The following is a 57,671-nucleotide window of genomic DNA, read 5'->3' as shown; positions in this document are numbered from 1 at the left end:
GGCAGGACCGCTGGACCAGCGCAGCGCTCGATTGGTCGCCCGCGTATCGCGTGATTCCGACGCGCTTTCCGGCCATCAACCTGTTCGATCGGGTCGCATCGCCGGAGGATTTCGACGCGCTGTACGCGCTCGAAACGATGACCAACGACCGTCTGCGCACCGAAATCGGCGAACTCGATCTGGTGCCGCGCGAGGAGCGCCGTTTCGGGCCCGGCTACGGGCCGATCATGGCCGCGCTCACGCATCTGAATCCGCTCGGCAGCCGCTTTTCCGACGGCACCTACGGCGTGTTCTATTGCGCGCGTTCACGCGCGACTGCGATCGCCGAAACACGCTATCACACGGGTCAGTTTCTCCAGGCGAGCGCCGAGCCGCCGATGCGTCAACAGATGCGTCTCTACACGGTAGTCGCACAAGGCAGCGTGGTCGACTTGCGTCGCGACCCCGAGTTCGATCCCGCCGTGCTGTCGCCCGACGACTACCTTCCCGGACAGGCGCTCGGGCGCGCGGTACGCGCGTCGGGCGCGCCGGGCATCGTGTATCCGTCGGTGCGCGACAGCGCTGGCGAATGCCTCGCGGCATTCCGCACGATGCTGCTGCGCGACTGCCATCACGCGGCATACCTCGAATACAACTGGAACGGCAGGAGCGTCGATATGGTGTTCGAGTTGAATCAGGTCGGGTGACAGAAGAGCGGCGAAGCAGCGCGGGGACTTCAGCCGTTCAAGGCAAGGCCAATTCCGCCGCCCCTTCCGCGCGCGCGGCCTCGACCGAGATCGACCAACGACGCAACGCCTGCGGCTGCACGATCGTCAACGTGCCGTCCGGCCCGAACGCGCCCGTATCGATGAACACTTGCGAGCCGATCTGCGTGATGTCGCGCACCGGCGTATGGCCGCAATAAGTCAGCGACAGCCCGCGCTGCCGCAGCGGATCGCCGTTGCCCAGCGCGAGCTCGCGACCCCACAGCAATTGCTGGCGCGTTTCGGCCGAATAATTGCCCGCGTCGAGCTCGGCGTCGGAGCCGAAAAATTCGGCGTGCAGAACGTTGAAGCGCGCCTTGCCGCTGCCGATCACGCGCACGAGCGGCAGCGTGCGCAGATGCTCGGCGTAATAGCGCAGACGCTCGTCGGGCACGTCGGCCGCCCACGCGCCGCCGATGCCGTACCACCACTGCCGCCGCAAGCGGCCGTCGGCGACCGCGCACAGCGCGTCCTCGTGATTGCCGAGCACCGCATGGAACCACGGCTTCGCGAGCAGCGCGAGCGCCTGCTCCGAGTGCTCGCCCCGATCGACCAGATCGCCGACCGAAAACAGCCGGTCGCACGTCGGATCGAACGCGATCTGACGCAGCAGGTAGCGCAACGCGTCGACGCAGCCGTGCAGATCGCCGACCACGAAATCGCGGCCGGCCTCGTTGGCGTCGTGATGCTGAACGAAGTTGGCGGGGGTGGAATTCATTCCACCATGATAATGCGGCCGACGCGCACGCGTATGCGGGGTGCCTATCGTATCCGCACGCTTCATCGAGCAAGAAAGACATCGAACGACGCAAAAATGACGCTGAAACGGCACATTTGCGGTATGCGTTACCGGAAATGCACGTTTGCGCGAGTCACTCCTGGCGCGCGCCCGAGTCGTCCCGCGCGCTATTGCAGCGTGCGCAGCTTCGCCACCTGGTCGGCCGCGATCGTCGCCTGCGGATTGCCGAACTGTTTCGTCACGTAGTTGGTGATCGCCGCGATCTGCTCGTCGTCGAGATGGCCGCCGAACCCGGGCATCAGCACGTCCGCGTGCGCGGTCGTGCGATTCACGCCGTGCAGAATGACCAACGCGAGATTGTTCGCGTCGTTCGCGCCGACCGTCGAGTTGTGGATCAGCGACGGATACGCGCCCGGCGCGCTCGCGCCCACGCCCTGCCCGGTCCAGCCATGACAGGTCGCGCAATTGGCGACGAACAGCTGCGCGCCGTTCACGCCGGTGATCGCGGTGCCGCGCATGGCGGTGACGTCGCTGGCCGGCTTGCCCCATTGATGACGGGGACGCGCGTCGCCGCCGCTCACGGCCGGCACCGAGCGCAAGAACACGACGATCGAGCGCAGATCCACCGGCGTCAGGTACTGCGTGCTGTTCGCGACCACTTCGCCCATCGGGCCGGCCGCGTTTGCGCGGCTCGGCGCCGCGCCGGTCGACAGATACGCCGTGAGTTCGTCGTCGCGCCAGTCGCCGACGCCGCTCAGCTTGTCCGGCGTGATATTGAACGCATGCCAGCCGGCCTGCACCGCACCGGAGAAACGCGCGCTCGACTTCAGCCCCTGCATGAAATTGCGCGGTGTATGGCATTCCTCGCAATGCGCGAGCCCTTCGACCAGATACGCGCCTCGGTTCCATTCGGGGCTCTGTTTCGGGTCCGGCACGAAGCGCCCCTCGGTGAAGTTGAACATGTTCCAGAACACCATTAGCCAGCGCTGATTGAACGGGAACTTGAGGCTGTTCGAGGGCGGCGTGTAGTGAATCGGCGCGAGCGTGTTCAGATACGCGCGAATCGCGAGCACGTCCTGTTCGGTCACGCGTGTGTAGGCGGTGTATGGGAACGCCGGATAGAGCCGCTCGCCGCCTTTGCCGATGCCTTCGTGCATCGCGCGCATGAAATCGGCGTCGCTCCATTGGCCGATGCCGGTGTCGGGATCGGGCGTGATGTTCGGCGTCACGATCGTGCCGAACGGTGTGCTGATCGGCAGGCCGCCCGCGAATGGGCGCGACTTGTCCGCCGTATGGCAGGCCGCGCAATCGGCAGCACGGGTCAGGTATTGGCCGCGCTTCACGAGTTCGCCATTCGCGGCCTTGCCGGCGAGCATGGCCGGGCCGCCGGCCGAAGCCTGCGCCGCGTCGCCGGCGCGCGCCTGGGTGATCGGCATTTCGTCGGTCGAGTCTGCGGCCGGGCCGTGCGACTCGTGCCACGCTATCGACAGCGCAAACAGCGAAAACGCGGCCGCGAGCGCCGCGCCGCCGAAGCGGCGGCGCTGGTTGACGTGCATCAGCGCAGGGTCCGGCTGCACGCGACAGGTGTTCTTCGTCATTGTGGCTCTCCGGTCGGCGCTCAGATTTCGCGCTTCAGCTTGTCGCCCAGTTTCAGCGACAGTGCGGCGATCGTCAGCGTGCAGTTCACCGACGCGGCGGTGGGCATCACGCCGCTACTCGCGATGAACAGGTTCGAATGATCGTGCGTGCGGCAGTCCGCGTCGACGACCGAACTCGCCGCATCGCTGCCCATGATCGTCGTGCCCATGATGTGATTGTTGGGCGCGAAGCTGTCGTCGAACGAGACCTCGGTGCCGCCGAATAGCGTCGCGATCTGCGCATACAGTTCGTGCGTATTGGCGGCGCTCTTCTTCACGTAGTCGTTGATCGAGTAGTAGATCTCGGGCTGAGGAATCCCGAGCGCGTCCTTGTGATCTGCCGACGGCACGATGCGGTTCTGCGGCTCCGGCAGATGTTCGTGAAAGCTGTTGATGTTCAGCGTGCGCGCCGCGCGGTCGCGAATCTGCCGGTCGAGCTCGGCGCCGGTCAGGCCTTTTTTCAGCAGGTCGGCGGTGACGCCCATCGTCGGCACGCCGTTCGACAAATGCAGCTTCTTCGACGAGTAATCGGAGCGGAACGCGCCGTCGCGGAAGTTGACGATCGAGGTCATCTCCATCGGACCACGGCCGGGCCACAGCGGTTCGTTGGCGAGAAACGTGACGCCGGTGCCGGGATGGTCCATCAGGTTGCGGCCCACCTGATCGGAGCTGTTGCCGACGCCGTGCGGGAATTTGTCGGAGGTCGACATCAACATCAGCTTCGGCGTTTCGATGCCGTTCGCCGCGAGCACGAACAGCTTGCCGGTGACGCGTGTGCTATTGCCGTTCGGGTCCTTGTAGTGGACCGCGGTGATGAGCCCTTTGTCGTCCGCTTCGATGCGATACACGACCGCTTCGGGAATCAGTTTCGCGCCGGCCTGCTCGGCCTTCTCCGCGTGAATCACGCCGTTGTACATCGCGGCGATCGGGCAGATCGGCATGCAGTTGTTGTTGCCGCAGCAGGTGGGCCGCGCATCGTACGGCCGGCTGTTGCGCGCGACCGGTTCGGGCACGACCTTGAAGCCCTGCGCGTTGAGCACGTCGCTGAACCGCTGATCCATGTACGACAGTGGCAGCTGCTGCATCGGATAGGGCTTCGAGCGCGGCGAACCGAGATCGATCGAACTATCGGGACCGGACACGCCGAGCTGCACTTCGGCGGCCACGTACCACGGCTCGAGCGTTTCGTACGGATACGGCCAGTCGCGCCCGACGCCATACAGCTTGCGCAACTGGAAGTCCGACGGCAGCAGCCGCCACGCGGCGGCCGCCCAGTGCCAGGTCGTGCCGCCGACCAGCCGCACGTATTGTGAGTTGTACGGATAATCGCCCTTCTGGATCAGGTAGTTGTTCGCGGGCGCGTACTCGGGATGCGGCGCGTAAGGCGTCGACGGATACGGCGTCGCGAAGTCGGACCTGGCCGGCGAGTTGCGGAAGTTCTCGACGATCTGCCAGCGCGGAATGCGCGGCCCCGCTTCGAGCAGGATCACCGACGCGCCCGCCAGCGCCAGCTGATGCGCAACCAGACTGCCGGCGACGCCGGAGCCGACCACGACGATATCGGCGGATTGTGTGTTTGCCATCGTTTCTCTCTTCGATGCCCTGCCAGTTGCGGGCTTTGTTCGTGCGACGCTTGCGGGTCCGGCGTGCTGGTTGCGCTGCTGGCGTGGCCCGCTCGCGGGCTCGCGCGGCTCACGCGGGCGTCGGCTTCTGCGTCCAGTAGAACGGCACGTCGCGGCAATAGGAGGGAATCGTGAGCACGTCTTGCACGGGCTCGAACATCAGCGCCTTTTCATACGCGATCACCTGGACGTGCGGCATGTCGCCGACGAGGCCCAGATACCACGCGCGCATGATCGCGCCGACCGTTTTCGCGAGCGCGGGCTGGTCGGTCTGCAGCGCCTGCGTGACCGTATCGGACGGCACGCCGCCGTGGCCTTGCAGCCACGTGTTCAGCGCCGCGACGTTCTGCGCGAACTGGTTATCGGCACGCGACAGCGCATCGTAGACACGTTGGCCAAGCACGGTATCGAAACTGCTACGACCGGTGAGGTGTTGCGAAAGCGCGAGGAAGGCATCGAGTCCGCCCCCGGCTGGCCGCGTATCGGCGAAGGCGGGCGCGATCCACGCCAGCGAACGGCTCGCGCCGGCGAACGCGAGCGCCGCGGCCGTCGCGCACGAGCCGAGCACCCAGGCCCTGCGCGAAGCGGAAAACGACGGCGGCAAGCCGGTGAAACGTGTGGCATTGCGATAAGACTTCGCTCCTTGCCGATGCGTCACGTGGGGATGCGCATCGTTATCCTCAGGAACATCTGTCATGGGGGCTCCAGATGATGAGTCGTTCTCGACGAGCAACGCGGCGAGGGCATGATGCCGTTCGCCTGCCGCTTCGTTTGCTCTTCCCCAAACCTGGTCTTACGCCGCTTCAGCGGTCTCGTATCCGTGCGCGTGATTCACGCGCGCCGCATGTGCGGTGTTGCATGCATGACCGCAACGATTGCTGCCGTTATCTACCAATCGCCTTTCAAGTGAAAGCGGCGCGCAAGGCCGCCGCGAAAGACTATAGCCTGTGACCCACCATTCGACAATCGGTCCGCGTTGCACGCGTAGAATCCGCGACACCGCCTGCCCTACACTTCGTCGTTCATCGAATCCATGTCCATCAACTACTATCCCCAGCTTCTTCGCAATCGGCCCCGCACGGTGATCGGCCTCGTGATCGGGATCGTCGTCGCGTTCCTCGTGCCCGGTCATACGAGTCCGATCGCCCGCACACTGATCGGCTGGGACGCGGCCATCTGGAGCTACCTGCTGATGATCTGGGTGCATATGGCTCTTGCCGACGAGCACCGCGTGCGCGAATACGCGATGCGCGACGACGAAAACGCGGGCGTCGTGCTGGTCGTCATTTGCGTCGCGACGATCGCGAGCATCGCCGCGATCGTGCTCGAACTCGCGTCGGCCAAGGGCGCGGGCGGCGCAACGACCGTCTGGCACTACCTGCTGACCGGTCTGACGCTGATCGGCGCATGGTTTCTGATTCCGACGATCTTCACGCTGCACTACGCGCGCCTCTACTACGACACGGACGCGCAAGAGACCGCGTTGAAGTTTCCCGATCACCATTTACTGCCGAACTACTGGGACTTCCTGTACTACTCGTTCACGATCGCGGTCGCGTCGCAGACTTCCGATGTCGTGTTGCGCTCACGCGAAATTCGCCGCGCGACGCTCGCCCAATCGGTCCTGTCGTTCTACTTCAACGTCGCGGTGCTCGGCCTGTGCGTGAACATCGCGGCGGGGCTGCTGGGTTCGTGACACGGCCGCTGCGCGGCGTTCGGATGAATTTCATGCGAGTGCCACGCGCGTGCCACATGGCGGCCACATGGCTGCCACACGAGCGGCACCCAGGCTTCACGCGTCCGCTTGAACCGCATTCCGTGCAACGCGGGGCCGCCCGTGTAAAACCGGCCCCGCACCACCCCGATTTACATGCCGGCCACCCGTGGCGTGCGTAACAATGCCCGCATTTTTGCGCGCGCTCCGTGCGCGCGCGCACCTTCGGCACCCGCCATCTCACCGTAACCTCCCCGTTTCCGCGCTAGCGCGGTGCCCGGCTGCCCGCGCGTTGGCACACGGTTTGCTCCTTTCCGCGACGAGTGACGACCAGTCCCGCGAGACCGGCGTCTGGCGTCAAAGCACCCGCGACTGGCCAGCGGCGCGACGATCTTTGCACTACATTGACCAGTAGGTGCCCCCGCTGACGCATCGCGCGGTATCCGGCTCGGGAAGCCCAATGAGCGCTGTGATCGCATGCCAAGTGCATCCACACCGCAGCAGGACAACTCTGGAAACGACCGATGGAATCTCCAAACGGGTACGCGCCGCGGATTTATTTTTTTCATTCTCTTCTCGTCGGGCCCCTCGATGCCTGGCCCGCGCAGTTCGCTCATGCGGCCGGGCTCGGCTTCGATCATGCGTTGATCGGCGGGCTGTTCGAGCCCGGCCAGGCCGGCCATGGCCAGGTGGTCGGCAATCACGCTCGGCTGCATCCCGTGTTCGAGGCGCAGCATTCCGTGCACGACGCCGTACGCATGCTCGCCGATGCCGCGCGCCGCAACAACCTGACGCTGCTGGTCGATCTCGTGATCGACCGCATGGCCGCCGACGGCGTGCTGTACAGCGAGCATTCGGACTGGTTTCACGCGCGTGAGTCCGAGCTCGCACGGCTCGATCCGCGCCACGTGCATCGCGAAGACAACGTTGCCTACGCGAATTTCGACGACCCCGCGACGAGTGCCTCGCTGAGCGTCTGGTGGACCCAGCAACTGCTCGCGCTCGCCGAGGCGGGTGTCGGCGGCTTCCGTTTCGATTCGCCGCATCGCGTGCCGGCTGCCGTATGGCGGCACCTCGGCGATGAAGTGCGCGCGCAGCATCCGCGCGTGCGCTTTCTCGCGGCAACGCCGGGCCTGTCGCGCGGCGATCTGCCCGGTCTCGAAGCAGCCGGCTTCGACAGCGCGTTTTCGTCGGTGCGCTGGTGGGATTTCCGTTCGAGCTGGATGGCCGAGGAGCATGCGGCGCTCGCGCGCGTTGGTGCGCCGATCGCCTTTCCCGAAGCGCCGTACGGTACGCGCCTCGCCGCCGAGCTGAGCGACGTGCATGATGCGGCGATCGTCGAGCGGGCGTATCGACGCGCGTTGTTCACGTCGGTTGCATTGGGCAGCGGCTGGATGATGCCGATGGGCTTCGAATACGGCATCGCCGAACCGATGTCGCAAACGCGCGGCGACGCCGCGCAGTTCGCCCGCGCCGCGCAGTCGCGCCGCTTCGATCTGAGCGCCGCCGTCACCCAGGCCAACGACTTCGCGCGCAACACGCCGACGCTGCACGCGAACGGTGAATTGCGCCCATTGAGCGGCCCCGGCGCATCGGCCGCGGTTCTGCTGCGCGGCGACGCAGCCGATCTGCGCGACGCCAGCGAAGCAGTCCTGATCGTCGTGAATCCCGAGCTCGGTGCGCCAGTGCGTGTCGATCCCGCGCGCTTCCTCGCGGGCGTGCCGGGCAGCTTTACGCGCTTCGCGCCGCTCGGCGCGCGCGGCCGAACCGAACCCGCGGCACTCGCGCCGTTCGCGCTCGCGCCCGGTGCGGTGCGGCTGCTGCGCGCGTTCGCGGAACAGCCGATCTGCCTCGCGCCGCCGATCGACAAGGCGAACAGCAAACGCAGCGGCCGCAAGACAGTGCTCGACGCGGTCGAAGCGCCGCGCGTCGCGATCGAGAGCGTGTCGCCGTCCGTGGAAAACGGCCGCTTCGCGGCGAAACGCAGCGTCGGCGAGCGCGCGGAAATTCGCGCGGCGATCTTCGCCGAAGGTCACGACAAGATCGCGGCTGCCGTGCTGTGGCGCGCGGCCGACGAAACCGCGTGGCACGAAGAACTGATGTCGCCCGCGCCGCCGGCCGGGCTCGACTTGTGGAGCGCGCGCATTCCGCTCGAGCGGATCGGCCGCTACGAGTTCACCGTGATCGCGTGGCGCGACGACTTCGCGTCGCTCGTCGAGCACATCCAGAAGAAGCTGAAGGCGAACCAGACCGTCGAGATAGAACTCGACGAAGCCGCGCATCTGTTCGCGCTCGTGCTCGCCGAAGTCGAGACGACCGAAGGCGCCGACAAGGAGCCGCTCGAACACATCGTGCGCGACTTCCAGAAGGCCGACGCCGAACAGAAGCTCGCAGTGATTCTCGCGCCCGCCACAGCGAAGGCAATGACCGCTGCGCGCCATCGCCCGTTTCTGAGCCGCGACCCCGTGATCTACAAGATCGACGCGGAACGCACGGCCGCCTGTTTCGCGAGCTGGTACGAGATCTTCCCGCGCTCGATGAGCGACGACGAGTCGCGCCACGGCACGTTCGCGGACGTGAGCGCGAAGCTGCCGCGCATCCGCGACATGGGCTTCGACGTGCTGTACTTCCCGCCGATCCACCCGATCGGCCTCGCGAACCGCAAGGGCCGCAACAACACGCTGACCACGCAGCCGGGCGATGTGGGCAGTCCCTATGCGATCGGCGCCGCCGAGGGCGGTCACACCGCCGTGCATCCGCAACTCGGCACGCTCGACGATTTCAAGGCGATGCTCGCCGCCGCGCATGCGCATGGCCTCGAGATCGCGCTCGACTTCGCGATCCAATGCTCGCCCGATCACCCGTGGCTGAAGGAGCATCCGACGTGGTTCGCGTGGCGCCCCGACGGCACGCTGCGCTACGCCGAGAATCCGCCGAAGAAGTATCAGGACATCGTCAACCCGGACTTCTACGCGCACGACGCCAAGCCCGGCCTGTGGCTCGCATTGCGCGACGTGATCCTGTTCTGGGTCGACGCGGGCGTGCGCATCTTCCGCGTCGACAATCCGCACACCAAGCCGCTGCCGTTCTGGGAATGGATGATCGCCGACGTGCGTGCGCGCCACCCCGACACGATCTTTCTCGCCGAAGCCTTCACGCGGCCGCGCATGATGAACCGGCTCGGCAAGATCGGCTTCTCGCAGTCGTACACGTACTTCACGTGGCGCGAGTCGAAGCGCGATTTCACCGAGTACATGGGCGAACTCACGCAGACCGGCGCGCGCGATTTCTATCGGCCGAACTTCTTCGTCAATACGCCGGACATCAACCCGCGCCATCTGCAATCGCAGGGACGCACGGGCTTTCTGATCCGCGCGGCGCTGGCCGCGACACTGGCCGGCCTGTGGGGCGTGTATAGCGGCTTCGAACTGTGCGAGGCCACCGCGCTGCCGAACAGCGAAGAGTATCTGGACTCCGAAAAGTATCAGTTGCGGGCGTGGGACTGGCACCGGCCCGGCAATATCGTCGGCGAGATCACGGCACTGAACCGCATCCGTCGCGCGAATCCGGCGCTGCAAACGCATCTCGGTCTCACGTTCCTCGCCGCGCACAACGACCTCATCCTGTGCTTCGAGAAAGCGACCGAATCGCGCGACAACGTGATCGTCGTCGCGATCAATCTCGATCCGTTCAACGAACAGGGCGCGGACATCGAGTTGTCGTGGGACACGTTCCAGCGCTGGCATCTACACGATCACGCCACGCTCGAAGTGATCGACCAGATGACCGGCGCACGCTTCGAATGGCACGGACGCTGGCAACACGTGCGGCTCGGCTCGGGCCAACCGTTCTCGATCTGGCGCATCGCGCCGCTAGGCGGCCTGCCCGCCGATCGCCCCGAGGACAGCGACCACGATCCCGACAGCGCTCCTCACGCAGACGCTGTCAACCCAACCTGGATGGAAGGTGGAACATGAAGCGCGACGATCCAGCCCAAACCGCGCACGAGGCGCAAACGGCCGTGGCCGTCGGCACCGCGGCGAAGGTACGCACGCGCCGCCGCGGCAAACCCGCGGCCCTCAGCGACGATCCGCTGTGGTACAAGGACGCGATCATCTATCAGGTGCACATCAAGTCGTTCTTCGATGGGAACAACGACGGCGTCGGCGATTTCCCCGGTCTGATGGCCAAGCTCGACTACATCGCCGAGCTCGGCGTCAACGCGATCTGGCTGCTGCCGTTCTATCCGTCGCCACGCCGTGACGACGGCTACGACATCGCCGACTACCGCAACGTGCATCCCGACTATGGTCAGCTCGCGGACGTGCGGCGCTTCATCCAGGAAGCGCACGCGCGCGGCATCCGCGTGATCACCGAACTCGTCATCAACCACACGTCGGATCAGCACCCGTGGTTCCAGCGCGCGCGGCGCGCGAAGCCCGGCTCGAACTATCGCAACTACTACGTGTGGTCCGATACCGATCAGAAATACCCGGAGACTCGCATCATCTTCATCGACTCGGAGCCGTCGAACTGGACGCACGATCCGGTTGCGGGCGCGTACTACTGGCACCGCTTCTACTCGCACCAGCCCGATCTGAACTTCGACAATCCGGCGGTGTTGAAAGAGGTGCTGCAGGTGATGCGTTTCTGGCTCGACATGGGCATCGACGGGCTGCGGCTCGATGCGGTGCCATACCTCGTCGAACGTGAAGGCACCAACAACGAGAACCTGCCTGAGACGCACGAGGTCCTGAAGCGGATTCGCGCGACCATCGACGCCGAGTACCCGAACCGGATGCTGCTCGCCGAGGCGAACCAGTGGCCCGAGGACGTGAAGGAGTATTTCGGCAACGAAGACGAATGCCATATGGCGTTCCACTTCCCGCTGATGCCGCGCATCTACATGTCGATCGCGAGCGAAGACCGCTTCCCGATCACCGACATCATGAAGCAGACACCGGAACTCCCCGAATCGAACCAGTGGGCGATCTTCCTGCGCAATCATGACGAGCTGACGCTCGAAATGGTCACCGATTCCGAGCGTGACTATTTGTGGAACACCTATGCGAGCGATCGCCGCGCACGTTTGAATCTCGGCATTCGCCGCCGTCTCGCGCCGCTGATGGAGCGCGACCGCCGCCGCATCGAGCTGATCAACTCGCTGCTGCTGTCGATGCCCGGCACGCCGGTCATCTACTACGGCGACGAACTCGGCATGGGCGACAACATCCACCTCGGCGACCGCGACGGCGTGCGCACGCCGATGCAGTGGTCGTCGGATCGCAACGGCGGCTTCTCGCGCGCCGACCCTGAGCAACTGGTGCTGCCGCCCGTGATGGGTACGCTGTACGGCTTCGACGCGGTCAACGTCGAAGCGCAGAGCCGCGACCCGCATTCGCTGCTGAACTGGACCCGCCGCATGCTTGCGACGCGGCGCGCGAAGCAGACCTTCGGACGCGGCACGATCCGCTTTTTGAAGCCGGAAAACCGCAAAATTCTCGCGTATCTGCGCGAGATGCCCGGCGAGGCGCCGATCCTGTGCGTCGCGAATCTGTCGCGCGCGCCGCAGGCGGTCGAGCTCGAGCTGTCAGAATTCAACGGCTTCGTGCCGATCGAGATGACCGCCGATTCGGTGTTCCCCGCGATCGGCCAGTTGACCTATCTGCTGACGTTCCCGCCCTACGGCTTCCTGTGGTTCATGCTGTGCGAAGGCGGCGGGCGTCCGACATGGGCGCAGGCGCATTCCGTGCCGCTGCCCGAGTTCGTCACGATCGTGATCCGCGAGGGGCAGACCGGGCCGACACCCGAAAACGTGCGGCTGCTCGAATCCGAAGTGCTGCCGTCGTGGCTGAGCCGGCGCCGCTGGTTCGCGTCGAAAGATCAGAAGATGCACGCGGTGCGGCTCGCCGCGCTGACCACGATCCCGAACGGCGGCTTCGCATTCACCGAAATCGAAGTGGACGTCGGCAACCACACCGAACGCTACGTGGTACCGATCGCGCTCACATGGGGCGGCGAAACCACCACGCCGCTGTTCCTGCAATTGGCGCTTGCGCGCGTGCGGCGCGGCCGCACCGTCGGCCATCTGACCGACGCGTTCTCGCTGCCGATCTTCGCGCACAACGTGCTGCGCAAGCTGCGCGAGCGCGCGGTCGTGCCGACCGTGCAGAAGAGCGAGATCAAGTTCCTGCCGACCGAGCGCTTCGCCGAACTCGACGCTCTCGGCGAGCGGCCCGAGATTCGCTGGCTCGCGGCCGAACAGAGCAACAGCTCGCTGATCGTCGCCGATGCCGCGGTGCTGAAGCTGGTGCGGCGGCTCGTCAGCGGCATCCATCCGGAAGCGGAAATCAGCCGCTATCTGACGCAGCTCGGCTATGCGAACACCGCGCCGCTGTATGGCGAAGTGGTGCGCGTCGATCCCGAGGGCGTGCCGCATACGCTCGCGATCCTGCAGGGCTTTATCGACAATCAGGGCGATGCGTGGAACTGGTCGCTCGATTATCTGCGCCGCTCGGTCGACGAACTCGCGATCGCGATCGACACCGAAACGCAGAGCGTACCCGATCGCACGAACGAATCGATTCTGCTGGACGGTTACGGCGAACTCGCGGGCATCATCGGCCGCCGGCTCGGCGAGTTGCACGTCGCGCTCGCCACGCCGAGCGACGACCCCGCGTTCGCGCCGGAACCGGCCAACGCCAAACAGGTGAAGGCATGGGTCGACGCGACGCAGACGATGCTCGCGGCCGCGCTCGATCTGCTCGCGCCGCGCATCGCGGACATGAGCGACGCGGACACGAAGGGGCTTGCGCAAAGTCTGATCGATCGCCGCGCCGCGCTCGTCGAGGCCGTCGACAAGCTGGTGCCGGGCGACGCGGGCGCGTTGCGCATCCGCATCCATGGCGACTTCCATCTCGGCCAGGTACTGGTCGCGCACGGCGACGCGTACCTGATCGACTTCGAGGGCGAGCCCGCGCGTTCGCTCGACGAGCGTCGCCAGAAATCGAGCCCGTTGCGTGACGTGGCGGGTCTGATGCGCTCGCTCTCGTATGCGAGCGCGGCCGCGCAATCGACCACCGAAAGCGCGCCGCAACAGACCGCCGATCGCAAGCGCGCGCTGTTCGAGCGCTTCCGCGCGCACGCGACCAGCGCGTTCCTCGCGCAATATCGCGCGGCCGCCGCGCAGTCGCCGACGCCGCTCGTCGCGCCCGAATCCGAAGAGGCGCTGCTCGATCTGTTCCTGATCGAGAAGGCCGCCTACGAAATCCGCTACGAAGCGGCCAACCGACCGGCGTGGCTCGGCTTGCCGGTGCGCGGCCTCGCGGCGCTCGTGAGCCGGCTGCTCGGCGACACCGGCAGGCCGCCGCACCACGATCCGTCAACCCAGGCGCCTGGCGCGGCCACGCCGCCTAACCCGGCCGAGGGCGACTATGAGTGAGCATGATGCGGCCGCAGGCCTTCAACCCGTCGATATCGACGCGCTCGTCGAAGCGCGTCACCCCGATCCGTTTTCGCAGCTCGGGCTGCATCAGACGGACGCGGGGCCGATCGTGCGCGCGCTGCTGCCGAACGCCGCGCACGTCACCGTGATTTCGCGCGCTGATGGCGCGACGCTCGGTGAACTCGAACAACTGCGCCCTGGCCTGTTCGCGGGCCGCATCACGTCGGCGATGCCGTATCGCTTGCGCATCGACTGGCATGGTGTGGTGCAGGAAGTCGAGGATACCTATTCGTTTGCTCCGGTGCTCGGCGACGAGCCGCTCGAACGTCTCGCGCGCGGCGATCCGTACGCGGTGCTCGAATGTCTGGGCGCGCGGCCGGTCGACGTCGACGGTGTGCCGGGCGTGCGCTTTGCGGTGTGGGCGCCGAATGCGCGGCGCGTGTCGGTGGTCGGCGACTTCAATGCGTGGGACGGCCGCCGCCATCCGATGCGGCTGCGTCACCAGGCGGGCGTGTGGGAGCTGTTCGTGCCGCGCGTTGGCGCCGGCACGCGCTACAAATACGAGCTGCTGTCGCGCGACGGCCATCCGCTGCCGCTGAAGGCCGACCCGTGCGCGATGCAGACGGAAAAGCCGCCGGGCACCGCATCGATCGTCGCACACGTCGACGAGATCGAGCAGTTTCCGTGGAGCGATCACGAGTGGATCCAGTCGCGCGCCGACAAGCAGACCGCGCGCACGCCGATCACGATCTACGAAGTGCACGCGGAGTCGTGGCTGCGCGTCGCCGAGGAAGGCCAGCGTGGTCTCGTCTGGGAAGAGCTCGCCGAGCGCCTGATCCCCTATGCGAAGAGCATGGGCTTCACGCACATCGAATTTCTGCCGATCGCCGAGCATCCGTTCGGCGGTTCGTGGGGCTATCAGCCGCTCGGGCAGTTCGCGCCGTCCGCGCGCTTCGGCAAGCCCGAGCAGTTCGCGCGTTTCGTCGATCGCGCGCACGAAGCAGGGCTCGGCGTGATTCTCGACTGGGTGCCCGCGCATTTCCCGAACGACGCGCATGGCCTGATCGATTTCGACGGCACGCCGCTCTACGAGCATGCCGATCCGCGCGAAGGCTATCACCAGGACTGGAACACGATGATCTACAACCTCGGCCGCAACGAGGTCAGCGCGTTCCTGATCGCGTCGGGGCTCGCGTGGTTGAAGCGCTATCACGTCGACGGCCTGCGCGTCGATGCGGTCGCGTCGATGCTGTATCGCGACTACTCCCGTGCGGCCGGCGAGTGGGTGCCGAACATCTATGGCGGCCGCGAGAATCTCGAATCGATCGCGTTCCTGAAGCGGTTGAATCACGAGGTCCGCTATGTGCCGGGCGCCCCCGGCGCGATCACGGTCGCCGAGGAATCGACCGCATGGCCGGGCGTGACCGCGCGCCTCGCGGACGGCGGCCTCGGCTTCGACTTCAAGTGGAACATGGGCTGGATGCACGACACCCTGCACTACATGCACGAAGACCCGGTGTATCGCCAGTATCACCACCACAACATGACGTTCGGCATGGTGTACGCATATTCCGAGCACTTCGTGCTGCCGCTTTCGCACGACGAGGTGGTGCACGGCAAGGGCTCGCTGCTCGGCAAGATGCCCGGCGACCGCTGGCAGCGTTTCGCTAATCTGCGCGCGTACTTCGGTTTCATGTGGACGCATCCGGGCAAGAAGCTGCTGTTCATGGGTGGCGAATTCGGCCAGATGGCGGAGTTCGACCATGACGGCTCGCCGCATTGGCATCTTCTCGACGATTCGAACCACCACGGCGTGCAATTACTGGTGCGCGACCTGAACCATCTGTATCGCAACGAGCCCGCGCTGCATCTGCTCGACAGCGAACCGGGCGGCTTCGAATGGTTGATCGGCGACGACAGCGGCAACAGCGTGTTCGCCTATCGGCGCACCGACGGCGCGGGCCAGGAGTTCGTCGTGGTGTGCAACATGACGCCGGTGCCGCGGCTCGGCTATCGGCTCGGCATGCCGCGCGGCGGACGCTGGGTGGAAGTGCTCAATACCGATGCAGGCGTGTATGGCGGCTCGAACATGGGCAACGGCGGGCTGATTCATTCCGACCATGTATCGAGCCACGGCAGGCCACATTCCGCCGCGCTGACCTTGCCCCCGCTCGCGACGATCGTATTGCGCGCGGACTGAGGAAACGTGCCGTAACCCGGGCGCGCGGCGCACAGGCAGCCGCCGCGCGCCCGTTGCATGAAGACCCAGGCAGACCCGAGCGCTAGCTCGACAATCAGAACAGGAAAGGGAAATCATGTCGCATGCGTTGCCCGAGCGGTTGCTGCCCGGCTCGCCGTATCCGCTCGGCGCGAACTGGGATGGGCTGGGCGTCAACTTCGCGGTGTTCTCGGCCAATGCGCAGAAAATCGAGCTATGCCTGTTCGACTCAACCGGCCGCAAGGAGATTCGCCGCTTCACCATGCCCGAATGCACCGACGAGATCTGGCACGGCTATCTGCCGAACGCGCATCCGGGCACCGCGTACGGCTTTCGCGCGCATGGGCCGTATCAGCCGCATTTCGGGCATCGTTTCAATCCGCACAAGCTGCTGCTCGACCCGTATGCGCGCAAGCTCGTCGGGCAGTTTCGCTGGTCCGACGCGCTGTTCGGCTATCGCGTGCATTCGAATCGCGCGGACCTTTCGATCGACCGGCGCGATTCCGCGCCCGCGATGCCCAAGTGCGTCGTGATCGACGAGGCGTTCGACTCGTCGCACGACAGGCGGCCCGACGTGCCGTGGGGCGAGACCGTGATCTACGAAACGCACTTGCGCGGCGCGTCGATGCTGCGCTCTGATCTGCGCCAGCATGAACGCGGCACGTTCGCGGCGCTCGCGTCGCCGGAGTTCATCGAGCATTTGCTGAAGCTCGGCGTGACCGCGGTCGAGCTGCTGCCCGTGCACGCGTTTCTGAACGACCGCTTCCTCGTGGAGCGCGGCCTGCGCAATTACTGGGGCTACAACACGGCAGCGTTCTTCGCGCCGGAGCCGACCTATCTGAGCACGCACCGGCTCGACGAAATGCGCATCGCCGTGCGCCAGCTGCACGCGGCCGGCATCGAGGTGATTCTCGACGTGGTCTACAACCACACTTGCGAAAGCAATGAGATGGGCCCGACCATTTCATGGCGCGGCCTCGACAATGCCAGCTATTACCGGCTGATTCCCGGCGACGAGCGTCACCATATCAACGACACGGGCTGCGGCAACACGGTCAATCTGCCGCATCCGCGCGTGCTGCAGATGGTGATGGATTCACTGCGCTACTGGTCGACCGCGTTCAATATCGACGGCTTCCGTTTCGATCTCGGCGTGACGCTCGGGCGCGAAAGCCACGGCTTCGATCCGGGCTCGGGCCTGTTCGACGCGTTGCGCCAGGACCCGGTGCTATCGCAACGCAAGCTGATTTCCGAGCCATGGGATCTCGGCCCTGGCGGCTATCAGCTCGGCAATCATCCGCCGGGATTCAGCGAATGGAACGACCGTTTCCGTGACACGGTGCGACGTTTCTGGCGTGGCGATGCCGGCCTGCGGCCCGACCTCGCCGCGCGCATGACCGGTTCGGCCGATCTGTTCAACCGGCGGCATCGCAAGCCGTGGGCGTCGATCAACTTCGTCACGTCGCATGACGGCTTCACCTTGGCCGATGTCACCGCGTACGAGCAGAAGCACAACGAAGCCAACCTGGAAGACAACAACGACGGCCACAACGAGAATTGCAGCCGCAATTGGGGTCTCGAAGGCGCGACCGACGACCCCGCGATCCTCGCGACCCGCCGTCGGGTGTCGCGCTCGCTGATCGCGACACTGATGCTCGCGCTCGGCACGCCGATGCTGCTGGCCGGCGACGAAGCGCTGCGCACGCAGCGCGGCAACAACAATGCGTACTGTCAGGATAACGACCTATCCTGGATCGACTGGGACCTCGCGGATTCGCCGGAAGGTCAGCGCATGACCGAGTTCGTCGCGCGCGTGATCGGGTTGCGCAAGCGCCATCCGCTGCTGCGTGAAACGCGCTTTCTGTTCGGCGACCGCGAAGTGCTGCCCGGCCTGTTCGACGTCGGCTGGTTCGACGAACACGGCGATCCGCTGACGATCGAAGCGTGGCAGGACCCCGAGGGACGCGCGTTCACGTTGCGTCGCGCGGGTCCGGGCCTGAATGGCGAAACCGAAGTATTGTTATTGATGCTCAACGCTCACGAGGAACCGCTGCAGTTCGCGCCTCCCGCGCCGCACCTGGAATGGCATGTGCTGTTAGACACGGCCGATCCGGAACGCGCGCCGCAGCGGCTCGCGACGGCCGAACTCGAGGTCGCCGCGCACGGCCTCGTGATACTCGCCGCGCAACCGACCGGTGAAGCGGATTGGCAAGCCGGCTGGGTGGCTGGCGCGCAGCACGGGCCGCGGCTGTTGACCGCGCTGCCGCCCGATCCGGGCGCGCAGACCGCAAAGGACGATGGTTCGCAATGAACGATGCACTGCGGCGACCTGGTTCGAGCGTGGACAAATCGCACCGCAGCCGGGGTGGCAAGAATGTTGCGACGCAATGCCTGCTTGCGTTGCGTCGCATTGCCGTCCAGGCTCGTTAGCAGATTCGAATGGTGAAGACATGTCTGAAAGTCCGATTGATCCTCACACGCATCATCACGCGCACTGCCTGCCGTTCAGCGCGCAGTTGATCGGCGCGAGCGGCCCGCGACCGCGCACGCGGTTCCGTTTTTGGGCACCGTCGTGCAACAGCGTGCGGGTGGTCGTCGAAAACGGCCCCGCGCAAGGCGCGCACGACATGGCTCCGACCGGCAACGGCTGGTTCGAGACCACCGTGGAGAGCGGCGCGGGCACGCTGTATCGGTTCCAGCTCGACGACGGGCAGGCGGTGCCCGATCCGGCCGCGCGGTTCCAGCCGCGGGACGTGCACGGCCCGAGCGAGGTCATCGATCCGCGCGCCTACCATTGGGAACACACCGAATGGCACGGCCGGCCCTGGGAAGAAACGGTGCTGTACGAATTGCACGTCGGTGCGATGGGCGGGTATGCGGGCGTGCAAAAGCGCCTGCCCGAGTTCGCCGCGCTCGGCGTCACCGCCATCGAACTGATGCCGTTGAACGACTTTCCCGGTCGTCGCAACTGGGGTTACGACGGCGTGTTCCCGTACGCGCCCGACTCCGCATACGGCCGCCCCGAAGAACTGAAGGCGCTGATCGACGCCGCGCATGGTGTGGGCCTGATGGTGTTTCTCGACGTCGTCTACAACCACTTCGGACCGGACGGCAACTATCTGCATACTTACGCGGAGCCGTTTTTCCGCGCAGGCGTGAACACGCCGTGGGGCCCCGCGATCGACTTCGAGCGCAGCGAAGTCAGCGACTTCTTCACCGACAACGCCGTCTACTGGATCAACGAGTACCGCTTCGACGGACTGCGCTTCGATGCGGTGCATGCGATCGACAATCCCGGGTGGCTGCGCGAGCTGTCGGACCATATCCGCGCGCGCGTGCAGCAGGGCCGTCACGTGCATCTGGTGATCGAAAACGAGCACAACAGCGCGAGCCTGCTCGACGCGCATTTCGACGCGCAATGGAACGACGACGCGCACAACACGCTGCACGTGCTGCTGACCGGCGAAACCGAAGGCTATTACCACGCGTATGCCAACGAACCGATTCGCCGGCTCGCGCGAGTGCTGTCCGAAGGCTTCGCGTATCAGGGCGAGCCGTCGCCGCTGCACGATGGTGCGCCGCGTGGCGAAGCGAGCGCGCATCTGCCGCCGACGTCGTTCGTGATGTTTTTGCAGAACCACGATCAGATCGGCAACCGTGCATTCGGCGAACGTCTGCGCAAGCTGACCTCGGATGACGCGCTGCGCGCCGCGACCGCGTTGCTGTTGCTGTCGCCGCAAATTCCGCTGCTGTTCATGGACGAGGAGCATGGATCGACGCAACCGTTCCTGTTTTTCACCGATTACACCGGCGATCTCGCCGACGCCGTGCGCGAAGGGCGGCGCCGTGAATTCGCGCGCTTTGCCGCATTCAGCGATGAGAAACGCCGCGCGCAGATTCCCGATCCGAACGATGCCCAGACCTTCGCCGCCTCGTCGCCACCCGCGCCCGATGTACAGCCGACGCCGGATCGGCTCGACTGGATGCATTACTACAAGTCCGCGCTGGCGGTGCGCGCGAAGCTGATCACGCCGCGCCTGAAACATACGAAGGCGTGCGGCGCGACCGTGCTGCGCGATGCCGGTGGCGGCGACGCGAACGCGCTGATCGCGCGCTGGAAACTAGGCGATGGCGAGACGCTGTCGATCGCGCTGAATCTGTCGCAGCAGAACGTCGCGTTCGACGCCATCCCCGACGGCAAGATCATTTTCGAAACACCGCCGCGCGCGCGCGAACAGGCCGACGCGCGGGTGTTGCCCGCGCATGCGTGCATCGCGTGGCTGACCGGCGACATCAACGAATTCGCGAGCCGCCACGATGCGCGCATCGCATCGCACGAGGAGCAGCGCGCGTGACGACCCGACGCCCCAACGACAGGCTCGCCGCGCTCGCCACCCGCGCAGGCTTCGAGGTGGAGTGGCAGGACGCGCACCATCATACGCAGCACGTGCCGGAGAAGACTCTTGGCACGCTGCTCGAACGCATGGGTCTGCCGTGCGGCAACGCCACGGATATCCGCCACAGCGCCGCTGCTCTGGAGGCCGAACTATCGGGCCGCCGGCTGCCGCCGCTGATGACCGCGGTGATCGGGCGTGGCATCGCGCTGCCCGCGGCCGCGGTCAGGTCGGGCAGCCATTACCGGATCGAGCTGGAGAGCGGCTCGATCATCGACGGCCGCTTCACCGCGCCGAAAGGCGAGGAAGCGCTGCTCACGCCGATCGACGAAACCGGCTATCACACGCTCGTGATCAACGACCAGCGCATGACGCTCGCGGTCGCGCCGCCGCGCTGCTACACCGTCGCCGACGCGTGGCGCACGCTGCACGGCGGCGGCGCAGAAGGCGAACGCGAAGCCGCGCCGCCCGCGCCGCCGCTGTGGGGCATCGCCGCGCAACTGTATGGCTTGCGCCGCACCGGCGACGGCGGCATCGGCGACTACACGGCGCTCGCGCAGCTTGCGCGGCACGGCGCGCAGCGCGGCGCGCACGCGCTCGCCGTCAGTCCGACCCACGCGATGTTCAGCGCGCAGCCCGAGCGCTTCAGCCCGTACGCGCCGTCGTCGCGTTTATGGCTCAACGTCACGCATATCGATCCGGCCGCGGTGTTCGGCACGGATGCGTCCGCGTCCGCATCGGCGCAAGCCGGCAACGCTTGGTCCAAATATGAAGAGCTGCCGCTGATCGATTGGCCGCACGCGACCCCGCTGAAGCTCACGGTTTTGCGCGCGCTGTACGAGCAGTTCAGCGCCAACGAGCGCCCGCAGCACTCGCCGCGCGCGCTCGAATTTCACGGCTTCTGCGAACGCGCGGGGCGCGCGCTCGAAGATCATGCGCGCTTCGAAGCGCTGCAGGCCGCGCAGCTCGCGCAAGGCGGCGACGGCCATTGGCGCAACTGGCCCGATGCGTTGCGCGACCCACGCAGCCCCGAAGTCGAGGCGTTCGCCGCCGCGCATCGCGACGAGGTCGACTTTCATCTGTTCCTGCAGTGGCTGGCATCGCGCGGGCTGTTGCACGCTCAGCACACCGCGCGCGAAGCCGGCATGGCGGTCGGCCTGATCGCCGATCTCGCGGTTGGTTGCGACAGCGCCGGCAGTCATGCATGGTCCTATCCCGACGACATGCTGCAGGGCGTGTCGGTCGGCGCGCCGCCCGATCTCTTCAACCAGGCCGGCCAGTCGTGGGGACTCACGACCTTTTCGCCGCGCGCGATGCGCACACAAGGCTTCGCCGCGTTCATCGACATGCTGCGCGCGGCGTTCGCGCATGCCGGCGGCATCCGCATCGATCACATCCTCGGCTTGCGGCGTCTGTGGCTCGTGCCCGAAGGCGAAAGCGCGCGCAATGGCGCGTATCTGCGCTATCCGTTCGAAGACCTGCTGCGGCTGATCGCGCTCGAATCGTGGCGGCATCGCGCGATCGTGATCGGCGAGGACCTCGGCACCGTGCCGTCCGGGTTTCGGGAGCGGCTCGACGAGCACGGCATCGAGGGGATTCGCGTGCTGTGGTTCGAAGGCGCCCCCGACGGCAACGGCTTCAAGGCGCCGGCCGATTGGGACCGCTACGCGGTCGGCACGACGACCACGCACGATCTGCCGACCGTCGCCGGCTGGTGGCGCGGCAGCGACATCATGTGGCGCAACCGCATCGGCCAGACGATGGCGCGCGCCGACGGGCGCGATCCCGAGGAAGCGGCGCTCGAAGAGCGCGCGCAGCAGCGCGCCGACTTGTGGCGCGCGTTCCAGCAAGCGGGCGTGGCCGCGCCCGATGTCGCGCCGCCGGACGCCGACAACGCGCCGGTCGACGAAGCGCTCGCATTCGTCGCCGCGACACCCGGGCCGCTCGTCACGTTTCCGCTCGAAGACCTGCTCGCGCTCGACGAGCAGCCGAACCTGCCGGGCTCGATCGACGAACATCCGAACTGGCGCCGCCGCATGACGCTGCCCGTCGACGCGATGTTCGACGACCCCGTGTTCACCGACCGCCTGCTGGCCGTCGACGGCGCGCGCCGCGCCGCCGCGCGTTCATCCAACACTTCCGCGGAGCCTGACACGCCATGACCGTTCCACGCTCCACACTGCGCCTCCAGTTCCATCGAGGCTTCACGTTCGACGACGCCGCGCGGCACATCGACTACTTCGCCGCGCTCGGCATCAGCCACCTGTACGCGTCGCCGATCACGACGGCCGAGCCCGGCTCGATGCACGGCTACGACACCGTCGACTACACCGAGGTCAGTGCCGAATACGGCGGCGAGTCGGGCCTGAAGCACCTCGTCGACACGCTGCGCGCGCACGACATGGGGCTCATCGTCGACATGGTGCCGAATCATATGGGCGTCGGCGGGTCGAGCAACGCGTGGTGGCTCGACATCCTCGAATGGGGCCGCCACAGCGCGTATGCGCGTCATTTCGACGTCGACTGGCATTCGCCCGATCCTGCGCTGCGCGGCAAGGTGCTGCTGCCGACGCTCGGCGCGTCGTACGGCGAAGAACTGGCGGCGGGCCGCATCGGGCTGCATTTCGCGGCCGACAGCGGACGCTTTCATATCGGCTACGGTCCGCACGTGTTCCCGATCTGCCCGGTCGATTACGCGGCCATCCTGCAAGGCGCCGACCGCGCCGATCTGAGCGCGCTCGCGAATCGCTTTCAGGGGCTCACCACGCAGCCCGCCGATCAGCCGCGCGCCGCCGAGGCGCGTGACGCGCTGCGCGAGTTCGTCGCGCACGAAGGCGAGTCGGCGATCGAGTTCGTGCTGGAGACTTACGCGCCTGAAGATCCGGTCACGCGCGACCGGCTGCATCGGCTGATCGAGCGGCAGCATTTCCGGCTCGCGTGGTGGCGCACCGCCTCCGACGAAGTGAACTGGCGGCGCTTCTTCGACATCTCGACGCTCGCCGGCGTACGCGTCGAGCGGCCCGAGGTGTTCGAGGCGGTGCACGCGCTGATCTTTCGCCTCTATCGCGAAGGGCTCGTCGACGGCTTGCGGATCGATCACATCGACGGGCTCGCCGAGCCGCGCGAATACTGCCAGCGTTTGCGCCAGCGGCTCAGCGAGTTGCGCGACACCGCGCCGTATGTGGTGGTGGAGAAGATTCTCGGCCGTGGCGAGCCGTTGCGCGACGACTGGCCCGTCGACGGCACGACCGGCTACGACTTCATGAACGACGTCGGCGCGCTGCTGCACGATCCGGCCGGCGCGGACCCGCTCGCCGGTACGTGGGCCGAGCTCACCGGCCGCAGCGCGCGCTTCGCCGATGAAGCGCACGCGGCGCGTCGCAAGATTCTCGCGGAAAACTTCTCGGCGGAACTGGACCGCGCGGCGCGCGCGCTGCATCGGATCGCACGCGACTCGCTGAGCACGCGCGACTTCACGTACCCGGCGCTGCGCCGCGTGCTGACCGAACTGGTCGTGCATTTCCCCGTGTACCGCATGTATCCGCTGGGCGGACTGCGCAGCGCCGCCGACAACGTCTATTTCGAGGAGGCGCTCGCGGGCGCGCGCGCTTCGCTGCCGCGCTCGGATCATGCGGCGCTCGAGCGCGTGAATGCGTGGCTCGGCGGCAGCGCCGAAGAGGCCCCGCCCGCGCGGCCCGGCGCGCAGTCGCAGCAGCAGGCGCAAGGCGGCGCAGCGTCGCCGCATGCGGGCTCGTCCCGGCGCAGCGCGCAAACGCTGTTTTCGCAGCTGACCGCGCCGCTCGCCGCCAAGGCGATCGAGGACACCGCGTGCTATCGCTACGGCCGTCTGCTGTCGCGCAACGAAGTCGGCTCGGACCCGGGCGAGTTCGCGCTGTCGGTGGAGCAGTTTCATGCGGGCAATCTCGAGCGCGCGCAACGTTTTCCTCATGCGATGCTTGCGACCGCCACGCACGATCACAAGCGCGGTGAAGATGTGCGCGCGCGGCTCGCGGTGCTCAGCGAGATCGCCGACGAATGGGGCGCGACGTTGCGTGCATGGTCGACGTTGAACGCGCCGCAGCGTCGAGCGCTCGACGGCACGCCGATCAACAGCGTGAGCCAGGACAAGAGCGACGCATGGGCTCCCGGCCCCGCCGCCGAGGCGATGCTGTATCAAACGCTGGTGGGCTGCTGGCCGCCGCCGCTGCGCGCCGACGACGAAGCCGGCGTCAAGGAGCTGGCCGAGCGCGTCGCGCAATGGCAGTTGAAGGCGCTGCGCGAGGCGAAGCTGCAGACCAGCTGGCTTGCGCCCGACGAAGCCTACGAAGCCGGCTGCCGCGAATTCCTGTTCGGCATCCTTGCGCCGCAGCGGCGCGACGCCTTTCTGAAGGAGCTGTCGGCGTTCGTCGAGCGCATTGGTCGCGCGGGCGCGCTCAACAGCCTGCAGCAGACGGTGCTGCGTGTCGCGTCGCCCGGGATCCCAGATCTTTATCAAGGCACCGAGCTGTGGGACTTCAGCCTCGTCGATCCGGACAATCGGCGGCCCGTCGATTTCGCGAAACGCGAGGCGTGGCTGCCGCAGACGCAAACGCCGCCGTCGGAATTTCTGGCGGACTGGCGCGACGGGCGCGTCAAGCTCGCGGTGATCCAGCGCGTGCTGGCGTTGCGCGCGCATCTGCCGGAGCTACTGAGTCAGGGCGCGTATCTGCCGCTCACGGTGCGCGGCGTGCATGCGTCGAGTGTGATCGCGTTCGCGCGGCGGCATGGCAATGCGTGGGCCGTGGTGATTGCCAGCCGGTTGGCCGCGCGACTGCTTGGCGATGATGCTGGTCTGCCACTCGTCGAGCCGGCGCAATGGGCGGATACGGCCATCGAAATGCCGCCCGATCTGTCGGCGCGTGCGCTGTTCGATTGGCTGAGCCCCGCCGCGCCGAAAGTCGACGATCACGGGCTGCTGTATCTGCGCGACGCGCTCGCCGCGATGCCGGTCGCGGTGTTGGTGGAGGATGGGGTGCCTCGAAGCTGATGCGGCTAAAAAGGGTTGAGGCTTCGGGTTGGCTCGGCCCTCAACCGCCCTCGTCGTCGAACAGCTTCGGATACACGCGCACGAGCACGATGCGCGGTCCCTTCATCTTCTTGACCACGACGTCGAAGTCTTCGAACTCGACGCGCTGCCCTTCGCTCGGCAGATCGTTGAGCGCCTGGATCACGAGCCCGCCCACCGATTCGGCCTTGCCTTCCTCGATGTCGATACCCAGAGCACGTTCGAGCGACACCACCGGCAAGCTGCCCTTGCCCATCAGCGTGCCGTCGTCCATGCGGGTCCAGTCGGCGTCGCCCTGGCGGAATTCATCGTGGATCTGCCCGACCAGCGCGCCGAGCAGGTTGTCGAGCGTCAGGAAGCCGATCGGTTTCGCGTTCTTGTGGCCGACCAGCGCGAAGTGCGGCGCGCCCTTGCGAAAGCGCCGGAACAGTTCGAGCGCCGGCATGTCCGGCTTCACGTACTGCACGGGGCGGACGTAGCGCGACAGGTCGTCGAGCGTGCTGCCCGCCTGGCGCGCGAGCAGCAGGTCCTTCAGATGGATCATGCCGGCCACGCGTTCGCCGGATGCATCCTCGAACAGCGGATAGCGGCTGAAGCGGTGCCGCGCGACCACCTGCATGTTGTCGCGCAGCGGCAGATCGCGCCGCAGGCACACCATTTCATGCGACGGCCGCATCAGGTCCGATACGGTCATTCGCGAGAAGTCGAGCGAGTGCGCGATCGTGTTCCATTCGTCCTGGCTGTACGCGCCGGTCGACGCACCGAGTTCGCTCGCGACGTTCGCGCGGCGGCCGCGCAGGATCAGCTTGAGTTCCTCGGTCGAGTAACGCGAGTCGTGACCCTGGTCGGTATCGAGCCCCGCGGCCTTCAGCACCGCGTTCGCGCTCGTGTTGAGCAGCCAGATGGCCGGGTACATGGCCCAGTAGAAACCGTACAGCGGCGTCGCGGTCCACAGCGAAATTTTCTCCGCCTCGCGAATCGCGAGCGACTTCGGCGCGAGTTCGCCGACCACGATATGCAGGAACGAAATACACGAAAACGCGAAGAACAGTGAAATGCCATGCATCAGCTTCTCGGACTCGACGCCGATCACGGTGAAAAGCGGCATCAGCAGTTGCGCGAACGCCGGTTCGCCGATCCAGCCGAGGCCGAGCGACGCGAGCGTGATGCCGAGCTGACACGCCGACAGATACGCGTCGAGCTGTCCGTGCACCTTCGCGAGCAGACGTCCGCGCATGCCATGCTGGGTGGCAAGGCTTTGCACGCGGGTCTGCCGCAGTTTGACCAGACCGAATTCGGCGGCGACGAAAAAGCCGTTGAGTGCAACCAGAAACATTGCACCGATAAGAGCGACAACCTGGATCAAAGCGACGGGCTCCGGCAACAAAAGTTGTCAGTATAGGGGCTGAAAGATCGATGAAATCTTGATTGTGCGCCAACGCATTCGCGCGCGACGCTCATTTCGGCGCCGCCGCGCTGAACGGCACGCGCAGCACGAGCGTGGCGGGGGTCGCGGTGACGCCGTCCGCTTCCGTCGTATCGCTTTGCTCGAAGCTTCCGCCGTGCGCCTCCGCGACGCGTTTGCACAACGCGAACACCCACGCGACGCGCTTCGCCTCGCGCGGTTCGCCCGCCTGCTTGCGCGCGAACGCTTCGAGCACATGCGGCAGCGCGGCGTCGTTCAACGCGGCCTCGTTCGGCTCGTACGTGACGCTCGCATGCCATGTGCCGTTGTCCGCGCGCGCGGCCAGTGCGACCTCGGTGCCCCGCGCGCTCGCTTCGACGGCGAACGTCAGCATCAGCCACACCGCGGCGGCGAGCCGAGCGCGGTCGCCGTTCAGTTGCTCGGTGGCGATCTTCGAGTCGAGCCGCACTTCGACGCCGCGCGCGCGGGCGAGGCCGGCGCGGACTTCCTCGACGGTTTCGTCGAGCAGCGGATGCAGCGGAAAGGGTTCATACGTGAGCGCGAGCGATTTCGTTTCGGCGCGCGTCGCATCGACGATCGTCTCGAGCAGCTTCACCTGCTGATCGACGCCGCTGCGAATGCCGGTGATCGCGCGCTGTGAATTGGGATCGTTCGCGTCGAGCTTGCGCTCGAGCACGTACGCCCAGCTATGAATCGCATTCAACGGACCGCGCAGGTCGTGCGACACCAGCGACAGCACGTGATCGCGCATGAACAACGCGGTTTCCGCGCGCAGCAGCGCGCTGCGTTCGGTGATGACGAAGCCGGCCGACGCCGGCTGGGCGCCAGCAGTCCCGTTGGGTGACGTAGTCACGATCGAGTCCTCTCAGGCAATGCTGGATGATGGGGGGAAGCCCCATTATAGGCATCCCGTTCGGACCGACCAGTCGAGGCCGAATCGCGACGCGGAATGCAATCCGCATGCCATGCGCGGAACCGGACCCGACTCCGCGATCGACGTCAACGCGCCTACAATGTCGGTTTTACGTTTTGATCTGAGGAGCAACGCATGTCGACTGTGACGACCGAATCCGGCCTGAAGTACGAAGATCTCGTGGAAGGCACCGGCGCCGAAGCCGTGGCCGGCAAGACCGTGACCGTGCATTACACGGGCTGGCTGACCGACGGCCAGAAGTTCGATTCGAGCAAGGACCGCAATGACCCGTTCGCGTTCGTGCTGGACGGCGGCATGGTCATCAAGGGCTGGGACGAAGGCGTGCAAGGCATGAAGGTCGGCGGCAAGCGCAAGCTGACCATTCCGCCGCAACTCGGCTATGGCGTGCGCGGCGCGGGCGGGGTGATTCCGCCGAACGCGACGCTCGTGTTCGAAGTCGAACTGCTCGAAGTCTGAGTCACGTCTGCGTATTGTCGTGAGCCACGCCGCGGTCACCGCCCCCAACGTTTCGCTGCGCTGCTATGGCGCGATCGAAGCGTCGGACGTTCACGACTTCCACCAGGTCGTGCTGGGGCTCGACGGCGCAATGGTGATGGCGGTTGACGGCGTCGCCGAGCAGATCGACGCCGGCTCCGCATGGCTGATCCCGGCCGGCGCGCGGCACGATTATGCGGGTGTCGGCACGAACCGTCAGCTCGTGCTCGATTTGCCTGCGGCGTCGCTGGCGGTGCCCGAGCGGTTGTTCGAGCGCGCGCGCGCCGTGGCCGTTGATCCGTCGCTCGCACAGCTCGTGCACGCGATTGCCGCGCATGCTGCGGGCGGCGTGGGCGAAGCGCAAGGTAATGCCTTCGGTCACCGTCGCTTTCATTGGGATGCTGCGGCACGCCTGGGCGCCGCGCTTGTCGCCGATTCCGGGGCGCTTGCCGGTGTGCAGAGCGAAGGCGTTCGTCTCGATTTCGCGCGCATCGACCGCTGGCTGCGCGCGCATCTGTCCGAGCCGCTGAAGATCGCGGACCTCGCCGCGCACTGCGGCTTCGGCATGCGGCGTTTTCATCAACTGTTTATCGATGCGTTCGGCGAGACGCCGCATCGCTATTTGCAGCGGCTGCGGCTCGACACGTCGATCACGCTGCTTGCGGACGCGCGTCTTTCGTTGACCGATATCGCGCTCGAGATCGGCTTCGGCGATCAGAGCGCTTACACGCACGCGTTCACGCGGCGTTTCGGGCTGGCGCCCGGGCAGTGGCGCGCGTTGCGGCACTGAGCGCGGCGGAGGTGGCGCGGAGGGCTTTGAGACCCTTGAGGCCATTTGAAGCCTGTATGCCGCGCACAGGTTTTGCCCTGCCTGTCAGCTTTCGAGCCCACATTGCAGATCCGCACGGATATCGCCCGCGTTTTCAAGCCCCACCGCAAATTCGAGCCCCGGATAGAACACGCGATTGACGGCCGGATGCGAGTCGAGCCAGCGCGCGATTTCGAGCGCATTCGCCGACTGCTTCTCGACGCGCAGCGACAACGTTTCCATGCCTTTCAACAGTACCCACGCGTTGAACGCGGACAGCGTCGGCCCGGCGCTGCGTACGAACGGAAACACCTTTTCCATGATGATTTTCTTCGAACCGACCAGCGCGCCGCCGAGCACACGGCCCTAGCCGTCGAGGAACCTGGTCGCAGAATACATGACGACTTCCGCGCCCGGTTTCAGCGGCTGCTGCAACGCCGGGCTGCAGAAGCAGTTATCGACGACGAACAGCGCATTCGCGTAATGCCGAACTTGCTGAAGATCTGCGAGAACATGCCGAGCGTCGAGCCGAACAGCGCCCGCGAGCTGACGAGGTGATCGCCCGCCTGCAACGTCGACATCACGACCGACATGATCGCGGCCATGCCTGAAGCCGTCGCGATGCAGGCCTCGCCGCCTTCGAGTTTGGTTCTGGTCTCCAGGTTTCCGTGGCTGCTTCCGTGGCTAAATAAGGCAGCAACAAAAAAGCCCGCTTTTGCGTCGGCATAAGCGGGCTATAAGCGGGCTTCATGTGCGGGGAGGCTGGAGCCAGGGCGGACGACTGTCGCGTTCCGCCCTTCGCTTTAGCTGTTTCGGGTTGCCCCGCGTCCGCAAGCTGAGATCAAATCGACGCAAGCCAACATGTTAATGCGCTCGGGGCGCGGTGTGTACGCTCAACCCACCGACAGTTGCAGATGCAGCTGCGAACGCGCCGGGCCGCCACCGTCGATCGCTTCACTCGCGGCATCGCGATCCGATTGCGACGACGGCGCGAGACGCGCGCTTTCGATGCGGTCGAGGTATTCGGTCGTGATGTCGCCGGTCACGTAGTTGCCGTCGAAGCACGAAGCCTCGAACTCCTTCAGCGCCGGATTGATATCGCGCACCGCCTGCTTCAGCGCATCGACGTCCTGATACACGAGGTGGTCCGCGCCGATCATGCGCGCAACTTCCTCGTCCGAGCGGCCGTGCGCGACCAGTTCGCCGCGCGTCGGCATATCGATGCCGTAGACGTTCGGGAATTTCACCGGCGGCGCCGCCGACGCGAAAATCACCTTGTTCGCGCCCGCATCGCGTGCCATCTGCACGATTTCATGCGACGTCGTGCCGCGCACGATCGAGTCGTCGACGATCAGCACGTTCTTGCCCTTGAACTCGATGTTCATCGCGTTCAGCTTCTGGCGCACCGACTTCTTGCGCACCGCCTGCCCCGGCATGATGAAGGTACGGCCTACATAGCGGTTCTTGAAGAAGCCCTCGCGATACTCGACGCCGAGCTTCTTCGCGACCTGCATCGCGGCCGGGCGCGACGAATCGGGAATCGGCATCACCACGTCGATTGCGACGTCGGGCAGCTCGCGCCTGATCTTCTCGGCGAGGTAGTCGCCCATGCGCAGACGCACGTTGTAGACCGGCACGCCGTCGAGCACCGAATCCGGACGCGCCAGATACACGAGTTCGAAGATGCAGGGGTTCAGGCTCGTGGTCGTCGCGCATTGCTGCGAATGCAGCTGGCCTTCGGCGTCGATGAAAATCGCCTCGCCCGGGTGCACGTCGCGCACGAATTCGAAACCGACGCCTTCGATCGCCACCGATTCCGACGCCAGCATCCACTCGACGCCGTCAGCCGTTTCCCGTTTGCCGAGGCACAGCGGACGGATGCCGAACGGGTCGCGGAGACCAAGCAGGCCGTAGCCAGCGATCAACGCGACGATCGCATACGAGCCGCGCACCCGCCGATGCACGCCCGACACCGCCTTGAACAGCGCGGCCGGATCGAGCTGCAGACCCGAGCTCGACAGTTGCAGCTCGTGCGCGAGCACGTTGAGCAGCACTTCGGTATCGGAATTGGTGTTCACGTGGCGGCGATCGATGCGGAACATCTCATCTTTCAGCTGCTGCCAGTTGGTGAGGTTGCCGTTATGCGCGAGGATGATGCCGAACGGCGCGTTCACGTAGAACGGCTGCGCTTCTTCTTCGCTCGACGCCGAACCGGCGGTCGGGTAACGGACCTGGCCGATGCCCGTCGTGCCCGGCAGGCTGCGCATGTTGCGCGTGCGGAACACGTCGCGCACCATGCCGTTGGCCTTGTGCATGTGGAAATTGCTGCCGTTCGCCGTCGCGATGCCGGCGGCGTCCTGACCGCGATGCTGCAGAAGCAGCAGGCTGTCATAGATCAGCTGGTTGACCGGGGAATGGGAAACTACGCCTACGATGCCGCACATGGCATGTCCTTCAAAGGTACGAAATTCGTGATGGCGACCGGTGCCTGCGACCGCGCCCGCGCTTTCATGCGACGGCACGCGCTACGACGTCAAGGCAGCCGGTATGCGCCGGAGTCCTGTTGCGCATTGCTCGGGGCGCCCGAATCGTCCACATGGACGTAAGCGGCGAGCGCCTCGGGGAGCAGCGGTTTCATTGCGCGTACGCCCGCAACCGCATACGGACGAAGCAGCGCGTTGCGCCAGAATTCCTCTTTGGGCAGTTCGGTCAAGCCTGCGAGGGCGACCAGAATCAGCACCAGAACGACCCCACGCACGAGGCCGAACATCAAACCGAGCGAGCGGTCCGCACCACCCAGTCCCGTGACCTGCACGAGGCGGCTGAGCAGCGCGCTCACCACGCTCGTGACCAGCACTACGCCGATCACCACGAGCGAAAAAGCCAGCAGCCACTGCGTCAACGCGCCGCCCGGCCAGGTAGACGGGATATACGGGACCACGTAGCCCACGAACTCGCAAGCGATGAAAAACGCCGCGACCCAGCCGATCAAACCAAACACTTCCGACAGCAAACCGCGCCAGGCGCCTCGCAGCGCCGACAAACCGATCACCGCCATTACAGCGTAGTCGAAGGCAGTGAACATCGCTCGCTTACTGTGCGCTGCCGCCGTTCGAGCCCGACACGAGGCCCGCCTCGCGGACCTTCGCGACAGCGGCGGTGGCCGCGGCGCGGTCGGCGAACGGGCCTGCACGCAGCAATGTCAGCGTCGAGCCGTCGGCTTGCTTCCTATGTTCCGTATATGTGGGCACGCCTGCCGCTTTCAACTTCGCGGCCCAATTGCGCGCGTTCGTTTCGTTCGAGAAGGCGCCGAGCTGCACCGCGAAACGGTTGCCCGGCGGCGAGGCCGGCGTGCCGGAGTTCGCGTCGGCGCTGGCGGTGGCCGTGTTCGCTTCGTCGTCGGTCGACGCCGACGGTGTGGTGGCGGGTGCCTTCGTCTGTTTGGCGGGGACAGCAGGCGCGGTGTTGGCTGCGAGCGATTGCGTTTGCGGCTTCGCGGCGGGCTTCGGCGTCGCGGCGGTAACAGCGCCAGTTGCGGCGGAGAGGGTCGCGCCTTGTTTCGCTGCGGTCGATTGCGTCGATTTGGCGGCGGAGGCCGAGGCTGCCGCCGTGGTCGCCGCGCTCGTTGCCGGCGCGAGGCCGGACGCAGCCACGCCCGTGTCGGCGGCCGGCGGATTGTCCAGCGCGACGCCGGCCTGCACGTCTTCGTTGGCGGTGGATCTGGAGAGCTTCGGCGCGGGCCGGTTCGGAATGTCGATCGAGATGTCGTCGGTGACGGGCTTGGGGTGCGAGTCCAACACCATCGGCAGGATGATCACCGCCGCGACAACCAGTGCGATTGCGCCGACGAGCCGGCGGCGCGCGCGCTGCTTTTCCGGCAGCGTGGGGTCGAGCAGCATTGCATCTGCATCGACGGTGCGCTCGGTGCGGCGGGTGCGCCGCTCGACGCGTTCACCCCGGGTGGCCCGATTGGAACTGGTGTTTGCGCCGCGCCGGCTGGGCGCGTCGTCTTTCTTGCCGAACGAGAAAATTCCCATGAATCGCTTGGTTCGAGCCTGGTGCCCGCTCAGTGTTGCTGCGATTTCCGGTAGGCCATCACACCCGCTACCGTATAGAAACTGCCGAAAACGACGATTCTATCATTCTCTGACGCACGTTTTAGCGCGTCCTGGAAAGCCTGCGCCGGCGTCGCATAACGCATGACGCTGCTGTCGGCGCCGTCTTCCACGCCCAGCTCGCGCAACACGGTTTCCAGCTCTTGCGCGGACGCGGCGCGCGGGGTCGGCAGATCGGTCACGCACCAGTGATCGATCTCGCCTTTCAGATGACTTAGCACGCCGGCGATGTCCTTGTCGCGCATCGCGCCGAATACCGCGTACGTGTACGGGAAAAAGCCCATGTTGCCGAGGTTCTGCCCGAGCACCGCGGCGGCATGCGGATTGTGGCCGACGTCGAGCACGATGGACGGCTTGCCCGGCAGTACCTGGAAACGGCCCGGAAGATCCACGTTGGCGATGCCAAGCCGGATGTCCTGCGCGGACACCGGCAGACGGTCGCGCAAAGCTTCGAGCCCGGCCAGCGCCGCCGACGTGTTGATCAGCTGATTCGCGCCGCGCAGCGATGGATACGCGAGCGCCGAGCGCCGCAGCGTCGGGCCGACATAGCTCCACTGCTGTCGCTCGCTGCCGGCCTGGCCTTCGTAACGGAAATCGCGGCCGAACAACCACAATTGCGCCCCGATCTTTTCGGCGTGATCGATCAACGATTGCGGCGGCACCGGGTCCGCGCAAATCGCGGGCTTGCCGGGACGGAAGATACCGGCTTTTTCGAACGCGATTTTTTCGCGCGTGTCGCCGAGATAGTCGGTGTGGTCAATATCGATGCTCGTGATGATCGCGCAGTCGGTGTCGAGGATATTGACCGCGTCGAGACGGCCACCGAGGCCAACTTCGAAAATCACCGCGTCGAGGCCGCGCGACGCGAACAGGCTCATGATCGCTAGCGTCGTGAATTCGAAGTAGGTCAGCGTGACCGGTTTGGCGAGGCTCTGGCGCGCGGCCTCGACGGCTTCGAAGTGCGGCAGCAGATCTGCGTCGCTTGCCATTGCCCCGTTGATGCGCGCGCGCTCGTTGAACGACAGCAGATGCGGCGACGTGTGACAGCCGACCGTATAGCCCGCGCGCAGCAGGATCGCTTCGAGAATCGCGCAGGTCGAGCCTTTGCCGTTCGTGCCGCCGACCGTGATGATCGGGCACGCAAACGATAGCTGCATCGCATCACGCACCTGGGAGATTCGGCCCAAACCCATGTCGATGCCGACCGGATGCGCGGATTCAAGGTGCGTGAGCCACGCGTCGAGAGTGGGGAATGTCGTCATCGGGTGAATCTTGAGTGAGTCGCGGTAGTTCGATTCTGCAGTGCCGCGAAGGGTGCTGGTCAGGCGGTTGCGGTCGCGGGTCGCCGGTCATGGGCGTAGGCCGTTGCGCGGTTTATGCGCACAAACCCGCGCCTTGAGCCGCGCCAGCTTCGGCTTCGACCGCTGCCGCATCGCAGGCGACGGTAATTATCCTGGAAATGACAGCGCGCCGCTTGATTGCTCACGCGGCGCGCTATTTTTTTTTGATTGCTTCTCTGGCTCCGCCGCGTCTTCGACAGCGCGGCGAAAGAGCGGCAAATGCGGTGCCGCCCGGCTTTTACGCGACCGCGTCCGCCGGCTGATGGCTCAACAGCGCCAGCAATTGCGCGATCTCTTCGCGCAGCTTGCGACGATCGACGATCATGTCGATCGCGCCCTTTTGCAGCAAAAACTCGGCGCGTTGGAAGCCTTCCGGCAGTTTCTCGCGCACGGTCTGTTCGATCACGCGCGGACCAGCAAAGCCGATCAGCGCCTTCGGTTCGGCGATCACGACGTCGCCGAGGAATGCGAAACTCGCGGACACGCCGCCCATCGTCGGGTCGGTCAGCACCGAGATGAATGGCAGCCTGGCTTCCGCCAGCTTCGTGAGCATCGCGGTGGTCTTTGCCATCTGCATCAACGACAGCAGGCTTTCCTGCATCCGCGCGCCGCCCGAAGCGGTGAAGCAGATGAACGGCACTTTCTGTTCGAGCGCGTTCTGCGCGCCGCGCGCGAAACGCTCGCCGACCACCGAACCCATCGAGCCGCCCATAAACGAGAACTCGAAGTTCGCCACGACGACCGGCAGCGTGTGAATCGCGCCGCCCATCACGACCATTGCGTCGGTCTCGTCGGTTTCGTCCATCGCCTCTTTAATGCGCTCAGGGTACTTGCGGCTATCTTTGAACTTCAGCGCGTCGACCGGAACGATTTCCTGGCCGATTTCGTAGCGGCCTTCCGGATCGAGCAGGCTGTCGAGCCGCTCACGTGCGCCGATGCGCATGTGATGGTCGCACTTGGGGCAAACATGCAGATTGGCCTCGACGTCGTTGCGATACAGCACGGCTTCGCACGACGGGCACTTGATCCACAGGCCTTCCGGAATTCCCTTGCGGTTTTTCGGGTCGGTTTGTTTGATTTTCGGCGGCAGCAGCTTATCGAGCCAGCTCATAGGGAATCCCTCTGGGTCAGCAGTCGCGCGAACGGCGGGACGAGCCCGCCGCTCACGTTACCGCGACAAAAAATAACTGTTATCGGGCAGTCGCGACGCTATCGAGCGCCTCGCGCACCTCGGCAACGAAACGCGTGAGCGTCTCGGCAGCGGCGTCGGGCGCTGCCTGTTCGAGCAATTGAACGATACGGCTGCCGATCACGACGGCATCGGCCACCTCGCCCACCGCACGCGCCGTTTGCGCGTCGCGAATGCCGAAACCGACGCCCACCGGCAGGGGGACGCGCGACTTGATGGCCGGGATTTTACTCGCGATGCTGGAAACGTCCAGATTTGCGGCACCGGTGACCCCTTTCAGCGACACATAGTAGACGTAGCCGCTGGCGATGCGGCCGACTTCGGCGATACGTTCGTCGGTTGAAGTCGGTGCGAGCAAAAAGATCGGATCGATCCCGGCAGATTGCATCTGTTCCGCGAAGTTTGCGCACTCTTCAGGCGGATAGTCGACCACCAGCACGCCATCGACACCGGCTTCCTTCGCGGCTTTCGCGAAGGCCTCGGCGCCCATTCGCTCGATCGGATTCGCATAGCCCATCAGCACGACCGGGGTTTTGTCGTCGGCTTCGCGGAAGCGTTTGACGTCGGCCAGCACATGGCGTAGCGACACGCCCTTCGCGAGCGCGCGTTCAGACGACTGCTGAATGACAGGACCGTCTGCCATTGGGTCGGAAAACGGCACGCCTAGTTCGATCACATCGGCGCCGCCGGCGGCGAGGGCGTGCATGAACTCGACCGTGCGAGCCGGGTCCGGGTCGCCAGCGGTCATGAACGGGATCAAGCCTTTCTTACCTTGGGCGGACAGCGCGGCAAACGTGTTCTTGATACGGGACATGGAAGTACTCTCGAATTAGGGCTATTGCGCGCCCATTGCCGCGCGCTTTTCAGCGAACTTAGCGGCGCATCTCGCGCTTTTCACTGCACTTCGGTCGACGGCTGCACTTTTGGCCTGGCTCGGGTCCGACGGGGCGCAGCAGGCGTAGCGGCGGCGCTGACGCGCTCGCGCGCTATCGCACAATAGCTCTCGTTGATCTCATAGCCGACGAATTCGCGCTGATGACGGACGCAAGCGACTGCGGTGGTGCCGCTGCCCATGAATGGGTCGAGCACGCGGCCGCCCTTCGGGCAGCTGGACAGTACCATCCGCTCGACGATTTCCAGAGGTTTCTGGGTTGGATGCGCAACGCGCTCGGCATGCTGCCGATGCAGACGCGATACCGACCAGACATCCTTCGGATTATAGCCAAGCTCCAACCACTTGCTTCCTTCGAACAACTTTCGCGAACGCGCCTTCTTCGTGACTGCATCGTACGGGATGCGGACGGGATCGAGATCGAAGAAGTAGTCCTTCGACACCGCGAAAAAACCGATGTTGTCATGCACTGACGTGAAGCGGCGCGTGGTGCCGCCCATACTCGGCACGCGCCGGTCCCAGATGATTTCGTTGACCATCGTGAGTTTCGTCTTCAGGAAACTGAAGATTTCCGGCGCGTATTGCCAGGTGCAGAAAATATAGAGCGACCCTGTTGGCTTGAGCTTCGGTACAGCGAGCTCGAGCCAGCCGCGCGTCCAGACGAGAAATTCCTCGCCCGTGCGCATGTCCGAGTCGTTGCCATAGTCCTTCCCCAACCCATAAGGCGGATCACAGACGATCAGGTCGATCGACTCATCGGGAATGTTCGCTACATCGGTTAGAAAATCGCGGTTTAACAGCTGAATGCCGGCCGGCACCTGCGCCAGCAGCGGTGCAGATGCCGCGACCGCCGGGACTTCGGCGGCCAGATTCGTGGATTCAATCGCCGGCTGCGGCTCGTCGAACTCGTCGCGCATCGTCGCGGCTCAGAACTGGATACCCGATCGCTCAGCGACCGTGTGCATGTCCTTGTCGCCGCGGCCCGACAGGTTGACCAGCAGAATCTTGTCTTTCGACAAGGTCGGCGCGAGTTTCGTAGCGTAAGCGAGCGCGTGGCTCGACTCCAGCGCAGGAATAATGCCCTCGATGCGGCAGCAATCGTGGAATGCCTTCAGGGCTTCTTCGTCGGTGATGCCTACGTATTGGGCGCGATTGCTCTCTTTTAGCCACGCGTGCTCGGGGCCGACGCCCGGGTAGTCGAGGCCTGCCGACACCGAATGCGTCTCGATGATCTGGCCGTCTTCGTCCTGCAGCAGATACGTGCGGTTACCGTGCAACACGCCGGGACTACCGCCGATCAGCGATGCCGCGTGACGACCCGTTTCGAGGCCGTCGCCGGCCGCTTCGACGCCGATCAACTGCACGGAACTATCGTCGATATACGGGTAAAAGATCCCCATCGCATTCGAACCGCCGCCAACACACGCGATGACGGCGTCCGGCTGACGGCCAGCGAGTTCTGGCATCTGCACGCGGCATTCGTCGCCGATCACACGCTGGAAGTCGCGCACCATCATCGGGTACGGATGCGGACCCGCAACCGTGCCGATGATGTAGAACGTGTTTTCGACGTTGGTGACCCAGTCGCGCATCGCTTCGTTCAGCGCGTCCTTCAGCGTGCGCGACCCCGATTCGACCGGCACGACCGTCGCACCGAGCAGTTTCATGCGATAAACGTTCGCGGCCTGGCGGCGCACGTCCTCGGCGCCCATGTAGACCACGCACTCCATACCGAAGCGCGCACAGATCGTCGCCGTGGCCACGCCGTGCTGACCGGCGCCGGTTTCCGCGATCACGCGCGGCTTGCCCATGCGCTTGGCGAGCAGCGCCTGGCCGATCACGTTGTTGATCTTGTGCGCCCCCGTGTGATTCAGGTCTTCACGCTTCAGATAAACCTGCGCGCCGCCGAGCAATTCGCTCCAGCGCTGGGCGTGATAAATCGGGGACGGGCGACCCACGAAGTACTTCAATTCGCGCTCGTACTCGGCGACGAACTCCGGGTCTTTCTGATATTTCTCGTACGCTTCACGCAACTCGTTGAGTGCGGAAAACAGCGTTTCGGCGACGAAAACACCACCAAATTGGCCGAAGTGGCCTCTTTCGTCAGGCAAGTTGTACATGGTGATCACTCTTCTCAGGATGGCTCGCGGCTTTCATCGGAAAGCGCCCGCGAGCCTGAATCATTCAGCGTCCGCAGCGCGCACCGCGCGTACGAACGCCGCCATCCGGGCGTGATCCTTCACGCCCCGGGCGCCCGCTACTTCGATGCCGCTCGAGACATCGACCGCGTACGGGCGCACGCGATGGATCGCATCACTGACGTTTTGCGCGTTCAACCCACCACTCAAAACGGCCCGATGCGCGAGTTCTGCTGGAATAAGTGACCAATCGAAAACCTTCCCACCGCCGCCGTAGCCTTCGACATGGGTGTCGAACAGAAGACCACTGGCTGCTGAATAGTTGAATGCCGATTCTACCAAATCGGCCGCTCGAGTATCCGCCGCAACACGCAACGCGCGCAACCAAGGCAAACCCGCAACGCCGGCGAGCGCCTCGCACCGCTCAGGCGTCTCGTCGCCGTGGAACTGCAACAGCGTCAGGTTCACGTTGCTCGCGACTTCGTGAACCCATTCCGGCGCAGCGTTGACGAACAGACCGACGACCGACACGAAAGGCGGCACCTCGTGCACGAGTTCGACCGCTTGCGCGACGCTCACCGAGCGCGGGCTCGGCGGATAGAACACGAGGCCGATCGCGTCGGCGCCGAGGTCGATCGCGTGTGCAATGTCGACGGGTTTCGATAGTCCGCACAGCTTGATGCGCGTGCGATGTGGCACGCCTTGCAAGGCGGTGGCGTCGGTCTGAATGGCGGGGTTCTCTGCTGCTTTCATGTTTCCGGTTGTTCGGTCCATACGCTGCTCCACGGCACGCTGCCCGTCGCCGGGTCGGGCACGCCGAATTGCTCAGGATAGCCCACTTGCGCGAGGTACAAGCCGTCGGGCATGAAGGTCGGCGCCGCGCAATCGCGGCTACGGCTCGCGAGCACGTCGGCCATCCACGCGGCCGGGCGGCGGCCGCTGCCGATTTCGATCAGACAGCCCATCACGTTGCGCACCATGTGATGCAGGAACGCGTTCGCGCGGAAGCGGAAATGCACGAAGTTACCCTGTCGTTTGACGTCGATCTGGTACAGGTGCTTGAACGGCGTCTTCGACTGGCATTGCGACGAACGAAACGCCGAAAAGTCATGCTCGCCGATCAGGTGCTCGGCGCCCGAGCGCATCGCGTCGACGTCGAGTGGCGTGTGCACCCAGCCGGCGCGCGTCGTGAGCATCGGCGAGCGAACCGGACTTACGTACAGCACGTAGTAATAGGTCCGCTCGAATGCCGAAAACCGCGCGTGAAAATCGTCGGGCATCGGCTTGGCCCATTGCACGCCGATCGTCTTCGGCAGAAACGCGTTCGGGCCGCGCACCCAGGAGATGTCGAGGCGATCGAGGTCGGTGTCGAAATGCACGACCTGACCCAAGCCATGCACACCGCGGTCGGTGCGGCCGGCGACCACCGTCTGCACGGGCGTGCGCATGAATTCGCGCAGCGCCCGCTCGAGCTCGTCCTGTACCGTGTTGCCATGCGGCTGCGACTGCCATCCAGTGAACGCGGCGCCGTCGTATTGCACGCCTAATGCGATGCGCTTCACGACAGCGGTGCGAGAGTCGAAAGCAACGCGCGGGCTTTGGTGCGCGTGGCCGGATCGTTTGCTTCGATCACTTCGTTGATGAGCGCGCGGGCGCCCGCCAGATCGCCGAGCTCGATGTACTCGGAGGCCAACTCCAGCTTGTTGCGCGCGATGCGGCCGAGATCGGCCGGGGTGAAGGCCGGCAATGGCTGAGCCGGGCTCGGCGGCAACTCGAGGTCGAAGTCGAGCCTCAGCGCGCCGAAGCCGGCCGCGCCGAGGCCCGCGACGGCGCCGTGGCCGGCTGTGCCGGCGGCGATCTGGTCGGCGATGTGCGGGGCGTCGTCGTCCGCGCCATGGACGCCGAAGGCCTGCTGCGCGGTCGTGTCGGGCGATGCGACCGGTTGCGTCGAAAGCGACGTGGAAGGCTCCGCTTCGCCGACGGTGGGCACTTCGATGCGCGGCGGCAGCGGCATGTTGAGGCTGCCGAACGCGTCGACGGCGTCGCGCGGGAACTCGGTCGGTGCGGACGGCGCGGGTTCCGTCGGCACGGGGATGTCGCCGAACGGCTGACCGAACGACGTAGTGGCGCGCGGTTCGATCTGATGTTGCGTGAAATCGATCACTGGGGGTGGAACGTTCAAGGGGGACTGCGGTTCGGCCGTTGCGGTGTGCGACGCTGTCGAGGGCGGTTCCGCGGCGCTTGGGCTCGGGGTTGTCGTCGTGCCTGTCGTTTCCTCTGCGGTCGGACTTTCTGAGGGTCCCTCGTCCCATTGCAGGCGATGCGCGTTCTCGTCCTGCGCCGCGGCGCCAACCGGTTCGAGCGGTCCCAGCGGCAGCGCGTCGGCGCCGAGTTCTGCCGCGGCGGCGAGATTGGCGGCCGTCGCGGCGGAGCGCAGCGTCTCGTCATGGGCGGGTGCGACCGCCGGTGGTTCGCTGGACAGTTCGCTTTGGCTGGGTAGCGGGATGCTGGCGAGTGGCGCCATTGGTGCAGTAGGTTCGGGCGTGCCTGCTTGCTGTGCCGCCTGTTCTTCTGCGGCGCGCTCGGATGCGCTGCGTTCTGCTGCTATGCGTTCCGCTTCCGCATGTTCGGCGGCGACGCGTGCTGCTGCTTGTTCGGCTGCTGCTTGTTCGGCTGCTGCTTGTTCCGCTGCTGCTTGTTCCGCTGCTGCGCGTTCCGCCGCGGCGTGTTCTCCGGCCGCTGCTCGCTCTGCTGCGGCTCGCTCCGCTGCCGTCTGTTCGGCTGCTGCACTTTCCGCTGCGGCTTGCTCGACTGCTGCACGTTCGGCTGCCGCGCTTTCTGCTGCGGCTTGCTCGGCTGCTGCACGTTCCGCAGCCGCACGTTCCGCTGCGGCGCGCTTGGCCGCCGACTCCTCGGCCACCGCGCGCTCCGCTGCTACCCGCTCCGCAGCCGCGCTTTCGGCCGCTGCCTGTTCGACTGCCGCACGTTCCGCAGCCGCATGCTCTGCTGCTGCGGCCTGCCGTGCAACCTCTTGATCTTGCGCGTCCGATCCTTCCGTGACCGCCGCCTGCCCCGCCGCCGCGCTGCCATTGCGCGAATCGGCCTCACGCGCGGATCTCGCCATTTCTGCATCAGTTGCCTGGGCGACACGTGCCGCGGCCTCTTTATCGCGCTTGCGGCGACCCATGCGCAGAGCAGCGAGCAGAACGATCAGTGCCGCGCCCACGGCCGCCGCGATGCTCAAATCGCGCTGAGAGATGCCGCCCTCATTCGACGGCGACGTCGTCACATTCGCATGCTCCGGCGCCACGGCCACGGTCGCCGCGGAACCTGCCGGTGCCGGCTGCGCAGCGCTCGTCGGCGTTGGGCCTGAAGCGACGGGCGCCCCGCCGATACCGTGCTTCTGCAACTCCATCAGCACGCGGTTTTTCAGCGCCAGCAATTGCTGCAGACTCGACACCTGCGGATGCGGCTGCGAAGCCGCCTGCGCGGCCGCGGCCGCTGCCGACGGCGCTTGTCCGGCGGGCGCGCTCGCCGCCGGTTGAATCGATCCGGCCCATTCCCGCGTGCCACTCGTCGCCACCGGCGCCGAACCGGCCACTGGCGCGGACGAAACCGCACCGCCCGCCGCCGCGCCGGTCGATACCGCCGCGCTGGCCGCGCCGGAAACCGTGGATGCGGCTGGCGTCGTCGCTTGAGCCGCCGCGCTGGCCGCACTCGCGGCGGCGGCGTTGACCTGCGCGACTGCACTCGCCGTGCTGGCGGCAGCCGCCGCGGCCGGCGCGGCAGTCGGCGCGGAAGCGGGCGCAGCCGCCGTGGACTCCGACGCCCCTGCCGCGGCCCCAGTCGACGAAACCGCCAAGGCCCCCGACGCATCGAGCGCCGGCACGATCAACACCGCTCCTACACGCATCCGGCTCGGATCGTGATTCATGAACGCGGCCGGATTCGTGTCGAACAATGCGTGCGTAGCGCGCGCGAGTACCGCCCGGTCATGCGACTGCGTAATAGCGATCGCGACATCGTTCAGCGACTGCCCTGCGTGTACGGTGTACTGAGAGCCCGCAGCGACAGCAACGACAGCGGTAGTGGAACTGACAGCGGAAGCGGCATCCGGCGCGCTCGTGGCACTAGCCGGCGCGGCAAGCGCATTGCCCGCGCCACCGCCGAGCAGCGCAAGGGCGAAAGTGGCACAAGCGGCCATCGCCGCCGGACGGCTGCTGAATCGCACCTTCTCGTGACGAATGGACATAGCCCGAAGAGCGGAGCGTCGAAAGTTCATCGGGACTCCTGGGCGCGTCAGCGCGCAGCCTTTTTTGCGAGTGGAAAGAGACAAGATGATCGGAGCACACAATGAAAAAAGCGCCGCGCAAGCGCGACGCTTCTTGAGTTGTCTACGCGTCGTGAGCGCGTAGTTTACTTTACTTGTCGAGCACAATGCGAAGCATACGACGCAGCGGTTCAGCCGCGCCCCACAGCAGCTGATCGCCGACCGTGAAGGCCGACAGATACTCGCCGCCCATCGCGAGCTTGCGCACGCGGCCGATCGGCACCGTCAGCGTACCGGTGACAACCGCCGGGGACAGATCGCGCATCGACGCTTCGCGTTCGTTCGGCACAACCTTGACCCAGTCGTTGCCCGACGCGAGGATGCTGTTCACTTCGTCGAGCGGCACGTCCTTGTTCAGCTTGATCGTGAGCGCTTGCGAATGGCAGCGCATTGCGCCGATCCGCACGCACAGACCATCGACGGGAATCGAACCCGGCGTGCCCATGGCCGGCTTGCCGAGGATCTTGTTGGTTTCCGCGCCGCCCTTCCACTCTTCCTTCGACATGCCGTTGCCGAGATCCTTGTCGATCCACGGAATCAGCGAGCCCGCGAGCGGTACGCCGAAGTGGTCGGTCGGCATGCTGTCGCTGTTCATCGCTTCGAGCACGCGGCGGTCGATGTCGAGAATCGCCGAAGCCGGGTCTGCCAGTTCGTTCTTCACCGCGCCGTGCAGCGTGCCCATTTGCGACAGCAATTCGCGCATGTTCTGCGCGCCCGCGCCGGATGCGGCCTGATAAGTCATGGCCGTCATCCAGTCGACGAGGTTTTCGCGGAACAGGCCGCCCAATGCCATCAGCATCAGGCTGACCGTGCAGTTACCGCCGATGAAATTCTTCTGGCCTTTGACGAGCGCGTTCTTGATCACGTCGAGGTTGACCGGATCGAGAATGATGACCGCGTCGTCCTTCATGCGCAGCGACGATGCCGCGTCGATCCAGTAGCCGTTCCAGCCCGCCGCGCGCAGCTTCGGGAACACTTCGTTCGTGTAGTCACCGCCCTGGCAGGAAATGATCGCGTCGCACTTCTTCAGGTCGTCGATGCTTGTCGCATCTTTGAGCTTGGTCTCGTTTTTGGCGAACGAAGGCGCCTTGCCGCCCGCGTTGCTGGTGCTGAAAAACACCGGTTCGATCAAGTCGAAATCGCCTTCCTGCTGCATACGTTGCATCAGGACGCTGCCGACCATGCCGCGCCAACCTACGAGACCTACGTTCATGACTTCATACCCTTCGAATGGAAACTTCCCCGCGTCTTTGCCGCGCAGTGACCGCGCGGGGAAGATGGGCGGGCACGACGGACGATCAGCGCTTCGTGATCGTTTTCGGGGTAATGGTTTTGATGGTAATGGCGAACTCGATCGCACGGGCCGTTGTGCCGTGCATTTTGGAAATCGAGGAGATTTGGGAGATCTGAGCCATCGCAACAATATACACGAAAACGGAAAACTGGCGGCGTTCTTCGCCGTATGACGCGCAAATCGGCCTATTTAAAGGCCCGATTCGCGTTCTTAAAAGGCCAGTATTGTTGACCTGACCACCGCATGCCCTCGCTCTGCGAGCGCATGCGGTGCACGCGTTTTACAGCGCGGCCACGACGGCATCGCCCATCGCGGCGGTCCCGACCTGCTTGCAACCCAGCGTGAGAATGTCGCCGGTGCGATAGCCCTGTTCGAGCACCTTCTTCACCGCGGTTTCGATGCGATCGGCCTGCTCCGCCTTGTTCAGCGAATAGCGCAGCATCATCGCGGCCGACAGGATCGTGGCGAGCGGATTGGCAACACCCTTACCGGCGATATCCGGCGCGGAGCCGTGCGACGGCTCGTACAAGCCCTTGTTGTTCTTGTCGAGCGATGCCGACGGCAGCATGCCGATCGAGCCGGTCAGCATGGCCGCCTCGTCGGACAGGATGTCGCCGAACATGTTGCCGGTCACGATCACGTCGAACGACTTCGGTGCCTTCACGAGCTGCATCGCGGCGTTGTCGACGTACATGTGCGACAGTTCGACGTCCGCGTATTCCTTCGACACGTCGATCATCACGTCCTTCCAGAACTGCGACGTTTCGAGCACGTTGGCTTTATCGACCGAGGTGAGCTTCTTGCTGCGCTTTTGCGCCGCCTGGAATGCGACGTGCGCGATGCGGCGCACTTCGGGTTCCGAATAGCGCATCGTGTCGAAGCCTTCCTTCGCGCCGGCGAACAAGCCGTCCGGCGACGTACGCACGCCGCGCGGCGCGCCGAAGTAGATGTCGCCGTTCAGTTCGCGCACGATCAGGATGTCGAGACCCGAAACGATCTCTTCCTTCAGCGACGATGCGCCCGTCAGTTGCGGGTAGCAGATCGCCGGACGGAAGTTCGCGAAAAGTTCCAGGTGCTTGCGCAGACCGAGAATCGCCTGCTCAGGGCGCAGCGCGCGTTCGAGCTTGTCGTACTTCCAGTCGCCGACCGCGCCGAACAGGATCGCGTCGGCTTCCTTCGCGAGCGCGAGCGTCGAGTCCGGCAGCGGGTGGCCCTTCGCTTCGTAGCCCGCGCCGCCGACCGGCGCTTCTTCGAGTTCGAACTTCTCGCCGAGCACGTTCAGGACCTTGACGGCCTCCTTGACGATTTCGGGACCGATGCCGTCGCCCGGCAACACTGCGATCTTCATGCGAATTCCTTGATGATTTTGTTCGGATTTCCTGGCGCAAACCGACGTTGGCGCGCGGACTTCACGCCCCTGACGCCCTCACGGTTTCGCTTAGCGGACGAGGCGATTGTTCAGCCACGGTTGCTTCGCGAGACGCTCCGCTTCGAATTGGCGGATCTTGTCCGCGTGACGCAGCGTGAGGCCGATGTCGTCGAAACCGTTCAGCAGACAATACTTGCGGAACGCCGCGACTTCGAACGGATATTCGGTGCCGCCGTCGGCCGTGCGCACGACTTGCGCTTCGAGGTCGATCGTCAGCTCGAAGCCGTTGAACGCATACGTCTCGTTGAACAGATGATCGACCTGCTGTTCGGTCAGCACGATCGGCAGCACGCCGTTCTTGAAGCAGTTGTTGTAGAAGATGTCCGCGAAGCTCGGCGCGATCAGCACGCGAAAGCCGTATTGCTGCAACGCCCAGGGCGCGTGTTCGCGCGAGCTGCCGCAGCCAAAATTCTTGCGCGCGAGCAGCACCGAGGCGCCCTGGTAGCGCGGCTGGTTCAGCACGAAATCCGGGTTCAGCGGACGCTTCGAGTTGTCTTGACCCGGTTCGCCGTGGTCGAGGTAGCGCCATTCGTCGAACGCATTCGGACCGAAACCCGTGCGCTTGATCGACTTCAGGAACTGCTTCGGAATGATCGCGTCCGTGTCGACGTTCTCGCGATCGAGCGGCGCCACGACGCCGGTGTGTACGATGAATTTATCCATGACGCTTGCGCCTGTTCAGGACCGGGCGATGCGACTGGCGGCTGGAACCCCCGCGCCGTATCGCCGGCAAAAATCAAAAACCGCTTATTTCTCAGCGTGATTGCTGATCGAATTGCCGAGGTGCGACATGTCCTGGCCGAATCCGTGCACCGTGTTGCAGCCGGTAAGACCGAGCAGGAGCCCGGCGAACGTGCCGAGTGTGAAGCGGCGCAATAGAGTGATGCGATTCATGTTCTTCATCATGCGATTTATCCGAGCTTGCGAATGTCGACGAAATGCCCCGCAATGGCCGCAGCCGCGGCCATTGCGGGGCTCACCAGGTGCGTGCGGCCACCAGCGCCCTGACGACCTTCGAAATTGCGGTTCGACGTGGACGCGCAACGCTCGCCCGGCTCGAGCCGGTCGGCGTTCATTGCCAGACACATCGAGCAGCCCGGCTCGCGCCATTCGAAACCGGCCTCGGTAAAGACCTTGTCGAGGCCTTCACGCTCCGCCTGCGCCTTCACGAGACCCGAACCCGGCACGACCATCGCCAGACGGATGTTCGGCGCGACGCGACGGCCGAGCTTCTTCACGACGTAAGCCGCGGCGCGAATGTCTTCGATGCGCGCGTTGGTGCACGACCCGATGAAGATTTTATCCGGCTTGATCGACTCGATCGGCGCGTTCGGCTCGAGCGCCATGTACTTGAGCGCGCGCTCCATCGCGTCGCGCTTGACCGGGTCCTTTTCGCGCTCCGGATCCGGCACGCGGCCGTCGATCGGCGTGACCATTTCCGGCGACGTGCCCCAGGTGACCTGCGGCACGATTTCGGCGGCGTTCAACTCGACCACGCGATCGAAATGCGCTCCGTCGTCCGACTTGAACTGCTTCCAGTACTCGACCGCGTGATCCCACTCGACGCCCTGCGGCGAGAACGGACGGCCTTTCAGGTATTCGACCGTGGTGTCGTCGACGGCGACCATGCCGGCGCGCGCGCCCGCTTCGATCGCCATGTTGCAGACCGTCATGCGGCCTTCCATTGTCAGCGAACGGATCGTCGAGCCGCCGAATTCGATCGCGTAGCCGGTGCCGCCCGCGGTGCCGATCTTGCCGATGATCGCGAGCACGATGTCCTTCGCGGTACAGCCGCGCGGCAATTGACCCTCGACCTTCACGAGCATGTTCTTGCTCTTCTTCTGCAGCAGCGTTTGCGTGGCCAGCACGTGCTCGACTTCCGACGTACCGATGCCGTGCGCAAGCGCGCCGAACGCGCCGTGCGTGGACGTGTGCGAGTCGCCGCAGACGATCGTCATACCCGGCAGCGTGGCGCCCTGTTCAGGCCCGATGATGTGAACGATGCCCTGACGCAGGTCGTTCATCTTGAACTGTGTGATGCCGAAGGCGTCGCAGTTGGCGTCGAGCGTGTCGACCTGCAGCTTCGACACCGGATCGGCGATGCCGTGGCTGCGGTCCGTGGTCGGCACGTTGTGGTCGGACACGGCCAAGTTCGCGCTGATGCGCCACACCGGACGCTCGGCCATCTTCAGGCCTTCGAACGCCTGCGGGCTGGTCACTTCATGCAGCAGGTGACGGTCGATGTAGAGAATCGTGGTGCCGTCGTCTTCCGTGTGGACCACGTGCGTGTTCCACAATTTGTCGTAGAGGGTCTGTGCCATGGTATGCGGGGTAGTAATGACTGCGGGCTGACTGTGTCGATTGATTATGCCACGCTGCGCACCGCGATGGGCTGCTCAGCCGACGAAAAAACCGATAAAAAACATGGAGTTGGCTGGTAGTGGCAATACCTGTATCGTCGTTACCCGGCAAGCGTTGGCCCCAGCGACGCGTAGCTGCCGCCGAAACGGAAAACGCCCCGACGGTAGACCCGTCGAGGCGTTTTATTCACTCGGATTTCGCGCTTTTGCACGGCACGAATGCCGCTGCGAAGCGCGCGTATCGAGGTCGATCAGCGATCAGCGCTGTGCGATCGGCTTCGCTTCACGCAGCGTCTCGCCGATGAACAGCTGACGCGGACGGCCAATCTTCTGCTCGGGATCGGCGATCATTTCGTTCCACTGCGCGATCCAGCCGACCGTACGCGCCATCGCGAAGATACACGTGAACATCGACGTCGGAATGCCCAGCGCGCGCTGCACGATACCCGAGTAGAAGTCGACGTTCGGGTACAGCTTGCGCGACACGAAGTATTCGTCTTCGAGCGCGATCTTTTCGAGTTCCATCGCGAGCTTGAACAGCGGATCGTCGTGCAGGCCCAGCTCTTCGAGCACTTCGTAGCAGGTCTCGCGCATCAGCTTCGCGCGCGGGTCGTAGTTCTTGTACACGCGGTGGCCGAAGCCCATCAGCTTCACGCCCGAGTTCTTGTCCTTCACCTGCTTGATGAACTCAGGAATGTTGTCGACCGAGCCGATTTCTTCCAGCATGGTCAGCGCGGCTTCGTTCGCGCCGCCGTGCGCCGGGCCCCACAGACACGCGATACCCGCCGCGATACACGCGAACGGATTCGCGCCCGACGAACCGGCGAGACGCACGGTCGACGTCGACGCGTTCTGCTCGTGGTCAGCGTGCAGGATCAGGATACGGTCGAGCGCGCGCACCAGCACGTCGTTGACCTCGTACTCTTCGCACGGGTTCGAGAACATCATGCGCATGAAGTTCGCGCTGTACGACAGGTCGTTCTTCGGATACACGAACGGCTGGCCAATGCTGTACTTGTACGCCATCGCGACCAGCGTGGGCAGCTTCGCGATCATACGGATCGCCGACACTTCGCGGTGACGCGGGTTATTGATGTCGAGCGAGTCGTGATAGAACGCGGACAGCGCGCCGACCGCGGCGACCAGAATTGCCATCGGGTGCGCGTCGCGGCGGAAGCCGCGGAAGAAGAACTGCATCTGCTCGTGCACCATCGTGTGCTTCGTGACGGTGCCGACGAATTCGACCTTCTGCTTCTGGTTCGGCAGCTCGCCGTTCAGCAGCAGGTAGCAGGTTTCGAGGAAGTCGGCGTTTTGCGCGAGGTTGTCGATCGGGTAGCCGCGGTAGAGCAGTTCGCCCTTGTCGCCGTCGATGTAGGTAATCGCCGAATTGCACGCCGCCGTCGACATGAAGCCCGGGTCGTACGTGAATTTGCCGGTCTGGCCGTACAGTTTGCGAATGTCGATCACATCCGGGCCAATCGTGCCCTTGTAAATCGGCATTTCGACGCTCGGCGAATTGTCGCTGAACGATAGCGTGGCTTTAACATCTGACGGGGTCATAGCACATCCTCAATCGAAGTATGGATACAGGGTTTCGATAATTGCACGCCTGGAACAACGGACTGGCGGCGCTCAAGCGTTGCGCAGCAACTCCAGAACCCGGACCACGTCCGGGTCGGCCAGATCGCCTTCTGGTTCCTTGCGCGCGAGCAGCAAGTCCATCAGGTCGTTATCGCTCAGCTCGAGCAGGCGCGTGAGTGCGCCCACGTCGGCATCGCTGAGGTCATGCTCATATCGGCTGAAAAAACGCTCGAAAATCAGGTCGTTTTCCAGCAGGCCCCGCCGTGCGCGCCAGCGAAGACGCGCGCGGCGGAGAGGGTCGGACTGATGCGATGTTTCGGTCATGTCGGTACACCCCGCGCCGCGCCCGGGCGCACTGACCGCCCTCTCGGGGGCAGTGCGCGCCAGGGAGCGCGGAGCTCATTGATACTAGACAGCGCGGCGAACCATCAATTCCTTGATCTTGCCGATTGCCTTGGTCGGGTTAAGGCCCTTCGGGCAAACGTCGACACAGTTCATGATCGTGTGGCAACGGAACAGACGGTACGGATCTTCCAGGTTGTCGAGGCGCTCGCCGGTTGCCTCGTCGCGGCTATCCGCGATGAAGCGGTAGGCTTGCAGCAGACCAGCCGGGCCGACGAACTTGTCCGGATTCCACCAGAAGCTCGGGCACGACGTCGAGCAGCTCGCGCACAGAATACATTCGTACAGGCCGTCGAGCTCGTCGCGTTCTTCCGGCGACTGCAGACGTTCCTTTTCCGGCGGCGGCGTATCGTTGATCAGGTACGGCTTGATCGAGTGATACTGGTTGAAGAACTGCGTGAAGTCGCAGATCAGGTCGCGCACGACGGGCAGGCCCGGCAGCGGACGCAGCACGATCTTCTGCGGCAGGTCGTTCAGGTTCGTCAGGCACGCGAGGCCGTTCTTGCCGTTGATGTTCATTGCGTCCGAACCGCACACGCCTTCGCGGCACGAGCGACGGAACGACAGGGTTTCGTCGAGCGCCTTCAGCTTGATGAGCGCGTCGAGCAGCATGCGTTCGTGCGAGTCGATTTCGATCTCGTACGTCTGCATGCGCGGAGCGGCGTCCTTGTCCGGATCGTAGCGGTAAATTTCAAATGTACGCTTGGCCATTTCTCTGAGTTCCTTTGACTTGTGCCTTAGAAGGTACGCGCTTTCGGCGGAACCGATTCGACGGTCAGCGGCTTCATGTGAACCGGCTTGTAGTCGAGGCGATCGCCTTCGCTGAACCACAACGAATGGCGCAGCCAGTTTTCGTCGTCGCGATGTTCGAAGTCGTTCTGCGCGTGCGCGCCACGGCTTTCCTTGCGCGCTTCGGCGGAGACCATCGTGGCGCGCGCCACTTCGATCAGGTTCGCCACTTCGAGCGCTTCGATGCGAGCCGTGTTGAACACCTTCGACTTGTCCTTCAGATGGATGTTGTCGACGCGTGCCGCCACTTCACGGATGGCCTCGACGCCTTCGGACAGCAGAGCCGAGGTACGGAACACACCAGCGTGCTTCTGCATCGTGCCGCGGATGTCGTTCGCGACCGACTGTGCGTACTCGCCCGACGACGAGTTGTCCAGCTTCGCCAGACGCGACAGCGCGAAGTCGGCTGCATCGGCCGGCAGCGGCTTGTGTTCCTTCAGTTCCTTCACGTGCTTGACGATGTGGTTGCCGGCAGCGCGGCCGAACACCACGAGGTCGAGCAGCGAGTTCGTGCCGAGACGGTTCGCGCCGTGCACCGACACGCACGAGCATTCGCCCACTGCGTAGAAACCGTTGACGACTTCTTCGGGGCCGCGCGGCGTCCCGACGACCTGGCCGTTGATGTTCGTCGGAATACCGCCCATCTGGTAGTGGATGGTCGGCACGACCGGGATCGGCTCCTTGATGCAGTCGACGTTCGCGAACTTCAGCGCGATTTCGCGGATCGACGGCAGACGCTTCATGATCGTCTCGGCGCCGATGTGCGACAGGTCGAGCAGCACGTGATCCTTGTTCGGACCCACGCCGCGGCCTTCCTTGATTTCCTGGTCCATCGAACGCGAAACGAAGTCGCGCGGCGCCAGATCCTTCAGCGTCGGCGCGTAGCGTTCCATGAAACGCTCGCCGTTCGAGTTACGCAGAATACCGCCTTCGCCGCGCACGCCTTCGGTGATCAGCACGCCCGCGCCGGCCACGCCGGTCGGGTGGAATTGCCAGAATTCCATGTCCTGCAGCGCGATGCCCGAACGCGCGGCCATGCCGAGGCCATCACCGGTGTTGATGAACGCGTTGGTCGATGCCGCGAAGATCCGGCCCGCGCCGCCCGTGGCGAACAGCGTGGTCTTGCCTTCGAGGATGTAGACGTCGCCGGTTTCCATTTCCAGCGCGGTCACGCCGAGCACGTCGCCGTCGGCGTCGCGGATCAGGTCCAGCGCCATCCATTCGACGAAGAATTGCGTCTTGGCAGCAACGTTCTGCTGGTACAGCGTGTGCAGCAGCGCGTGACCGGTACGGTCAGCCGCCGCGCAGGCGCGTTGCACCGGCTTTTCGCCGTAATTCGCGGTGTGGCCGCCGAACGGGCGCTGATAGATCGTGCCGTCCGCGTTACGGTCGAACGGCATGCCCATGTGTTCCAGTTCGTAGACGGCGTTCGGTGCTTCACGGCACATGAACTCGATCGCGTCCTGGTCGCCGAGCCAGTCGGAGCCCTTGATCGTGTCGTAGAAGTGGTAGTGCCAATTGTCTTCGCTCATGTTGCCGAGCGAAGCGCCGATGCCGCCTTGGGCCGCGACCGTGTGCGAACGCGTCGGGAACACCTTGGACAGCACGCAGACCGACAGACCGGCACGCGCGAGTTGCAGCGACGCGCGCATCCCCGAGCCGCCCGCGCCGACGATGACCACGTCAAACTTGCGACGCGGCAGAGAATTCTTGATTGCAACCATGCTTTTATACTCTCCAGAGAATCTGCGCAGCGTAGCCCGCGCATGCGAGCAGCCAGAGGATCGTCAGCACCTGGAGGACGAGACGCGTGCCAACGGGCTTCACGTAATCCATCCAGATGTCACGGATACCAACCCACGCGTGGTAGAACAGCGAGAGAAGCGTGACGAACGTGGCGAGCTTCATCCACTGCGTCGCGAAGATCGACGCCCAGCCGTCGTACGAAAAGTCGCGCGCGAGGAAGAACCACGCGAGCAGAATCACCGTATACACCGCCATCACGCAGGCGGTAACGCGTTGCGCGAGCCAGTCGCGCAGACCGTAATGCGCGCCGACGACGAGACGCTTCGAACCGATTCGGTTATTGGCTGACATTTTTTAGAATGCTCCGAACAGTTTTGCCGCGAATGCGATGGTAAGCAGCGACGACACGACGATCACCACGATGGAGGTCGATTTGCCCTTCTCTTTCGACACGGCATCATGATTCGTATCCATCACGAGGTGACGGATGCCGGCGCAGAAGTGGAACAGGAAGGCCCACGCGAGAACCAGCGTGATCAGCTTGACGATGATGTTGGAGAGGAAGCCTTTGAATACTTCGAAGCTCAGTTCGGAAGTCAGGCTCTGATCGAAGAGGAACAGCAGGAACGGAAGGAAGAGAAACAACAAGGCACCGCTCACGCGATGCAGAATCGACACGCGCCCCGCCAGCGGGAGACGGTATGCCGTCAGTATTTGCCCAATACCGATGTTCCGGAATTCCGGCCTCGGTTTTTTTACGGCTTCTGCCATGCTAGACCCCTACTATGTAGTCACACTAATCCGCAATTTTAGCGCCTTTTTATATCGCGCTGCAGCGAAAACCACGCTGGGTCCTTTGCGGCGCGCGCATTAAAAGCACCTTCCGATTGGCACGCGTGTGGGACGCCGCGCCTCGTTTCAGCCCGATTCAGCTCAGATCGTTCTGATAGTAATACCCGGTTGTGACATACCAACCTCGCCGGACTTCGACCGGCCGGTCCCCATAGGTATAGGACACGCGCTCGACCGACAGCAACGGAAAACCCGCCGGCACATGCAGCAGGTCCGCCACGGAAGGCTCCGCCGCGACCGCGCGGATTTTTTCCGTCGCGCGAATCATGCGGGTACCGAATTCCGTCTCGAACATCGCGTAGAGGGGACCCTTGTACTCCGACAGCCGCTCGAGCGTGAGCCCGCGGAACACGACGCCGGGCAGCCAGATTTCGTCGAGCACGGTGACTTCGCCGTCGAACTGCAGCAAACGCTTGATCAGCACGACCGGATCGGCCGGCTTCAGATCGAGCTGCCGCGCGATTTCCGCCGATGCGCGCAGCCGCCGGCATTCGAGCAGACGGCTCACGTGCGGATGCTCGGCGCCGTCGTCGGCGAGCAATCTCAGGAAACGGAACTGCGCGCGCTCTTCGTTGTGCGTTGCAACGAATGTGCCCTTGCCCTGGCGGCGCACCAGCAGGTTGTCGGCGGCGAGTTCGTCGATCGCCTTGCGCACCGTACCCTGACTCACCTTGAAACGCGCGGCCAGTTCGACCTCACTAGGAATGATCTCGCCCGGCTTCCATTCGCCGCTTTCGAGGCTCTGCGTAATCAAGCCCTTGATCTGCTGATATAAGGGGCTGAAGGTAGGCGACGCGGCAGCGGAAACAGCGGATACGCCTTCGCCGGCGGCCCCTTGGCCATTCGGGTTCACAGGATTCGCCGGGTTCGAATTCATGCGCGCATTTCATCATAAAGGGCTGGGACACGTCTAGGGTTTTCCCCGCGATAGATGTGTCTTATATAAGACATAAGATACTGTTGACTTTGTCTGTTTCGACTCCTACACTCCTTGTCGAGCAAGGGTTTGCGGGATTTTGCGGCGGCTGTTTGATGCAGCGCCGCGACGCTCCGGCAGCCACTCTGCACCATGCCGTCCCCTACGCAGTCCAGGTTTCGATTCGCCGCCATCCGTTGCATTCGCGCGCTGTCTCCGTGTTGCACCCGCTGGCCCGACGCTTGCCGAAACGCGCTGTTTGCAGGAGCCCGCACCGTGCAGTTGCGGCCCCGGCCCGGCGTAAGCCCTGGGCCATCCCGTCCCGCTGCGCAGTACAGCTTTCCGGCACGGCGGTCTTGCCGTAACGCGCCGCCCGGTCTCGCCAATTCCGAGCCCGCACGCGAACAGTGAATTCCGCCGTGTTTCATCACGCTTCGCTGAACGCGCATATAGAATGGCGTTTTCCCTAGCGTCTAACGCATCGTCCTGGAGATTTCTCAATGGCTAAGCCCGCAAAGCGCGTTGCCGTCACCGGCGCCGCAGGTCAAATCGCTTACTCCCTGCTATTCCGCATCGCCAATGGCGACCTGCTCGGCAAGGACCAGCCGGTGATCCTGCAACTGCTCGATCTGCCGCAAGCGCAAGCCGCCGTCAAAGGCGTCGTGATGGAACTGGATGATTGCGCATTCCCGCTGCTGTCGGGCGTCGTGATCACGGACGACCCGAAGGTCGCGTTCAAGGACGCCGACATTGCACTGCTGGTCGGCGCGCGTCCGCGTTCGAAGGGTATGGAGCGCAAGGATCTGCTGTCGGCCAACGCCGAAATCTTCACGGTTCAGGGCAAGGCGCTGAACGACGTCGCCAGCCGCGACGTGAAGGTTCTGGTGGTCGGCAACCCGGCCAACACGAACGCATACATCGCCATGAAGTCGGCGCCGGATCTGCCGAAGAAGAACTTCACCGCGATGCTCCGTCTGGACCACAACCGCGCGCTGTCGCAACTGGCCGCCAAGTCGGGCAAGCCGGTCGCGTCGATCGAAAAGCTCGCAGTGTGGGGCAACCACTCGCCGACGATGTACCCCGACTTCCGCGTTGCAACGGCTGAAGGTCAGGACCTGACCAAGCTGATCAACGACGAAGAATGGAACCGCAACACGTTCATCCCGACCGTCGGCAAGCGCGGCGCGGCGATCATCGAAGCGCGCGGCCTGTCGTCGGCGGCATCGGCGGCTAACGCTGCGATCGACCACGTGCGTGACTGGGTGCTCGGCACGAACGGCAAGTGGGTCACGATGGGCATCCCGTCGGACGGCTCGTACGGCATCCCTGAAGACATCATCTACGGCGTGCCCGTGACCTGCGAAAACGGCGAGTACAAGCGCGTCGAAGGTCTGGCAATCGACGCGTTCTCGCGCGAAAAGATGGACGGCACGCTGCAGGAACTGCTGGAAGAGCGCGACGGCGTTCAGCACCTGCTCGGCTAAGCATCTGATGCCGATGAACCGGAACTCCGAAGCGTCAGCGCGGCGGGTTCCGGTTTTTTTCGTGTGAATGGCCGTGCGATCATCGCCATTCGCCTCTGATTCGAACGTGCTTTGCCGTTGCCCGACGGCACTCGCGCAGAGCACGCCCGAATCCGACATCCTTAATTTTCACCACGCCCTACACGCCGAAGATGCGCGTTCTCACACCCGCCGAAGTGCTGTTTGAGGGCGAAGCGCCGCCCGCTGTGCTGCCTGCCTGCGATCACTACGCGGGCAGCGAAAAGCTGATGCTGAAGTCGCTCGCGTTACAGCAGCAACTCGGCCCGGTGTTCGATATCACGCTCGATTGCGAAGACGGCGCGCAGGTCGGCCGCGAGGCCGAGCACGCGGAACTGGTCGCATCGCTACTGGGCAGCGAGCATGACCGCTTCGGCCGCGTCGGCGTGCGCATCCACGACTTCGCTCACGCGCACTGGCGCGACGACGTACGCCTCATTCTGCGCGCCGCAAAGCGAGCACCCGCTTACATCACGCTGCCGAAAATTCGCAATGTTCACGATGCCGCCGAAATGATCGCGTTCATCGAGGCGACGCGGCGCGAGCTCCGCCTCGCGCAGCTGGTGCCGGTGCAGTTGCTGGTCGAAACCCACGGCGCGCTTACGCGTGTGTTCGAACTCGCCGCGCTGCCGGGCGTCGAGGCGCTGAGCTTCGGCCTGATGGACTTCGTCTCCGCGCACGACGGCGCGATCCCCGATACCGCGATGCGCTCGCCGGGCCAATTCGATCATCCGCTCGTGCGGCGCGCGAAGCTCGAGATTTCGGCGGCCTGCCATGCGTTCGGCAAGGTGCCGTCGCACAACGTCAGCACCGAAGTGCGCGACATGAGCGTGGTCGCGAACGACGCACAGCGCGCCCGCAACGAGTTCGGCTACACGCGCATGTGGAGCATCCACCCCGCGCAGATCGAGGCGATCGTCGCCGCGTTCGCGCCGCGCGACGAAGAAATCGCGACGGCCACCGAAATCCTGCTGGCCGCGCAGTCCGCGCATTGGGGCCCGACGCGTCACGGCGATACGCTGCACGACCGTGCGAGCTACCGCTATTACTGGTCGGTGCTGCGCCGCGCGCAAACCACCGGCCGCGCTGTTCCACAAGAAGCGGCGCCGCTTTTTGCGCAAGTGGGCGCCAACGGACAGTCGGTGGCATAAGCGACGCGTTTTTCAAACGGCAGCGATGAGCCGGCACACAGGAGAAGGCGGAACATGAGCGAGACGACGCAAGCCGCTGGCGCAACAGGCGGCAACGAAACGCAAAGCGGCTTCAAACCAAAGAAATCCGTCGCGCTGTCGGGCGTGACCGCGGGTAATACCGCGCTGTGCACGGTCGGCAAGACCGGCAACGATCTGCACTATCGCGGCTATGACATTCTCGACATCGCCGAGGCGTGCGAATTCGAGGAGATCGCTTATCTGCTGGTCCACGGCAAGCTACCGACCCAGGCCGAACTGACCGCGTACAAGACGAAGCTGAAGTCGATGCGCGGCCTGCCCGCCAACGTGAAGGCCGCGCTCGAATGGATTCCGGCCGCCGCGCATCCGATGGACGTGATGCGCACCG

The 57,671-nt window shown here is 64.8% G+C and carries 44 protein-coding genes and 1 pseudogene (1 of these 45 running past the window's edge); 15 read left to right on the top strand and 30 right to left on the bottom strand.

Annotation, left to right across the window (positions count from 1 at the left end; genetic code table 11):
- A protein-coding gene (locus F6X39_RS17625; RefSeq protein ID WP_187617548.1) for an RES family NAD+ phosphorylase crosses the window boundary here: on the top strand, nucleotides 1–686 show its 3' portion. 16 nt of this gene lie to the left of the window's left edge; 686 of the gene's 702 nt are visible here — the last part of the coding sequence; its start codon lies beyond the left edge, outside the window; it ends in the stop codon at nucleotides 684–686.
- A gap of 37 nt (nucleotides 687–723) precedes the next feature.
- Here the strand turns inward: F6X39_RS17625 and F6X39_RS17620 are convergent, their stop codons facing one another.
- The 4 genes from F6X39_RS17620 to F6X39_RS17605 form a co-directional block, all read right to left on the bottom strand.
- On the bottom strand, nucleotides 724–1,461 hold the full coding sequence (locus tag F6X39_RS17620; RefSeq protein WP_184054885.1) for a metallophosphoesterase: 738 nt from the start codon (nucleotides 1,459–1,461) through the stop codon (nucleotides 724–726).
- 188 nt (nucleotides 1,462–1,649) lie between these two features.
- On the bottom strand, nucleotides 1,650–3,080 hold the full coding sequence (locus F6X39_RS17615; protein WP_187617546.1) for a cytochrome c: 1,431 nt from the start codon (nucleotides 3,078–3,080) through the stop codon (nucleotides 1,650–1,652).
- Nucleotides 3,081–3,100: 20 nt separating this feature from the next.
- Nucleotides 3,101–4,702 carry a GMC family oxidoreductase gene (locus F6X39_RS17610; protein ID WP_187617545.1) on the bottom strand — a complete coding sequence of 534 codons (1,602 nt, stop codon included), beginning with the start codon at nucleotides 4,700–4,702 and terminating at the stop codon, nucleotides 3,101–3,103.
- Between the two features lie 109 nt (nucleotides 4,703–4,811).
- Nucleotides 4,812–5,438 (bottom strand): sugar dehydrogenase complex small subunit, encoded by a 627-nt coding sequence (locus F6X39_RS17605; protein ID WP_187617544.1) that lies wholly within the window; start codon nucleotides 5,436–5,438, stop codon nucleotides 4,812–4,814.
- Nucleotides 5,439–5,774: 336 nt separating this feature from the next.
- Between F6X39_RS17605 and F6X39_RS17600 the strand changes: the two genes are divergently transcribed.
- The 8 genes from F6X39_RS17600 to treY all read left to right on the top strand — a co-directional run bounded on the left by F6X39_RS17600 (nucleotide 5,775) and on the right by treY (nucleotide 25,537).
- Nucleotides 5,775–6,437: a DUF1345 domain-containing protein gene (locus F6X39_RS17600; RefSeq protein ID WP_187617543.1), complete on the top strand. Its 663-nt coding sequence runs from the start codon at nucleotides 5,775–5,777 to the stop codon at nucleotides 6,435–6,437.
- 542 nt (nucleotides 6,438–6,979) lie between these two features.
- Nucleotides 6,980–10,432: a maltotransferase domain-containing protein gene (locus tag F6X39_RS17595; RefSeq protein WP_187617542.1), complete on the top strand. Its 3,453-nt coding sequence runs from the start codon at nucleotides 6,980–6,982 to the stop codon at nucleotides 10,430–10,432.
- Complete coding sequence (gene treS / locus F6X39_RS17590; RefSeq protein WP_187617541.1) at nucleotides 10,429–13,896, top strand: maltose alpha-D-glucosyltransferase; 3,468 nt, start codon at nucleotides 10,429–10,431, stop codon at nucleotides 13,894–13,896. Before F6X39_RS17595 ends, treS begins: the two co-directional genes overlap by 4 nt.
- Complete coding sequence (gene glgB, locus F6X39_RS17585; RefSeq protein ID WP_187617540.1) at nucleotides 13,889–16,099, top strand: 1,4-alpha-glucan branching protein GlgB; 2,211 nt, start codon at nucleotides 13,889–13,891, stop codon at nucleotides 16,097–16,099. Before treS ends, glgB begins: the two co-directional genes overlap by 8 nt.
- Before the next feature lie 115 nt (nucleotides 16,100–16,214).
- A complete protein-coding gene (glgX, locus tag F6X39_RS17580; protein ID WP_187617539.1) occupies nucleotides 16,215–18,428 on the top strand; it encodes a glycogen debranching protein GlgX in 2,214 nt (737 codons plus the stop codon).
- Nucleotides 18,429–18,567: 139 nt separating this feature from the next.
- Nucleotides 18,568–20,472: a malto-oligosyltrehalose trehalohydrolase gene (gene treZ / locus F6X39_RS17575; RefSeq protein ID WP_187617538.1), complete on the top strand. Its 1,905-nt coding sequence runs from the start codon at nucleotides 18,568–18,570 to the stop codon at nucleotides 20,470–20,472.
- On the top strand, nucleotides 20,469–22,673 hold the full coding sequence (malQ, locus tag F6X39_RS17570) for a 4-alpha-glucanotransferase (protein ID WP_187617537.1): 2,205 nt from the start codon (nucleotides 20,469–20,471) through the stop codon (nucleotides 22,671–22,673). Before treZ ends, malQ begins: the two co-directional genes overlap by 4 nt.
- Nucleotides 22,670–25,537, top strand: a complete 2,868-nt coding sequence (gene treY, locus F6X39_RS17565; RefSeq protein ID WP_187617536.1) for a malto-oligosyltrehalose synthase — start codon at nucleotides 22,670–22,672, stop codon at nucleotides 25,535–25,537. The genes malQ and treY overlap by 4 nt, the downstream gene beginning before the upstream one ends.
- A 40-nt stretch (nucleotides 25,538–25,577) precedes the next feature.
- Here treY and F6X39_RS17560 read toward each other — a convergent pair whose 3' ends face one another.
- Complete coding sequence (locus F6X39_RS17560) at nucleotides 25,578–26,921, bottom strand: hemolysin family protein (RefSeq protein ID WP_184036049.1); 1,344 nt, start codon at nucleotides 26,919–26,921, stop codon at nucleotides 25,578–25,580.
- Between the two features lie 91 nt (nucleotides 26,922–27,012).
- On the bottom strand, nucleotides 27,013–27,834 hold the full coding sequence (locus F6X39_RS17555) for a sensor histidine kinase (protein ID WP_187617535.1): 822 nt from the start codon (nucleotides 27,832–27,834) through the stop codon (nucleotides 27,013–27,015).
- Between the two features lie 195 nt (nucleotides 27,835–28,029).
- On the opposite strand from F6X39_RS17555, the gene F6X39_RS17550 reads away from it, so the two are divergent.
- Both F6X39_RS17550 and F6X39_RS17545 read left to right on the top strand, forming a co-directional pair.
- Nucleotides 28,030–28,371, top strand: coding sequence for an FKBP-type peptidyl-prolyl cis-trans isomerase (locus F6X39_RS17550; protein WP_090808322.1), 342 nt, complete (start codon nucleotides 28,030–28,032; stop codon nucleotides 28,369–28,371).
- Nucleotides 28,372–28,390: 19 nt separating this feature from the next.
- On the top strand, nucleotides 28,391–29,179 hold the full coding sequence (locus F6X39_RS17545) for an AraC family transcriptional regulator (protein WP_090808320.1): 789 nt from the start codon (nucleotides 28,391–28,393) through the stop codon (nucleotides 29,177–29,179).
- Nucleotides 29,180–29,263: 84 nt separating this feature from the next.
- On the opposite strand, the pseudogene F6X39_RS17540 reads toward F6X39_RS17545, so the two are convergent.
- The 13 genes and pseudogenes from F6X39_RS17540 to asd form a co-directional block, all read right to left on the bottom strand.
- A pseudogene (locus F6X39_RS17540) lies at nucleotides 29,264–29,790 on the bottom strand (PLP-dependent transferase).
- Nucleotides 29,791–30,090: 300 nt separating this feature from the next.
- Entirely contained in the window at nucleotides 30,091–31,641 is a 1,551-nt protein-coding gene (gene purF / locus F6X39_RS17535; protein WP_187617534.1) for an amidophosphoribosyltransferase, read from the bottom strand.
- 89 nt (nucleotides 31,642–31,730) lie between these two features.
- Nucleotides 31,731–32,282 carry a CvpA family protein gene (locus F6X39_RS17530; RefSeq protein WP_090808318.1) on the bottom strand — a complete coding sequence of 184 codons (552 nt, stop codon included), beginning with the start codon at nucleotides 32,280–32,282 and terminating at the stop codon, nucleotides 31,731–31,733.
- Between the two features lie 7 nt (nucleotides 32,283–32,289).
- On the bottom strand, nucleotides 32,290–33,234 hold the full coding sequence (locus F6X39_RS17525; RefSeq protein ID WP_187617533.1) for an SPOR domain-containing protein: 945 nt from the start codon (nucleotides 33,232–33,234) through the stop codon (nucleotides 32,290–32,292).
- Between the two features lie 29 nt (nucleotides 33,235–33,263).
- Nucleotides 33,264–34,574 (bottom strand): bifunctional tetrahydrofolate synthase/dihydrofolate synthase, encoded by a 1,311-nt coding sequence (gene folC / locus F6X39_RS17520; RefSeq protein ID WP_090808313.1) that lies wholly within the window; start codon nucleotides 34,572–34,574, stop codon nucleotides 33,264–33,266.
- A gap of 316 nt (nucleotides 34,575–34,890) precedes the next feature.
- Nucleotides 34,891–35,763, bottom strand: a complete 873-nt coding sequence (accD, locus tag F6X39_RS17515; protein ID WP_090808311.1) for an acetyl-CoA carboxylase, carboxyltransferase subunit beta — start codon at nucleotides 35,761–35,763, stop codon at nucleotides 34,891–34,893.
- A 79-nt stretch (nucleotides 35,764–35,842) separates the two neighbouring features.
- The gene (gene trpA, locus F6X39_RS17510; RefSeq protein ID WP_184036040.1) at nucleotides 35,843–36,655 is read right to left on the bottom strand and encodes a tryptophan synthase subunit alpha; all 813 of its coding nucleotides are present in this window, start codon (nucleotides 36,653–36,655) and stop codon (nucleotides 35,843–35,845) included.
- Between the two features lie 80 nt (nucleotides 36,656–36,735).
- Nucleotides 36,736–37,650 carry a DNA-methyltransferase gene (locus F6X39_RS17505; protein ID WP_187617532.1) on the bottom strand — a complete coding sequence of 305 codons (915 nt, stop codon included), beginning with the start codon at nucleotides 37,648–37,650 and terminating at the stop codon, nucleotides 36,736–36,738.
- Nucleotides 37,651–37,659: 9 nt separating this feature from the next.
- Nucleotides 37,660–38,853: a tryptophan synthase subunit beta gene (gene trpB / locus F6X39_RS17500; RefSeq protein WP_184036034.1), complete on the bottom strand. Its 1,194-nt coding sequence runs from the start codon at nucleotides 38,851–38,853 to the stop codon at nucleotides 37,660–37,662.
- A gap of 60 nt (nucleotides 38,854–38,913) precedes the next feature.
- Nucleotides 38,914–39,624, bottom strand: a complete 711-nt coding sequence (locus F6X39_RS17495) for a phosphoribosylanthranilate isomerase (protein ID WP_187617531.1) — start codon at nucleotides 39,622–39,624, stop codon at nucleotides 38,914–38,916.
- Nucleotides 39,621–40,433 carry a tRNA pseudouridine(38-40) synthase TruA gene (truA, locus tag F6X39_RS17490; protein WP_187617530.1) on the bottom strand — a complete coding sequence of 271 codons (813 nt, stop codon included), beginning with the start codon at nucleotides 40,431–40,433 and terminating at the stop codon, nucleotides 39,621–39,623. Before truA ends, F6X39_RS17495 begins: the two co-directional genes overlap by 4 nt.
- Nucleotides 40,430–43,153, bottom strand: a complete 2,724-nt coding sequence (locus F6X39_RS17485; RefSeq protein WP_187617529.1) for a FimV/HubP family polar landmark protein — start codon at nucleotides 43,151–43,153, stop codon at nucleotides 40,430–40,432. The genes truA and F6X39_RS17485 overlap by 4 nt, the downstream gene beginning before the upstream one ends.
- Nucleotides 43,154–43,292: 139 nt before the next feature.
- Nucleotides 43,293–44,414 carry an aspartate-semialdehyde dehydrogenase gene (gene asd / locus F6X39_RS17480; protein ID WP_187617528.1) on the bottom strand — a complete coding sequence of 374 codons (1,122 nt, stop codon included), beginning with the start codon at nucleotides 44,412–44,414 and terminating at the stop codon, nucleotides 43,293–43,295.
- Between asd and F6X39_RS17475 the strand changes: the two genes are divergently transcribed.
- Complete coding sequence (locus tag F6X39_RS17475) at nucleotides 44,413–44,667, top strand: hypothetical protein (RefSeq protein WP_187617527.1); 255 nt, start codon at nucleotides 44,413–44,415, stop codon at nucleotides 44,665–44,667. The two genes, asd and F6X39_RS17475, sit on opposite strands and share 2 nt — an antisense overlap.
- 108 nt (nucleotides 44,668–44,775) lie before the next feature.
- Here the strand turns inward: F6X39_RS17475 and leuB are convergent, their stop codons facing one another.
- From leuB to F6X39_RS17420, 11 genes are all read right to left on the bottom strand, one after another.
- Nucleotides 44,776–45,843: a 3-isopropylmalate dehydrogenase gene (leuB, locus tag F6X39_RS17470; protein WP_187617526.1), complete on the bottom strand. Its 1,068-nt coding sequence runs from the start codon at nucleotides 45,841–45,843 to the stop codon at nucleotides 44,776–44,778.
- Nucleotides 45,844–45,933: 90 nt separating this feature from the next.
- Nucleotides 45,934–46,587 (bottom strand): 3-isopropylmalate dehydratase small subunit, encoded by a 654-nt coding sequence (gene leuD / locus F6X39_RS17465; RefSeq protein WP_187617525.1) that lies wholly within the window; start codon nucleotides 46,585–46,587, stop codon nucleotides 45,934–45,936.
- An 84-nt stretch (nucleotides 46,588–46,671) separates the two neighbouring features.
- Nucleotides 46,672–46,830 carry an entericidin A/B family lipoprotein gene (locus F6X39_RS17460; RefSeq protein ID WP_187617524.1) on the bottom strand — a complete coding sequence of 53 codons (159 nt, stop codon included), beginning with the start codon at nucleotides 46,828–46,830 and terminating at the stop codon, nucleotides 46,672–46,674.
- Nucleotides 46,831–46,835: 5 nt separating this feature from the next.
- Complete coding sequence (leuC, locus tag F6X39_RS17455; RefSeq protein WP_187617523.1) at nucleotides 46,836–48,245, bottom strand: 3-isopropylmalate dehydratase large subunit; 1,410 nt, start codon at nucleotides 48,243–48,245, stop codon at nucleotides 46,836–46,838.
- 297 nt (nucleotides 48,246–48,542) lie between these two features.
- The gene (gene gltA / locus F6X39_RS17450; protein ID WP_184057557.1) at nucleotides 48,543–49,844 is read right to left on the bottom strand and encodes a citrate synthase; all 1,302 of its coding nucleotides are present in this window, start codon (nucleotides 49,842–49,844) and stop codon (nucleotides 48,543–48,545) included.
- A gap of 72 nt (nucleotides 49,845–49,916) precedes the next feature.
- Nucleotides 49,917–50,189, bottom strand: a complete 273-nt coding sequence (locus tag F6X39_RS17445; protein WP_018424116.1) for a succinate dehydrogenase assembly factor 2 — start codon at nucleotides 50,187–50,189, stop codon at nucleotides 49,917–49,919.
- 84 nt (nucleotides 50,190–50,273) lie between these two features.
- Entirely contained in the window at nucleotides 50,274–50,978 is a 705-nt protein-coding gene (locus F6X39_RS17440) for a succinate dehydrogenase iron-sulfur subunit (protein ID WP_090808286.1), read from the bottom strand.
- Between the two features lie 26 nt (nucleotides 50,979–51,004).
- The gene (sdhA, locus tag F6X39_RS17435; protein ID WP_187617522.1) at nucleotides 51,005–52,780 is read right to left on the bottom strand and encodes a succinate dehydrogenase flavoprotein subunit; all 1,776 of its coding nucleotides are present in this window, start codon (nucleotides 52,778–52,780) and stop codon (nucleotides 51,005–51,007) included.
- Between the two features lie 4 nt (nucleotides 52,781–52,784).
- Nucleotides 52,785–53,153, bottom strand: coding sequence for a succinate dehydrogenase, hydrophobic membrane anchor protein (gene sdhD / locus F6X39_RS17430; RefSeq protein ID WP_184038008.1), 369 nt, complete (start codon nucleotides 53,151–53,153; stop codon nucleotides 52,785–52,787).
- Nucleotides 53,154–53,156: 3 nt separating this feature from the next.
- Entirely contained in the window at nucleotides 53,157–53,573 is a 417-nt protein-coding gene (gene sdhC, locus F6X39_RS17425) for a succinate dehydrogenase, cytochrome b556 subunit (protein WP_090808277.1), read from the bottom strand.
- Nucleotides 53,574–53,730: 157 nt separating this feature from the next.
- Nucleotides 53,731–54,531, bottom strand: a complete 801-nt coding sequence (locus tag F6X39_RS17420) for a GntR family transcriptional regulator (RefSeq protein WP_184038002.1) — start codon at nucleotides 54,529–54,531, stop codon at nucleotides 53,731–53,733.
- A 539-nt stretch (nucleotides 54,532–55,070) separates the two neighbouring features.
- On the opposite strand from F6X39_RS17420, the gene F6X39_RS17415 reads away from it, so the two are divergent.
- From F6X39_RS17415 to F6X39_RS17405, 3 genes are all read left to right on the top strand, one after another.
- On the top strand, nucleotides 55,071–56,054 hold the full coding sequence (locus F6X39_RS17415) for a malate dehydrogenase (RefSeq protein ID WP_090808272.1): 984 nt from the start codon (nucleotides 55,071–55,073) through the stop codon (nucleotides 56,052–56,054).
- 191 nt (nucleotides 56,055–56,245) lie between these two features.
- Entirely contained in the window at nucleotides 56,246–57,262 is a 1,017-nt protein-coding gene (locus tag F6X39_RS17410; RefSeq protein WP_187617521.1) for an HpcH/HpaI aldolase/citrate lyase family protein, read from the top strand.
- 54 nt (nucleotides 57,263–57,316) lie between these two features.
- Nucleotides 57,317–57,671: citrate/2-methylcitrate synthase (locus tag F6X39_RS17405; protein WP_316251698.1), on the top strand; the 355-nt coding region annotated here is incomplete at its 3' end.

Source organism: Paraburkholderia sp. UCT2 (assembly GCF_014397665.1).
Classification (GTDB): domain Bacteria; phylum Pseudomonadota; class Gammaproteobacteria; order Burkholderiales; family Burkholderiaceae; genus Paraburkholderia; species Paraburkholderia tuberum.
This window is presented reverse-complemented; position numbering and strand designations above follow the sequence as displayed.

Excerpts from the sequence above, each read along its gene's own strand:
- F6X39_RS17620 (WP_184054885.1), bottom strand. The coding sequence starts at position 1,461 with ATGAATTCCACCCCCGCCAACTTCGTTCAGCATCACGACGCCAACGAG.
- F6X39_RS17615 (WP_187617546.1), bottom strand. The coding sequence starts at position 3,080 with ATGACGAAGAACACCTGTCGCGTGCAGCCGGACCCTGCGCTGATGCAC.
- F6X39_RS17610 (WP_187617545.1), bottom strand. The coding sequence starts at position 4,702 with ATGGCAAACACACAATCCGCCGATATCGTCGTGGTCGGCTCCGGCGTC.
- F6X39_RS17605 (WP_187617544.1), bottom strand. The coding sequence starts at position 5,438 with ATGACAGATGTTCCTGAGGATAACGATGCGCATCCCCACGTGACGCAT.
- F6X39_RS17600 (WP_187617543.1), top strand. The coding sequence starts at position 5,775 with ATGTCCATCAACTACTATCCCCAGCTTCTTCGCAATCGGCCCCGCACG.
- F6X39_RS17595 (WP_187617542.1), top strand. The coding sequence starts at position 6,980 with ATGGAATCTCCAAACGGGTACGCGCCGCGGATTTATTTTTTTCATTCT.
- treS (WP_187617541.1), top strand. The coding sequence starts at position 10,429 with ATGAAGCGCGACGATCCAGCCCAAACCGCGCACGAGGCGCAAACGGCC.
- glgB (WP_187617540.1), top strand. The coding sequence starts at position 13,889 with ATGAGTGAGCATGATGCGGCCGCAGGCCTTCAACCCGTCGATATCGAC.
- glgX (WP_187617539.1), top strand. The coding sequence starts at position 16,215 with ATGTCGCATGCGTTGCCCGAGCGGTTGCTGCCCGGCTCGCCGTATCCG.
- treZ (WP_187617538.1), top strand. The coding sequence starts at position 18,568 with ATGTCTGAAAGTCCGATTGATCCTCACACGCATCATCACGCGCACTGC.
- treY (WP_187617536.1), top strand. The coding sequence starts at position 22,670 with ATGACCGTTCCACGCTCCACACTGCGCCTCCAGTTCCATCGAGGCTTC.
- F6X39_RS17550 (WP_090808322.1), top strand. The coding sequence starts at position 28,030 with ATGTCGACTGTGACGACCGAATCCGGCCTGAAGTACGAAGATCTCGTG.
- purF (WP_187617534.1), bottom strand. The coding sequence starts at position 31,641 with ATGTGCGGCATCGTAGGCGTAGTTTCCCATTCCCCGGTCAACCAGCTG.
- F6X39_RS17530 (WP_090808318.1), bottom strand. The coding sequence starts at position 32,282 with ATGTTCACTGCCTTCGACTACGCTGTAATGGCGGTGATCGGTTTGTCG.
- F6X39_RS17525 (WP_187617533.1), bottom strand. The coding sequence starts at position 33,234 with ATGGGAATTTTCTCGTTCGGCAAGAAAGACGACGCGCCCAGCCGGCGC.
- folC (WP_090808313.1), bottom strand. The coding sequence starts at position 34,574 with ATGACGACATTCCCCACTCTCGACGCGTGGCTCACGCACCTTGAATCC.
- accD (WP_090808311.1), bottom strand. The coding sequence starts at position 35,763 with ATGAGCTGGCTCGATAAGCTGCTGCCGCCGAAAATCAAACAAACCGAC.
- trpA (WP_184036040.1), bottom strand. The coding sequence starts at position 36,655 with ATGTCCCGTATCAAGAACACGTTTGCCGCGCTGTCCGCCCAAGGTAAG.
- F6X39_RS17505 (WP_187617532.1), bottom strand. The coding sequence starts at position 37,650 with ATGCGCGACGAGTTCGACGAGCCGCAGCCGGCGATTGAATCCACGAAT.
- trpB (WP_184036034.1), bottom strand. The coding sequence starts at position 38,853 with ATGTACAACTTGCCTGACGAAAGAGGCCACTTCGGCCAATTTGGTGGT.
- F6X39_RS17495 (WP_187617531.1), bottom strand. The coding sequence starts at position 39,624 with ATGAAAGCAGCAGAGAACCCCGCCATTCAGACCGACGCCACCGCCTTG.
- F6X39_RS17485 (WP_187617529.1), bottom strand. The coding sequence starts at position 43,153 with ATGAACTTTCGACGCTCCGCTCTTCGGGCTATGTCCATTCGTCACGAG.
- F6X39_RS17475 (WP_187617527.1), top strand. The coding sequence starts at position 44,413 with ATGACTTCATACCCTTCGAATGGAAACTTCCCCGCGTCTTTGCCGCGC.
- asd (WP_187617528.1), bottom strand. The coding sequence starts at position 44,414 with ATGAACGTAGGTCTCGTAGGTTGGCGCGGCATGGTCGGCAGCGTCCTG.
- leuB (WP_187617526.1), bottom strand. The coding sequence starts at position 45,843 with ATGAAGATCGCAGTGTTGCCGGGCGACGGCATCGGTCCCGAAATCGTC.
- leuD (WP_187617525.1), bottom strand. The coding sequence starts at position 46,587 with ATGGATAAATTCATCGTACACACCGGCGTCGTGGCGCCGCTCGATCGC.
- F6X39_RS17460 (WP_187617524.1), bottom strand. The coding sequence starts at position 46,830 with ATGATGAAGAACATGAATCGCATCACTCTATTGCGCCGCTTCACACTC.
- leuC (WP_187617523.1), bottom strand. The coding sequence starts at position 48,245 with ATGGCACAGACCCTCTACGACAAATTGTGGAACACGCACGTGGTCCAC.
- gltA (WP_184057557.1), bottom strand. The coding sequence starts at position 49,844 with ATGACCCCGTCAGATGTTAAAGCCACGCTATCGTTCAGCGACAATTCG.
- F6X39_RS17445 (WP_018424116.1), bottom strand. The coding sequence starts at position 50,189 with ATGACCGAAACATCGCATCAGTCCGACCCTCTCCGCCGCGCGCGTCTT.
- F6X39_RS17440 (WP_090808286.1), bottom strand. The coding sequence starts at position 50,978 with ATGGCCAAGCGTACATTTGAAATTTACCGCTACGATCCGGACAAGGAC.
- sdhA (WP_187617522.1), bottom strand. The coding sequence starts at position 52,780 with ATGGTTGCAATCAAGAATTCTCTGCCGCGTCGCAAGTTTGACGTGGTC.
- sdhD (WP_184038008.1), bottom strand. The coding sequence starts at position 53,153 with ATGTCAGCCAATAACCGAATCGGTTCGAAGCGTCTCGTCGTCGGCGCG.
- sdhC (WP_090808277.1), bottom strand. The coding sequence starts at position 53,573 with ATGGCAGAAGCCGTAAAAAAACCGAGGCCGGAATTCCGGAACATCGGT.
- F6X39_RS17420 (WP_184038002.1), bottom strand. The coding sequence starts at position 54,531 with ATGAATTCGAACCCGGCGAATCCTGTGAACCCGAATGGCCAAGGGGCC.
- F6X39_RS17415 (WP_090808272.1), top strand. The coding sequence starts at position 55,071 with ATGGCTAAGCCCGCAAAGCGCGTTGCCGTCACCGGCGCCGCAGGTCAA.
- F6X39_RS17410 (WP_187617521.1), top strand. The coding sequence starts at position 56,246 with ATGCGCGTTCTCACACCCGCCGAAGTGCTGTTTGAGGGCGAAGCGCCG.